Consider the following 56290-nt stretch of genomic DNA (forward strand, 5'->3'; position numbering starts at 1 on the left):
CATACTGCGACTCTTCAGTGAGTTCAGCAAAGGACTCTGCCCCATCCGTCCAGGGGGGAATCAAACCTTTAGCCACTTCCTCAGGCTCACCAAAAGGAGGTAATGCTTCCTTTTGAATTATCAGCGCGAGTGCCTGCCGTACATCATCACTTAACTCCGGCTTCTGACCATTTATAAGAACATAGGTTGTCGTTAACGCTTTACTGCGCTGCACTACAGAGTGTTCAGGTGGCAAAATATTCTTCAAGGCTTCTGGTAGTGCAGTAGTCACATGCAACTCACCCGAATAAAAATCCTTCAATTGCTGCTGAACCGAATCATAATGTTTCCACACAAGCTGCATAGGTGCCTCTGGCAATGGCAAATGATAATTATTGTTTTTCATCATCATCCATTGGTCCGCTCCCTGCCCGGTTAACGTATAGGGACCATTACTCACCGCAACTCCTGGAGTTTCTGCCCACTGTTCATCATGCCTTTCTACGATATGCCACGGCACCGGCAGAAAGGCTGGAAAGGTCAGCAGCGATGGAAGGAAACTACAGGGGCGTTCAAGGGCAATGACCAGTGTATCGTCATTCTGACTTTCAACCCCAAGTTCACTGAGAGCAAGCTTGCCATCAATCACATCCTGACTGTTCTTGACCGTTGCCTGTGTGAGATAAAAACTGTAATGGCTTTGTGTGACGGGATCCGCAAGCCGCCGAAAGCTGTATTCAAAATCATTAGCGGTCAGGGGTTCACCATCAGACCATTTCAGACCCGAACGCATCTTAAAGGTCCAGGTTAAACCATCATCGGAGACTGACCAGCTTTCAGCCATTCCAGGAACAGGCTTACCCTCTTCATCCTGAACTGTAAGGCCCTCATAGAGATCTTTATGAAGCAAGGCCTCGATATTGCTCTGAAATTTATGGGGATCCAGAGAAACCGGCTTGCCCGGCAGAGCGCGGTACAGAATGCCATTCCCAGCAACGGCAAAAAAGGAGAGGGTAAGGGTGCAAAGCCCCCAAAGGAGAGGAAGTAAACGTATGAATTTTGAAAACTGCACTGAACACCTCCTCAAAAGAAGGTGCCCAGTGTAGACGGTCAGTATGATCACACACTGATCATCCTACTCACCGCAGCAGCCTACACAAGCAAGACGGCTATTTGGGCTGCAAAGAGAGTCGTGCGGAATGCACCCAGCCTTCCGGATTTTTAGTCACAAACCCCTGTATTGCAGGCTGTACCAGATGAACATTACTAGGATGCGCCAGCGGCACCAAGGTATCACGCAACAGTAACCGCTCCTGCAGATCTTTATAAAACCTTGTGCCACCTCGCCACATCGACTCTACAAATTCGTCATAATAGCCATCATCAATACCTATCAAGGCCCTGGGGCTAAGTCTTCTGCTTCCCAATACCAGAAATGCAGATGGATCATTGTAAGCAGCAATCCAACTACCAAAGGCCAGCTGGTAATCGCCTTCATTCATTCTCCGAATATAATCCTGCATTTCGACCTTCTCGATACTGACATTCACTCCCGGCAGACGAGCCCACTGAACCAGAACAGAATCCTTCCACTGGCTTTCGGAGCGAGTTGACAACAGCTTCAGCTCAATCGGCTTATCCTCGCAGACACCGGCTGCCTTCAACGCATTTAGGGCAAGTTGATCACGCTGATACTGAGGAAGTTTCTCTACTTCATTATTCGCATCCATTCCCTCCGTCCAGGGTGGGATCAATTCCCATGCAACATCGCCCGCAGCCCCAAATGGAAATATGGCATTACGATCAAGAGCCAGAGACAACGCCCTCCGGACATCAGGACTTAATTCTTTATCTTCTCCGTTCAACAAAAGGTAATAAGTTGATAATGTTCGGCTGGACTGAACCTGCCGGGCGTCATCAGCCATAAATAATGCTCTAACATGATCTGGCAATGCTGAACTGATATGCAGATTGCCCATATAGAATTGCTCCACCTGTTCGGTTATAGACTCATATTCCTTCCAGATGATTTGCTCACTCTTTACGGCTGCAGCATCACGGTAATTTGGATTCTTCTGCAATAACCACTCACCACCCTCTTTCCCCTCCAACGTATAGGGCCCATTGCTAACTGCCACTCCTACCGTCTCGGCCCAAACCTCTCCCCGCTGACTCTCTGTAGTGGAAATAATATGCTCCGGAACCGGGAGAAAGGCAGGGAAGGTTAATAGCGCTGGAAGCCAGTGAGCTGGATGATCAAGAGTGATGACTAGGGTCTTATCATCTGCCGCGTTCACTCCAAGATGGGAGACATCCAAATCTCCTTTCGAGATGGCTTGACTGTTATGAAGACCAGCAATGTCCAGATAGAAACGATGGGGACTTTTGATAGCCGGATTGGCCAATCGTTGGAAGCTGTAGTAAAAGTCACTCGCTGTTATCGGCTTACCATCGGACCAGACAACATCATCTCGCATGTGAAAGGTCCAGATTCGCCCATCTTCAGAGACCTCCCAACTTTTCGCCATACCGGGTACCGGATTACCGAACTCGTCCTGAACGGTCAGCCCTTCATACAGATCTTTATCAATTAGCGCTTCAGCGTTGCTCTGAAACTTATGAGGATCAAGTGAGACAGGTTTTCCCGGCAAGGCTCGAACAACCGGATCACCGCCGGCCAGAGCTGCATATGCGGTTATTAAACAGACAAGAAAACCGAGGACCTTGAATCCAGACTGATATTTCACTGTTTACCTCCACGAAGGGGCGCACAGTGTAGACCGTCTTTTTTCTCTGAAACAAAAAAGGAGGCCGAAGCCTCCTCTGATTTTCTGGATGAATTGATGGAGTTACTCGCCAGCCACCATCAAGCCATCAATCAGCAGTGAACCACTCTGGATATTACCCCGGCGATCAACATCATTGCCGACCGCACGCAGATTCATAAACATGTCTTTCAGATTACCGGCAATGGTAATTTCAGATACCGGATACTGAATCTCGCCATTTTCCACCCAGAAGCCGCCGGCACCACGGGAGTAATCACCCGTCACCATATTAATGCCCTGACCAATCAGGCTGGTGACCAGCAGACCGGTTCCCATATCTTTGACCAGCTCCTCCAGATCACCGGCATTGCTGTCCAGGAACAGGTTATGGGCACCGCCGGAGTTGGCCGTACTCACCATACCCAACTTGCGGGCGGAGTAGGTGCTAAGCAGATAGCTCTCCAGCACACCATCAACAATAAAGGACTGATCACGGGTCTGCAGGCCGTCACCATCAAATGCCACAGAGCCCATACCGCCTTTCAGCTGCGGGCGTTCATAAATATTTACCCAGTCCGGGAAAATTTTCTGACCTTTGTGATCCAGCAGAAAGGTCGCTTCACGGTAGAGCGCCCCACCGCTTATTGCGCCCATCAGGTGGCCTACAAAGCCCCCTGCCAGCTCAGCGGAGAAAATAACAGGCACGGTAGCGGTAGACACCTTACGGCTGCCCAGACGCTTTATAGTGCGATCTGCAGCCTTGCGACCAACGTCCGCCATAGCCTCAAGCATATTGGCGTTGCGGGCTACTGTGTACCAGTAGTCCCGCTGCATCTCATCGCCCTTCTGGCCAATCACCACGCAGCTGACACTCTGGCGGCTGGAGCGATGGGGGCCAATAAAGCCGTGACTGTTACCGTAAACACGACAGCCCTGGTGAGTATTAACAGTCGCACCATCGGAATTGGTAATCAGTGGGCTGAAGCTGCGAGCCGCCTCTTCACACTCTTTGGCGCGCTCGATGGCTTCTTCTGCGGAGATACCCCAGGGATGATAGAGATCCAGGTCCGGGAACTCTGTGGCCATCTGGTCGGCATCCGCCAGACCGGCGCAAGGATCTTCACTGGTGTAACGGGCAATATCACAGGCTGCGCGAACGGTATCGCGGATGGCTTCCGGGGTCGCATCGCTGGTACTGGCCGAGCCTTTACGCTGACCAAAGTAGACCGTGATGCCGAAACCCTGATCCTTGTTGAACTCGACAGTATCGACCTCCCCCATGCGCACGGTGGCAGACAGGCCGGCATCCGCGCTGGCCCCGACCTCGCAGGCGGTAGCGCCCTGACGGCGGGCTTCATCGATAATGTCAGAGACCAGGTTGGTGAGCCGCTGCTCCTCCATCACCGGATCGATTACGGGCTGAACCTGTGTGGCCATTACAACTCCCTATCCTAAAGACTTGTGCTTTTCATTCTACCGTCGGGCTTTTCCGCGAGTAAACCACGGCCTACAATACCAGCCAGACTTCATATTTTATTGTTACCCTAGAATGCGCAAGAACCAAGAACCTTTCATTGATGAAGAGCAGGATGACGAGATCATTCTGATCAGCAAATCCTCCCTTAAGCGTGACGCTCAGGAAATCAAAGCCCTGGGTGAGCAGCTGGCCAACCTATCCCCGGCCCAGCTGGAAAAATTTCCGCTGGAAGGCCGGATCATCGATGCGCTGCGCGATATTCGCCGGATTACCAGTTTTAATGCCCGTAAGCGTCAGTTTGGCTTTATCGGCAAGCTGATGATGGATCAGGATATTGATGCCATCCGCCACCAATTGGCAATGATGGACCCAAGCAGCGAAGAATATACCCGTCACTTCTACCAGCTGGAGCGCTGGCGTGACCGTATGCTGGGTGAAGAGAGCAACGCGGCCGTGACCGAGTTCCTTGAAGCACATCCGGCTACCGATGTACAAAAACTGCGTCAGATGATTCGTAATACTCTGAAAGAAAAGAACGAAGAGAAACGTTCCAGCCTGAATAAAAAGCTATTCCGTTACCTGCGTGAGATGACGGAAGAATAAGCCTTTCCCTGCTGCTTCATTACCAGTATCTAATCGGCAGCAAGAGAAAGCGCATCTGGTCCCACCAGAGTAATCGCCGCCAGTTCCGTCTCGACCAGTGTTCCTGCAGGCCTCTGCAGGATCACTTTTTCAGGCAGATTATTCTTGCAGCTTCGGTGAACACCGCATACCAGGCAACCATCCTCAAGCCTTCCCTCCGGGGTAATCCAGCCTACCAAAATCCCTGATCGGATGTAGCGTTCAAGATACTTATCATGGGTAATAGTAACCCCGGTAGGAATAGTGCGAAGCAAGGAGGGAAAATCATCCCAAATGGTATTTCCTGAGGCCGGATGTTCCAGAAACAGATAGCTGATAAGACTATCCGCTACCGAATTACCCGGACGTTTCAATGCCACGCGACAAGTGGGATCTTCAGCATCTGGATGTTGAACACGGTCGACAATCACAATCTCATCAATTGTGACATCCTCACGCCGCTTAAGATAAAACAAGGCATCACCCGGCTTCACTTTCCGGAGGATAAGATCACTCTGACGCTCCCGGTCATGATAAAGCCCTTGCAGCTCCAGCATGTTAATTTGGCTGCGGTCATCTCTTAATAATCTGGGGATCTCATCAACATATCTCCCCCAGCAATGTCCTTCTCTTTTGTGTATCTTGAGTTCAACCGGGATTGGCTCCAAATCATCGGGAGCAGGTCTCTTCTTTAGCAGCTTATCAAATACATTCATTTCCGAGGGGCTCACACAGCAATGTTCTCGCATGAGCATTCCCTATTGCTCATCATAAAAACACAACAATAGGGTAAGAGAGGCTGACAGCTGGCCCATAAAGCAGAAAAGGCGCCGAAGCGCCTTTTCCCTGTATCAGCATGCGTTTATACGCTGGTGCCGCCTACGGTGATTTCATCAATCTTCAGGGTTGGCTGACCGACACCCACCGGTACTGACTGCCCCTCCTTACCGCAGACACCGACACCGGTATCCAGCTCCAGATCATTACCCACCATGGAGACCTTGTTCATCACATCCGGGCCATTGCCAATCAGGGTTGCTCCCTTCACTGGAGCGCCGAGCTTGCCATCCTCAATCAGGTAAGCCTCACTGGTGGAGAACACAAACTTGCCCGAGGTAATATCCACCTGACCGCCACCCATATTGGCGACATAAATACCTTTCTTCACGGAAGCGATAATTTCTTCCGGAGCACTTTGCCCGGCCAGCATATAGGTGTTGGTCATCCGCGGCATCGGCAGATGGGCATAGGATTCACGGCGGCCATTGCCAGTAGATTGCACGCCCATCAGGCGGGCGTTCATCTTGTCCTGCATATAGCCCTTGAGAATACCGTTCTCGATCAGCACCGTGTTATTGGTCGGCACACCTTCGTCGTCCACATTCAGGGAACCTCGACGGCCGGCAATCGTGCCATCATCGACAATTGTGCACAGTGGTGAGGCGACACGCTCACCAATCCGTCCGGAGTACATGGAGCTGCCTTTGCGGTTAAAGTCGCCTTCCAGACCGTGCCCAACAGCCTCATGCAACAGAACACCATTCCAGCCTGCCCCCAAAACAACCGGCATGGCACCCGCAGGTGCTGCCACCGCATCCAGATTCACACAGGCCTGACGTACGGCTTCGGCTGCATATTTCTTCCAGAGGTTATCCTTGAAGAACATGCTGTAGTCACCACGACCACCGCCGCCAAAGGAGCCGCGCTCTCGACGACCTTTGTCTTCAACGATGACGGAAATATTCAAACGCACCAGAGGACGAATATCCGCATTCAATGTGCCGTCGGCAGCGGCAACCAGTACATACTCATGGACGCCAGCCAGACTAACGCTGACTTGCTTGATACGGCTGTCGATACGGCGAGCTTCCGCATCCATATCCTTCAGCAACTTGACCTTGTCATCACGGGAAAGAGAGTCCAGCGGATTGGCATCACTGTACAGAGCCAGAGGCTGTGGGCGGTTCCAGGCCTGAATCTGATGATTCTGACCGGCACGGGCAATACTGCGGGATGCACCAGCGGCGGCTTCCAGTGCCGGCAGGGCGATATCGTTAGCGTAAGCGAAACCGGTTTTCTCACCACTGATCGCTCGCACACCCACACCACGGTCAGCGTTATAGCTGCCTTCTTTTACGATACCGTCTTCCAGTACCCAGCCTTCATGGCGCACGCTCTGGAAATAAAGATCAGCGGCATCAATCTGATGGCCGAGCATGCCATGGATCACCTGCTCAAGATGGTTCTCATCAAGAGCGGCCGGTGCAAGCAACTGCTGTTTGGCTTGAGACAGGATATCGGTCATCTGGCGTTCCCTGATTAATGTTTCTGTCATGGTATGAAAGGGAGAAGCTGCACGCAATAACAGGGCAGGACAAAAAGAAGGGGCTCACTATGCCCCTTCATCCGTTATCCATATTACGCTCAAGATTTATTCTCTTTTTCCTTGTTAGAGAATAAACGATCCAGTTTGATCTGCGGATCCTGGAAGCTGCCGGAGATTTCATAACGAAGGCTGGCAAACTGCTCCACCTTGCTGCCCAGCAGCTTATCGAACAGATAGGCGGCACCGGCAATATAAGGCTGTCCCAGCAACAGACTGACCACAGTGATGTTCTGGGTCACCGGCAAGGTAACAACCAACCCCATATCCAGAGCCTGCTGTCGGGTATTCAGACGACCACTCAGCTTAAAGTCCGAGGACACACCTTTGACCACTATTGGATCAATAAGTGTGACTTCTCCATTATTAAATCCGGCCTTTCCTTTCACCCGGTCAAACACCATTCCGCCCCGGAAGAGGTCCGAAAAATCGAGGCGCAAACGGCGAGTGATGGAGTCCAGGTTCAAAACCCCAAACAGTCGCAACGCTTCAGTACCGGAAGCCGCCTTGGAATTAAACCGACCATTGGTCAGCTCCAGTCCAACATCACCTTCCAGCGTATTGATGGAAAAGCCTGCAGGAGTGCCGGACCAGGACAGATAGGTCTTGGCCTGGACACGTTTGGCTGACATCAAATCCGGATAGCCCCAGAACTTCAGGGTGTCCTCCAGATTACGGCTGGTCAGCTCGCCGGCCAGCTGGGTGGAATTATCTTTACCGGTTTGCGTCCAGGTCAGATCGCCATTAAAAGCCGCACCGCCCAGAGAGCCACTCAGGTTCTCCAGATTCAAGCCTTTGCTGAACGGGCGCAGGGTAAACTGCACCTGTCCGGCATTCTGTCCTTTGTAGGCCAGCTCCTGCACTGTGACATTCATCGGTGGCAGTTTGGCGGGATTGATATCCGCCAACGGGTCAACGCTTGGTTGGACTTTACTCTTCGGCTTATCAGCCTCTTCAACCGAGTCATCCGCAGAGTGAACCATGTCCTCAGGTAGAGTCAGGCGACTGATCTGTATATCCAGAGGTGTCTGGCTATCCGCTTGACTAAAACTATCCGGGATATCTGCTGTTCCGGTAATATCCGGCGAATCGACCGCAATCAGCCAGCTGGAAGATTTTCTGTCGATATCCACCACCGCATTGGTCAGCAGCTCTTCGCTCCATAACAAACGGCCAACCTTAAAATCCTTAACCTTCAGGTCTGACAGTGATAGGGAGTCCTGACTCTTACCAGCAACTACATTGTGGTTTTGCGAAGAGCTGGAAGTTACTGACGTTGTCGGGAAGTGCTTCTCCCCCCAGAAAACCCAAGGCTCCAATGCCAATTCAGACAGACCGCCAGTGACCAGAATTCCCTTACCCGGCATGGATACTCGACCGGCCCCAGAGTGGATACCGATCCGTTCCAGTCCACCACTCTTACCCAGCTCCATCATGGTATTCAGACGGGAACCTCCGGCACGACTCAGGGTACCTGTTACCAGAACCGGCTGACCTTTCTTTGATTGCACACGGACTTTCAAAGAATCCCTGCCAGCAGGAGACTGCAGGGGAGCCGGCATTGTCGAGCTAATACCTTTCAGACTGGTCAGCACATCAACCTGCACATCATCACTGATAGTGACAACAGCCTTATAAGCCGTTTTACCCTTCAGGTAAGGCGCAAGATCATGCCCCAGCCAGTTGGAGAGCTGAGGTACAGCCATATCTCCGGTAAAACTTAATCGTGTTTCGAGTTTTGCAGCAGACGCAGTTGAGTCAATATTCAGCTTGAAGGCTTCGTCCATCAGGACACCACTCAGGTCTTTGCCGAAAAGACCTTTCGCTGTTGTATAGGCAAACTCACCATCCAGCTTGCTGGCTGTCAGTTTCACCTCGGGTATTGTGAGGCTGTTGTCGTCCAGCCTGATCGCGACACGAATATCTTCTTTCAGCCCCTCTTCCAGAGGGATATGCAGATCCAGCTCGGCTCCCATGGCACCGGTAATCTGCCATTCATCAGCCGCATGATCGATAGCCGTTGCAATCGGCGTCTCTTTCAAAAGTCGCAGGGCATCTGCGCCATTGCTCTGCACGGCACCGGTAATGCCCAGCACTAATGGCTTATCTCCCAACAGATCCGGCACCTGAGCCGTCAGACCGGTCACTTCACTGTTGTAGATTTTACCTTTCTGAGCCGTTACCAGAACCTCATCCTGATCAACAAGCACCGTGCCTTTCATATCCGACACGGCTGGCCATTCCGGACTGTAGGCGATATGAGCTTTATCCAGATCAAAGAACAGCCCCCAGCTCAGATCATTATCAATATCCGGGCCGGTCAGCGGACCGTTAAAGATAAACGCCCCCTGTTCAACATCTCCGCCTTTAATACTGCTGTTGAGCCACTGCGCCAGCTCTGGAGAAACCTTGCCTTTAACCGGCAGATATTTGCCTGCATAGGTGACATTGCCATCCAGAATACCGGCTTCAAGCGCCATCCAGATGCCCTGATCACCATCAAACGGAATATCCAGGCGCAGACGGGTTTCAATATCCCCCTCACCACCGCGCAGGGACAGACCATCCGTACGCAGCTGATAAACGTCATTTTCAATACGCCAGTACAGCTGGCCCTGGGCACGATCAAACACCCAGACATCTTCAAACAGATTATCCAGACCCAGCGTAAAGCCCGGACTATTCAAATCAATCACACCGGCATCGGTGGTCATATGCACTTTGGCATTAATGCGTTCGCCGGATGGCGCACCATACCAGTGATCGACACCCACGCCCTGCAGCTCGGTGATCAATGAGAAGTCGAGAGGTTCCCGCCCCGGCCGCAGTCGCATCACCAGATTTTTCAGGGAGCCTCTTGGTGCCAGTGTCGAAACGACCTTATCGAGAGTTTCTGGTAGTTGATTGGAGGCATCCGCAATCAAAGCCAGCGGTTGCAGATGAACCTTGTCGATTGCCAGCAACCAGTCCTGCTCCGGTTTGTTTTCCAGAGCCAGATACAGGTTGCTTTCAGGATAGGGATAACCGGCAAACTGGAATGCCAATTGTTCCAACCAGATTTGTACCGGCTGACGACGACCAAACTTCATGGTCAGCTGAGTGGAAAGTTGAGTCAGCGGTGGGAAGGTTTGATCCTGAAAGTCCACATCCACCATCTCAGCCTTGAGATTACCACGCAGATCCCAGCCAAACGGTGTATAGGAAAACCAGAACTCGGAACCGGCACGCAGCTGGTTAAGCTGAACGCCTTTACTCTTCATCAGGTCAGCCGGCAACAGTGCCAGCCAGGGTTTGAAATTAAACTCTGGAAGATTAACGTAACCGCTCATCACCACATCCGGCCACTCGTAAGCCATGCCCACTGTGTTCATGGTCAGAGTCATGGGTTTGTCAGTGCCGGTATCAATAACCGCAGAGACTTTACGGCTACCCGGCGGCCCGGCCAGAATCAGCCGATTAATACTCATCGCCTGCTGCAAACCATCCGGCATGGCAAACGCAAAGCGAATATTCCGGAAGTCCACCAGCCTTTGGCGGGCAACCAGATCATAAATAGCGCGAAAATTAGCTCTCTCGGCACTTGGAGAAGGGGCTGGTGCGTCTTTTTCCGGGAAGCCGGTCAGGGCAACGGCGCCTGGTTCACCATTTAGCTGCAGATTGCCACTGCCTACCGAAACACGGCGGAAGACAACCTGTCGATTGAGCAGGGATTCAATAGTGTCGAGTTCCAGCAACAGATCATAAAGCGCCAGACTTTCCTGCTGCGGACTTTCCGGCTGATACACAACCAGACTGTCGACACTGATCGCCGGATTAAAATCTATAAACCGGCCATGAAGTTCACCGAGGGCAACGGGGGCCTGCAGCATATCGCTAAGCTGCAGACGCACATCTTCACGCCAGTCATCAATCATCGGCAGGGCAATACGCCCTGCCGACAAAACCAGCGCAACAATAACTAAACAGGCGACCAGCGAGAGCCAGGTCGCCCGCGAAATATGAAGGGCAATTCGCTTCATTCAGTCTCAGACCAGCACAACATCAAACTGTTCCTGACTGTAGCGGGGCTCAACCTGGAAACGAATGGTTTTGTTCATAACAGATTCCAGCTCCGCGACATTGTCAGACTCTTCATCAAGAAGCTTATCAACCACCTGCTCGGATGCCAGAACCAGATAGCTGTCACTGTCATAGGTGCGGGCTTCGCGCATGATCTCCCGGAAGATTTCATAGCAAACAGTTTCGGCAGTCTTCAGGGTGCCACGCCCCTGACAGGTTGGGCAGGGTTCACACAGGGTGTTTTCCAGAGACTCCCGGGTACGCTTGCGGGTCATCTCCACCAAACCCAGCTCGGAAACACCGGTAATATTGGTTTTGGCATGATCCCGTTCCAGCATCTTCTCCAGAGTACGCAGTACCTGACGCTGATGCTCGGTATCTTCCATATCAATAAAATCGATAATAATAATCCCGCCCAGGTTCCGCAGACGCAGCTGACGGGCGATGGCGTGGGCCGCTTCCAGGTTGGTCTTGAAGATGGTCTCTTCAAGATTACGATGCCCGACAAAGCCGCCGGTATTCACATCAATGGTGGTCATGGCTTCGGTCTGATCGATAATCAGATAGCCACCGGACTTGAGCTCAACCCGGCGGGACATGGCACGGTTGATTTCATCTTCAACACTGAACAGATCAAAAATCGGACGCTCGCCGGAATAGTATTCCACCCGGCCATCCAGATGAGGGACCAGCTTGCGAACAAATTTGGTGACCTTGTTGTAGGTCTCTTCGGAGTCGATACGAATCTTTTCAATATCCGGCTCGACCAGATCTCGCATGGTACGCAGATGCAGCGGCAGGTCTTCATAGATGCAGGACGGCGCTTTGCTGACCTTGCGCTGCTCTTCCACGGTTTCCCACAGGCGATGCAGGAACAGGATATCGGCCAGAATTTCATTCTCACCGATGCCTTCGGCAGCCGTACGCAGAATAAAGCCGCCTTTGTCCTTCAGCTCATCACGCCCCATCAGGCCTTCAACGATCTGACGCAGACGATCCCGCTCTTCCGGGTTTTCAATTCTGAGGGAGATACCCACGTGGGTATTGTGGGGCATAAAGACAAGGTAGCGGGCCGGGATGGAGATATGAGTGGTAAGACGTGCGCCCTTGGTACCAATCGGATCTTTGGTCACCTGTACCACCAGTGCCTGACCTTCATGAACCAGCTCGACGATACCCGGTTCCTGACCATCCGGTTTGCTGGTGCGATCATAGATCTCACTGGCATGGATGAACGCGGCCCGTTCCAGACCGATATCCACAAAGGCGGCCTGCATACCGGGCAGCACCCGGACAACCTTGCCCTTGTAGATATTGCCGACGATGCCCCGGCTACGGTCTCGTTCTACATAGACTTCCTGCAGAACACCGTTTTCCACAACTGCCACACGGGATTCCATGGGCGTTATGTTCATCAGTATTTCTTCGCTCATCCCTAATTCCCCCGACCTCTAACCGGATGCATCCTTTCCGTGAATCCGATCATTCAATTGCTAAACAGCTATGCACGGAAACTGGCCGGCTTGAAAAATAAAATATTCGGCCACTTCCGCAGTAAACTTTCACAATGTCTCTGTCTGCCAGCAGGCAACACCAAATTCTGCAGCCAGAGTCGCAGTCTCATAAACAGGCAGTCCAACCACATTGGAATAACTGCCTTCAATTCGTTCTACCAGTACGCCACCAAAGCCCTGAATGCCATAAGCACCAGCCTTGTCCATCGGTTCGCCCGTGGCCACATAACGCTCCGCATCCGCCCGGCGGAAGCTGGCAAAGCAGACTCTGGTCGCGACAACCCGGGACTCCAGCCGGTCACCCAAAGCCATCGCAATACCTGTGTATACAGTATGTTCCCGTCCACTCAGGTGCATCAGCATATCAACAGCCTCTGCAGGCGTTTCCGGTTTACCCAGAATATGGGTACCTTCAGCGACTGTCGTATCCGCGGCTAATACCGGTGCCGACTGTGCGGCTTCCCCTTGAGATGCCACACCTGCGCGGGCCTTGTCCCGGGCCAGACGCTCCACATAATCCGCCGCAGCCTCGTCCTCCAGAACCGATTCATCGACTTCAATATCGATCAGACGAAAAGGAATACCAGCCTGCTGCAGAAGTTCTCTGCGGCGTGGGGAACGGGAGGCAAGATAGAGATACTGCATATCAGATTACAATAAACCGTCGGCGCAGGCTGTGGAAAAGTGCTGCCAGCCATGGCCAGAGCAAGGCACTGGTGACCGCAGGCAACAAGTACAAGAGTGTAGGATTCAGTCGTCCCGTGGCATTACCAATCCACAAGATAGCCAACTGGTAAAGACCGATAATCACCACCACCATAAAACTCTGCTGCCACCAGGGGTACATTTTCATACGCCGGTGCAGCTGAGTTACAGCCATGGCCATAAACAGCATCGCCATCGCATGCTGCCCAAATACAGTGCCATGGAGGGCATCCATCAGGACACCAATAATCCAGGCAAAAAACAGTCCATAATACTGGGGCAGAGCCAGCATCCAGAAAATCACTACCAGCGGCACCCACGCAGGACGCCCCGGCGCAATCACATCCGGTAATGGCAGAATGCTGAGTACGGCGGCAAAAAATGTGGTCAGCCAGACCAGCCAGTGGGCGTGTCCATGCTTCATGGCGTTTTCTCCTCTGGCTTGGTTTCAGTTGCTGCCCCTTCCGATGAAGGCTCGTCTGGTAACGACTGCGCATGCCCGTAGATTTCACGTTCGGAAGTAAACACCAACATAACCAGACGGCTGTAATGCAACTGTGCTGACGGCCGGGCACGAATCGACAGGAAAGGATGGCCAGGATCCTGAACCACCTCAGTTACCTCGGCCACAGGGTAGCCAACCGGGAAGCGGCCGCCCATGCCGGAGGTCACCAGCAGATCACCAACCTTGATATCCGCCGTACCAGGGATATGCAAAAGCTCCAGCTCAGTGCCGGATTCGGTTCCGGAAGCAATGGCACGGAAACCGTTACGGTTCACCTGCACAGGAATACGGCTGGTTTTATCGGTCAGCAGAATAACACGGCTATTCAGAGGCCCGACCTGCGTCACCTGCCCCATCACACCATTGGCATCCAAGAGTGGCTGACCAGGATGAACACCGTCCAGATCACCTTTATTGATCAACACCTGTTTGATGCGAGGGTCCGGATCCACACCGATCAGCTCGGAGATCACCACCTTCTCATCAACCAGACGAGATGAGTTCAGCAACTCACGCAGCCGCACATTCTGTGCGTTCAAAGACGCCATCTTCTGCAGCTTCTGCTCCAGAATCAGGTTACGGGCTTTCAGACGGGCACTTTCTTCCGCCAGTTCAGAGCGGGAGCTCACCATAATCTGCACGGTGCCAGTGAGGCGCGCAGGCAGATCGGCCAGCCAAAGAACCGGAGTAACCGCTACAGAAAGAACACGGCGTGCTTCTTTCAGATAATCAAAGCGGTGATCTAAAAAAATCAGAGTCAGGGACAGTGCAAGTAAGAGGGTGAACCGAGCCCCTATGGCCTGTCCCTTTCGAAATATGGGGTTAATAGGAGTGCTCCTGCAAGCTCCAGTTCAAATCCTTTTTATTTTAAATGGGTTATGGCGGTTACGTGAAGAGGGAATATGCAATCAGGGTTTATGCTTTCGGAAACGTGACGCAATAACCCGGGTCACAATATTGAGTGAAAGCACCAGAATGATCAGCACAGTGGCTGTGGCATAGGCCTGATCCCAGTCACTGATCGAGAACAATTCCTGCGTCAGTTTATACAGATGCACAGTCAGCGTTCGCCCGGAATCAAACACAGAATCGGGAATTCTCGCCACCATACCTGCGGTCAGAAATACCGGAGCCGACTCACCAATAATCCGACCGATACACAAAATAATAGAGCCAACGATACCCGGCAGAGCATTGGGCAGCACCAGATGCCAGATCGTATACACCCTTGAAGCCCCCAAGGCATAGGAGCTGTCACGCCAGGATTGCGGCACACTCAACAGTGATTCTTCCGTGGTCCGGATAATCACCGGCAGAATCAAAATACTCAGAGTCAAAGCACCGGCCAGTATCGAAAAGCCCAGTTTCATCGTGGAAACAAACAGCGTCAGACCAAACAGGCCATAAATAATCGAAGGAATACCGGCAAGACTTTCCGTGGCAAAACGTACCACCTTCACCAGCTTGCTGCCGGGACGGGCAAACTCTGTCAGATAAATCGCAGCCATAATCCCCACAGGGGCAGCAATCCCCAGCGACAAACCCACCATATAAAGAGTACTGACAATCATTGGCCAGATGCCCGAATCGGCATCCGTACGGGCGTAATCGGAGGTCAGAAAGGTCCAGTCGATATGGCTCAAGCCATTACTGATGATATGAAACAGAATCCAGCCCAGCATGCCGACCGTACCCAACGTTGCCAGCACAATCATCGCCAGGGCGAATTTATCCTGAATTTTGCGGCGTAATTTTCGGGACGCAGCGGAGGCCTGAACCTCGCTAACGGCGGCAGCCGCCGGATATTTGCGCGGTCGCTTGGGGCTGGAGGTTAAAACAGATTCCAGACGCATAAATTAACCGCCCCTCTTCCGGTTCACATACAGCATGGCGGCATTGAGAACCATGATAAACACCAGCAACACAACGCCCGTCGCATAGAGCGCACTGCTGTGCAGACCACTGGCATACGCCATTTCCAGCGCGATATTGGCGGTCAGAGTACGGGCAGGCTCCAGCAGACTTTCCGCCAGTGCCGGGGCATTTCCCATCACCATGATAATGGCCATAGTCTCCCCCACTGCACGGGCTACCGAGAGAATCACTGCGGTCATAATTCCGGAACGTGCACCCGGCAGAACCACATGAAAAATGGTGTAAACCTGTGTTGCCCCCATGGCCAGAGAGGCTTCCCTATAACCAGGAGGCACAGCCCGCAGGGACGTTTCTGACAGTGTCACCATGGTCGGCAGAATCATAATGGCCAACACCACGATACCGGCCAGCAAAGTGCTGCCCGAGGGAACATTAAAAATCTGCTCGATAGCAGGAACAATCACGACCAGACCGAAGAAGCCATAAATAACCGAAGGAATACCGGCAAGCAGTTCGATAGCGGTACGCAAAAACAGTGCGAGGCGGCGCGGGGCAATCTCAGCCAGAAAGATTGCCGTCAACAATCCCATGGGTACACCAATAGCAACCGCACCTAGGGAAGCAAACGCTGTACCGGCAATCATTGGCAGGATGCCAAAATAAACCGGTGGCACCCATTCTGTACCGGTCACAAAGTCCAGCAACCCGACCTCTTTAAGCGCTGGAAAACCTTCGGCAAAGATATAAATCGCAATCATGCCGACGGTCAGGGTACTGATCAGGGTGCAGAGCAGGAACAGACCATGAAAAGCCCTGTCCACAACCGCCCGACGACTATTCGGAGATATCATTTAATTACTCTGAACCACTTCAATCCGAAACCGCTGCACGTCTGTGCAGATGAAGCCAAGGCTGTCAGTTTGCCGGAATATATCCTTCTGCGGAAACAATGTTTTGCGCTTCGTCCGATAACAGCCACGTTAAAAAGGCCTCACTATTCTTCGAGGCCTCCTGGCCAGCATGCATCAGCACAAAGGGACGGATAATCTTGTAACTTTTATCCGCAATGGTATCCATGGAAGCTTCAATACCATCGATACTGACCGACTTGAGGGAACCATCCACCGAACCCAGTGAGATATAGCCAATGGCATGGCTATTCTGGGCCACAGTCATTTTGACTGCGCCATTGCCTGGAGCAACCTGGGCCGTGCGGGCGATCGTGGAAACAATATTGCCCCGTTCGTCCTCGGCTTTAAGCCCCATAATATCTTCAAAGGCCACTCGGGTACCGGAGGCGGGATCACGGGTAACCAAAACAATCGGCAGATCTTCCCCGCCAACGTCCTGCCAGTTACTTGCTTCTCCACGATAAATCGCCGCCACCTGCGCAGTAGAAAGCCCGGCAATGGTGTTACTGCTGTTCACCACAACAGCAATGCCATCGTAAGCGAGCACAGAAGTGGTTACGCCGGAAACCAGTTCATCGCCAGCGACCTCTCGCGAAGACATACCGATATGACTGGTACCCTGATTGGCGGCATGAATACCGGCGGAAGAACCTGTGCCCTGCACTTCAACAATCACCTTGGATTGCTTGTGCCAGTGCTCGCCCAGCACTTCCATCAGTTCGGTAACCGAGGTCGATCCGGACACACTGACCGCATCGGCATCTGGTGCGGATGATTCCCCGCAGCCGGAAAGAACGAGGCTTAATGCACCAGCGGCAAGCACTGAGAGCACAGATTTATTCACGGAAGTCCCTCGTTATTTTTATGAAGAGCCTCAACGGGTGTCGAATGAACTTATGTGTATTTATTAACTTCCGAAATGATACCGAAACGTCATTGAATTGAAACAATCACTATTCATTAGAGGCCCGACGATTAAACGCCGGACCGCTCAATGGCTACTGCTGAGCCTCAGCCAGCGCCATGGCCTCGGTGTAGTTATCCGGGTTACATGGAATATTAAAGTCCTCAGACATCGTCCGGCAGGCGGCTACCGCTATGGCATAGTGCGCATCCGCGCTGGGATGAACCGTGTCAGCAAAGAACGGAACATTCCCGGGAGCAATAACGTTTGCCCCACGAATGCCAAAAGTATCCCGGAAGCCCTGATTCTTCTTCAGTTCGGTATTAATAAAGTTATTACCGACAGGGGCACCTTCTGTAGACACCACATCAACCCCTGGTACGGCAATATCCAGGATAGGACGCTCCAGATCCCAGCGAGGGTCCGCCTGCAGCAGCTTGAACATCCTGTCACCATCAATGGTGACCACCTGATAGCCGTTCGCTCCATGAAACTCTTCTCGCAGCAGATTCAAGCGCATCCGCAGGCTGGTGTTATAGCGTTGAATTAAAGAAGAGATCGCCAAGGCTTCAGCCGATTTCCCCTGACTTCGGTCAGGATGAAAACGTGGTGTATCCGAGATATCAGGCAGGAGCACAACAGCAACCCGCTGAGCACCGGCATCAAGAGTCATCCAGATATCCCGCGCCATCTCCTGGGCCACATCATCAGGGTCCGACCATTTATTCAGAAAATCATTGGCACTGTTGAAAAACACCACCAGCGTATCCGATTCAATAATCGGTTCACCAAAGTTTGGTGTACGGCCATGGGCCTGCAGGAAAATATTACGGCGTTCATTCAGATAGGACTGCACCACCAACCCTTCACAGGGTGGAATCATACTGCCCTGAAAGAACAGTGTGGCCCCCGCCATCATGCCCGAGGTGAGATCATCAATAATATGCAGAGCTTCCATCTTGTCCGAGGCACAGAGCGTCCAGCTGCCTGCCATAGCCCGGTTATCCAGAGCCACCTGATGGGAACCAAACGACATCATTCTGTGCAGATATTCCACCCAGACTTTCCCCATCGCACCTGCGGTCCACTTCCCTTGGACGTAGTAATCAGGATTGGGGATTAACGGAATCGCATCCTTAAAGCGACTGGTAATCTCGATCAGCCGATCATCACCAAAATCGAGCACAGCATCGGAAAAGTCACGCTCAATAAAATTGGCGACATAAATCAGTTTCTTTTCCAGAGAGACCAGTAGTTTCCCGGTCACTGTATTGGCCCCTGCACGCGGCACCCACTGATCCAGCCAGATCTGTGCACGCTTGAGCAACGGCAGCACACCTTCATCAATACGATCTTCTGCCCGATCCAGCGCCTGCAGCACACCGGTCACCAGATCACCCAAAAGATTGAGCGCCACAGCCTCAAAGTTACTCAACAACCGACCGAGGTAGCGCCTTTCAAGTCCTTCCTGACGCACCTCTTTGGCCAGCAGATCAAAATTGGCGCGGATATTGGCGATGGTGGACCGGTGGCCGATCAGAGTGTCCAACTCCATGGGCCGACGTACCTGACCATCGGGAAGCGTCACCAGCTCACCTCTTAGGGTGCGTAAAAGATTAAATGTTGAATAGGCAAGATCGGGGGGACGGAAGGAATCTCCATGACTGTCGCTGAGGCTATCGCCAAACATCACAATTTTGGATGGTTGCCAGGGCGGCGCTTCTGCCATCACCGGTGCGCTGATATTACTCTGACCACTTGCAGTGACAGGCACAGCCAAAACAGAACAGATCAAAACCCCACAGGATAAGGTGAACTTCATAGAGACCCCCTTTGATAAGCGTGGGGAGTTTTTAGACAAGAAAAAAGCGCTTAGCCAGTTATGGAGAAATCAGGCTGTGAGACTAGAAGACAGTGGATATTAAAGCGTGGTCGTATGGCGAGGAGAGATTATCAGACACCCGGCGTATTCTTTTGTGTTATTGACCGGGTGCCTATGACAGAAAGGAATAGATCATTAGTGTGTCAGCTGCTCTTCTCTTGCAATAAACGACTGCAGACACTCATCGATCATTTCCATGGTAATTGGCAGTTCCTGACCATCTTCAGTGACAAGAGCCGCACCGAACATTGGATCAAGATTTTCTGTCGCATTGTTTGCTGTTCTGAAGTCCATAAATAACCCCATGATTTCCTATTAACAAACCGTCCCGAGAGAGAGTTAGGCCACAAAGACCATTTCAGGACGCACTTCCAATGTATCCTCAAGCCAACAGAATGAATAGCAGCGTTTTGTAACCAAGCCGGCTGTTTTTGTACACGAAACCGGAGAGCGAGATAAAAAAGGAAACAATCAGGGGAAGACGGGAGTAGCGAAAACAAAGAGGGAAGACAGGCTGCACCGGTATTCGGCACAGCCTGATAAAACAATTATTCGGTGGAGAGCAGATCCATACGATGACGATCCATCATCTCCAGTGCACGGCCACCACCACGGGCCACACAGGTCAGCGGCTCTTCAGCAACGATCACCGGCAGGCCAGTCTCTTCAGACAGCAGCGTATCCAGACCACGCATCAGAGCACCACCACCGGTCAGAACTACACCACGCTCGGCGATATCGGAAGCCAGTTCCGGTGGAGACTGTTCCAGTGCGCTCTTAACAGATTGCACGATAGCGTTCAGGCTGTCCTGCAGCGCTTCCAGCACTTCGTTGCTGTTCAGGGTAAAGCTGCGTGGCACACCTTCGGCCAGATTACGACCACGGACGTCAATTTCACGCACTTCACCCATTGGGTAAGCAATGGCGATTTCCTGCTTGATACGTTCTGCAGTGGATTCACCGATCAGGCTGCCGTAGTTGCGACGCACATAAGTCACGATCGCTTCATCGAAACGGTCACCACCAATGCGTACGGATTCGGAGTAAACGACACCACTCAGGGAAATGATCGCAATCTCAGTCGTACCACCACCGATATCCACGACCATGGAACCGCTGGCTTCTTCAACCGGCAGACCGGCACCGATAGCGGCAGCCATTGGCTCTTCAATCAGATAAACCTCACGGGCACCGGCTCCAAGAACGGATTCACGGATCGCACGACGCTCAACCTTGGTGGACTTGCAAGGCACACACACCAGAACACGAGGGCTTGGCTGAATAAAGCTGTTCTCATGCACCTTGTTGATAAAGTGCTGCAGCATTTTTTCACAGACGTCGAAGTCGGCGATAACGCCGTCTTTCATTGGACGGATCGCAGTAATGCTGCCTGGGGTACGGCCGAGCATACGCTTGGCGTCGGCACCAACCGCCACCACGCTCTTCTGAGTGCCGAGGTTACGGATGGCAACCACAGAAGGTTCGTCCAGTACGATGCCCTTATCACGGACATAAACAAGGGTGTTGGCTGTTCCAAGGTCAATAGACAGGTCTGTGGAAAACAGCCCGCGCAGTTTCTTTAACATAGTGTCCTGTTCTGCCCCACCCGAGGCATTCTCAATGTGTTTTCTCACCCAGCGGGCTGCAACATGGTGCAACCGGCTATGAATTTGTTTTCTGCGATACTCACCAGCTGCCCGGACAAACCGGATAACTGTTCAGGAAGTCATGTCCTGATCCGCAAGCGCCCTGCACGACACCTTAAGAGGTAAAAACGGCAAGGCGGTAAAATCTTCGCTTGTGATCCTTCTATTCCCTAATAATGGAACATCAGGGAAGAGCAAACAAACGGAATCTGTATAACTTGCCAACTTTATCAATCGGCTGCACCCCCGGCAACCCGAACCCCACTCTATGCTGTCATGAATCAACTGCCGGAAAATCCCCTTCTTTTCGTTTTCTGCGGGAAAAGAATCTTGAGATAAGCAAGGCAACCCCCTAAATTAGCCCGAACATCTGTACAATATGCAGAAACACCATGAACACCGCCGAACTGCGCAGGAACAACTTCTTGCCAGCTGGCAGTGACAGATTGATCAATGGAGAGAGAAACATGGCGATCGACCGCTCCACAATCGAGAGCGTCGCTCACCTTGCCCGGCTGTCTATCAGCGAGGATGAGGTCAGACAGACAACCGACAAGATCACCGCCATCATGGGTCTGATCGATGAAATGCAGGCTGTGAATACGGACGGCGTAGAGCCTCTGGCTCACCCGCTGGATGCGACCCAGCGTCTGCGCGTGGATGAAGTGACTGAGCCCAACCAGCGTGAACAGCTGCAGGCCGGCGCACCGGCAACAGAAGACGGTCTGTTCCTGGTACCACGCGTTATTGAATAAAAGCACGTCCGCAGTCGCTGACCGCTCCTGACTACAGCCACAGAATTCCGGAAAGTACCCGTATCATGTCTGACCCGACTTCAACAAAGCCCATTCACCAGCAAAGTCTGGCTGAACTCTCCGGCGCCCTGCAGGCCGGAAAAGTGTCCAGTGTTGAACTGACCCAACACTATCTGGATCGTATCAAGCAGCTGAACAATAAGATCAACTGCTTTATTACCGTGACCGAAGAACAGGCCCTTGAGCAGGCCAAAGCCGCTGATACCGCTATCGCTGCTGGCAATGCGTCTCCGCTCACTGGTATCCCGCTGGCCCACAAAGATCTGTTCTGCACCGAAGGTGTGAAGACCAGCTGTGGCTCCAAGATGCTGGATAACTGGGTCGCACCTTATGAGTCCACCGTCACCGGCAACCTGAAAGCCGCCGGCACCGTGACTCTTGGCAAGCTGAATATGGATGAGTTCGCCATGGGCGGCTCTAACGAAAACAGCTTCTACGGCCCGGTGCGCAACCCGTGGAATAAAGAGATGGTTCCCGGCGGTTCTTCCGGCGGTTCCGCAGCGGCAGTTGCCGCTGGCCTCGCGGTAGCCACAACCGGTACTGATACCGGCGGCTCCATTCGTCAACCAGCCAGCATGTGTGGCATTACCGGCCTGAAGCCAACCTACGGTCGTGTATCCCGCTGGGGCATGGTGGCATTTGCTTCCAGTCTTGATCAGGCTGGCCCGATGGCGCGCACCGCACAGGATGCCGCCATGCTGCTGAATGTGATGGCGGGCTTTGATCCAAAAGATTCCACCTGTATGGATCGTGCGGTACCGGATTACACCGCCACTCTTGATCAGCCTTTAAAAGGCCTGCGTATTGGCCTGCCTAAGGAATACTTTGCAGAAGGTCTGGATGCCAAGGTCGAGCAGGTCATTCGTGACGCTATCGCCGAGTATGAAAAACTGGGCGCAACTGTGAAAGAGATCAGTCTGCCACGCACTCATCACTCTGTTGCCGCTTATTATGTGATTGCACCAGCAGAAGCCTCTGCCAACCTGTCCCGCTTTGATGGCGTACGTTTTGGTTATCGCTGTGAAGACCCGAAAGATCTGGAAGATCTCTACAAACGCAGCCGTGGTGAAGGTTTTGGCAGTGAAGTGAAGAACCGGATTATGGTTGGCGCTTACGCGCTCTCTGCCGGTTATTACGATGCCTACTACGCCAAGGCTCAGAAGATTCGTCGCCTGATTCGTGATGACTTCCTGAAAGCGTTTGAGGAAGTGGATGTGATTATGGGCCCAACCGCGCCAACACCCGCCTTTCCGATTGGTGCCAAGGCCAATGATCCTGTGGCCATGTATCTGGGTGATATCTTCACCATCTCCACCAACCTCGCCGGCCTGCCGGGTATGAGTGTACCTGCCGGTTTTGTGGATGGACTGCCGGTTGGCCTGCAGATTATCGGCCCTCACTTTGAGGAAGCCCGTCTGCTGAATGCCGGTCATCAGTTCCAGCAGGAAACTGACTGGCACCTTCATACGCCTTCCGAAGCTTAAGAGGTAACAAACATGGAATGGGAAGCTGTTATCGGGCTGGAAGTGCATGTCCAGCTGGCGACAAAAACCAAAATTTTCTCCGGCGCTTCTACGGCGTTTGGTGCCGAGCCGAATACTCAGGCCTGTGCGATTGATCTTGGCCTGCCGGGCACTCTGCCGGTGGTGAATGAAGAAGCCATCAATATGGCCATCAAGTTTGGTCTGGGTGTGAATGCCGAGATCAACAAGGTCAACGTATTCGAGCGTAAGAACTACTTCTACCCGGATCTGCCAAAGGGCTACCAGACCACTCAGCTGGACAAGCCTATTGTCGGTGCTGGTACTGTGGATATCGCTCTGGAAGATGGCTCTGTGCATACCGTTCGTATTCACCATGCCCATCTGGAAGAAGATGCCGGCAAAAGCTTGCATGAAGACTTCGCAGGCATGAGTGGTATCGATCTGAACCGTGCCGGTACGCCGCTGATCGAAGTGGTCACCGAGCCTGATATGCGCAATGCCAAACAGGCCGTGGCCTTTGCCCGCAAGCTGCACTCTATCGTGACGACTCTTGGGATCTGTGATGGGGATATGTCTCAGGGTTCCATGCGTTTTGACGTAAACGTGTCCGTACGTCCAAAAGGTCAGGAAAAGCTGGGTACCCGTACAGAGACCAAGAACCTGAACTCATTCCGGTTTATGGAAGCGGCGATCAATAAAGAGATTCAACGCCAGATCGAAGCGATTGAAGATGGCTTTGAGATTATTCAGGAGACCCGCCTCTACAACGGCGATACCGGTGAAGCCCGCTCCATGCGCTCCAAGGAAGAAGCCAACGACTACCGTTACTTCCCTTGCCCGGACCTGCTGCCGGTAGTGATTGACGACAGCCGTCTGGATAAACTTCGCGCGGAAATGCCGGAGATGCCGGAAGTTCGCAAAGCCCGCTTTATCGAAGAACTCGGCCTCAGCAACTATGACGCAGAAATCCTTTCCGGTGAAAAGGCGACAGCGGATTACTTTGAAGCCGCAGCCAAAACCAGTGGTGATGCCAAACTGGCCGCCAACTGGGTATTGGGTGAGCTGGCCAAGACCCTGAACCAGAACGACACCGAGATCAAAGACTCTCCAGTCTCTGCGGAGATGCTGGGTGGCTTGATTGCCCGAATCAAGGACAACACCATCTCCGGAAAGATCGCCAAGCAGGTATTTGATGCGCTCTGGAAAGGTGAAGGTTCAACCGCTGATGAAGTGATTGAGAAGAAAGGCCTGAAGCAGGTTACCGATACCGGCGCGATTGAAGCGATTGTCGATGAAGTGCTGGCAGCCAATCAGGCTCAGGTTGAACAGTACCAGGCGGCAGAAGAAGCCAAGCGCGGCAAGATGATCGGTTTCTTTGTGGGCCAGATTATGAAAGCCTCCAAAGGCAAGGCCAACCCGGGTATGGTCAACCAGCTGCTGAAAAAGAAACTGGGTTAATTAATACCCACAAAACGAAACGCCGGACTCAAATCCGGCGTTTCTTTATTTACGGTGTTTTATTTAAAGCGACGAGCCACCCACATCAACCTGCTGCTTATCAGTCTGCTCCAGTGCTGAGGGTTTATCGGTAATGGTTATACGATGCACTTTATGAGGGCTTTGATAGAGAATCCCCCAGATCGCCTGTGTAGAAAGTTCAATATCGACTTCCAACTGCGCTGACATTACATTCTCGGCATAGTCACAAGCTTCATCACTGAAAGCGGTGAGTTTGACGATATTCGGGACCAGACTTCTGTGCTTCTTGGTTTTCCAATCCTCAACTTCTTCAATCTCACCCGTCTCTTTATTCTTCACCAGCTTGGTTTTGCGGATATGCTCATACTCGATCTTCTCCCGCATGCCGCCATTATGCAGAAAGACTGTGCAGGACTTGCTGCGCACACCATAACGCTGGGTTCCCACAATCACGCCAGACAAAATCGCCTTTGCTCTTGCACGCCCCCGACCAATATCACAGGATTCCAGAAACTCCCGCCCAAATAGCTGACCAGACTCCGTACTATCAAAGTCACTATCGGGATTTTTCAAGGCCAGCAGGATATGGTTCGAGGAAGTAAATTGCGGCTCCACATAGGCGCGCCCGTATTTCAAAATAATAACTTGGCTTGATGGGGTGTCTTCCAGCTTATCAGCAATAGTTGAACGTCGGGTCGAGAGAATCATTCTCTTGGAAGGATACCGGTTACTGCCCGGACGAATCTCGCCCCCAAGGCTGAAGCCGAGATCATCACTGTCGAAAAAGCCCGAAGAGAGTGTACTGCGGGTGCCAATCATATGACCGGTAACATGCCAGGTGAAATCATCGGACTGCACCGGAGTCGGCGGCTCCGGTCGGCACTGGCTGACTTTGGCCTGAGCCAGGTTGACGGTACACAAGGCCATCAGGCCCACGCTTAACCACATTCGCTTCATAGTCTGACATCCTTGTCGGTTTTGACTCTATAAAAGCGTAAGCAATAAACCGCATTCATGCCTGAGCATGGTATTCCTGTAAAAGTCTCGCTATCGTGAGCTCAAACAATCAACAATAAATACCAGAGAGACATGACAGTAAGCAGGGTTGTGATCCTTGGCGGTTACGGGAATTTTGGCAAACGCATTGCAGAAAGCCTCTGTAAGCTGAGCAACATTACCCTGCTTCTGGCAGGCCGTAATTCCAGCAAGGCTGAACAACTGTGTCGGGCGCTTCATCAACAAGGTGCCCGCGCTACTTTACAGGCTGCCGCACTGGATATTTCTGATCCTTTCTTTAGTGACCGGCTAAAAGCCTTATCTCCCGATCTACTGATTCATACCGGCGGACCTTTTCAAGGCCAGGATTACCGGGTTCCAGAAGCCTGTATTACCGCAGGTTGTCACTATATCGATCTGGCCGATGACCGACGCTTTGTCTGCGATATCAAAACTCTCGATCAATCCGCCAAAGACAATAATGTTCTGATCGTTTCCGGCGCCAGCTCGGTGCCAGGGCTGTCCTCAACTGTGATTGACCATTACCGGGAACAATTCACCTCTCTGGATGATATTGATTTTGCTATTGCTCCCGGCAATCAGGCGGAACGGGGCGAGGCCACGGTAAGAGCCATTCTTTCCTATACCGGCCACCCCTTTCCGATCTTCCAAAAAGGGCAATGGACACAAACCTATGGCTGGATGTCTCCGAGTAAAAGGGACTTTGGCCCAACGATCGGTAAACGCTGGCTGGCGGATATTGATATCCCGGATCTGGAGCTGTTCCCTGAGCGTTACAGTCTGGTAAACAACGTTCGCTTTCAGGCCGGGCTTGAGTTGCCCTTTCTTCATCTAGGGATGGTTCTTATGGCATGGCTGGTCAGAATCGGCTTAGTGAAAAACTGGGCCTCGATGACCAAAACAATTTTCCACAGCAGCGAACTGTTTAAACGTCTGGGCACTGATACCGGTGGCATGCAGATTCAACTCTCCGGTACCGACAAAAACCACCAGCCTCAGACAGTGCTCTGGACGCTCTGTGCCGAAAAAGGAGTTGGCCCTTATATCCCGACACTCTCGGCGATTATTCTGGCTAAAAAGCTGATCAGCGGTGAGTTACAAGAGACTGGTGCCAAACCCTGCCTTGGTCTCTACACCCTGAGGGAATTCGATCGGGAAGCCAAAGGGCTGGGCATCTATCACCACACGGAGGTGAAGCATGGATAACTATCTGCTGCTGAAAATCATCCATATCCTCAGTGCGGTGGTCATTGCCGGAACAGGGACCGGTATCGCCTTCTTTATGCTGATGGCTTACCGCTCAGCCAATACCGCAGCCATCGCCGTTACCGCCCGCATTGTCGTGCTGGCCGACTGGCTGTTTACCGCACCTGCCGTTGTCGTTCAATTTGTGACCGGAGTCTTGTTGATGGAACGGTTGGGCTACGCCTTTACTGCACCCTGGTTCCTGGCGGTTATCTCCCTGTTTGTCTTTATCGGGCTGTGCTGGATTCCGGTTGTGCTGATTCAATATCGCCTGAGAGCGCTTGCAGAAACCTCAGTCACCAATAATGAATTGGATCCCCGTTTCCACAAGCTAATGCACCTTTGGACAGCTCTCGGCATTCCCGCCTTTGCGGCAGTGCTGGTGATGTTCTGGCTAATGGTGTTCAAGCCACTGGCGATTGTTTAAATATGGATAAACCAATGGAACTGGCCGCCCGATGGAGTCTGGCCTTTCTCTGGATAGTAACGGCGCTAACGTCCGCGTTCTGGGGAATGGAGATTGGCTATGAGGTTCTGGCCAAAGGCGGGATTACCGGAAAGCTGGCTACTTTAGCGATCTACTCCGGCAGCGCTCTCGATCTGGTCGTTGGCCTGTGGCTGCTAACAGGCTGGCGATTGAAAGCCTGTTATCTGATACAGCTGATCGTGATTATCAGCTATTCCCTGCTGCTAACGATTATCGCCCCAGAGTTCTGGCTACATCCGTTTGGTCCGCTGACCAAAAACATTCCGATACTGGTCATGGTATTTGTCCTGTATCGCAAAGACATCAATCAAAAAGCTACGAACCATTAAATACATTCTTTAACCAGCGAAGGCCTCTTGCCATAGTGCCCTCCGGCTCTGCCTCTTGTTGCGAGGGACGAGGCGATGCCTCTCGATTTGGTCGTTTGCCGGTTGCCAGAACAAACATGGCTTCACTGGGAGTAAGCCGCTGCTGTGGATCCCGCTCCAGCATACCGGCAAGCATGGTGACCATACGATGGGCATCAGCCTTGGTGAGCATAGGGATCGTCGTGGGGTTTATCTCTTGTGCCAGAGTCCGCCTCAACTCGTCGCTGGAATATTTCTGGTGTCTCATCACAGGATGGGCCGCAAATATTCCTCCTGTCAGCATTTCGTACATCACACAGCCAGCAGAGTACATATCCACTTCAGGTCCATATCCCGCTTTACGCTCACCGGCACTCAGGGCAAAAATTTCTGGAGCCATATAGGCTGGTGAACCGCTGCAATCCTTAGTCGTACCGTTGTCACCCAGTTTCTCCGCAAGGCCAAAATCTGCAATGCGTACCTGCCCATTCCCCGGGTTAATCAGAATATTGTCAGGCTTAATATCCTTATGGACGACATTTTGTTTTTTCAGATAAGCCAGCCCTTTCAGGATCTGCGTGGCCGAAGATTCAAATCTTGCCTTCCGATGCATCCGGTCCTTTTTCAAAAAGGCTGTCCGTTTGGACGGCTCTAATCTCTGAAAGGCCGTCAGGCTGGTAACTGACTGCATATCCGCCTGAATACTCTGGGTCAGGGTTGTACCACCATGCTCCATCAACAACCGGCCACGGCTGGATAACTCCGGGCTGGATTCAATGATATTGGGATGACTTAACCCTTTCAGAATCTTGGCTTCCCCATTCAGCAGGCTTGAGGCCCCTATAGCCTTGGAGGCTACCTTGCGCACCAGTATCGGTCCGGCCTGACCGGGGAAAGCGGTATCGGTCACACCATAGGTACCGGAGCTGAGATCACTGAATTTGGTCATCTTTCCTTTCTTGAGACTCTCCCCTGTCGGCTCCTGAACAGAGCCCGGTCTGTCCTGCTCCTGACGTTTCTCCAACAATCTCTGGGCAATCTCAGGGGCTGTAATCACCTGCTGAATATCACGCTTTTCCAGCGGCCTGGCCTTTGTAGTGGGTGTTTGCGCTGATTGTGTGGTTGGTGTCTGCCGGCGGCTGCGAGTAACCAGAGATACCAAACGAGCTCCCCAGCTTCGGGGATCCAGGATATGGCGTTGCCTGGCAGGTTGAGCGCTTGGGGGCTGAACGCCCTGTGGGGTTCCGGTCTTGTTTACACCAGGCATAACGGGCATCCGTGCGCGAAGATACCCTTAATGATAGAAAGTCCCAGCTCCAGTACCCGAAAAATATAACTATTCGGACATGGCTTCTCACAAACTGGAGATAAACAAAGCAAGGGGGTGTCCAAACGGCTTTCGATAAGTGCACTTCAGGCAGGAATCAATATGGATGTACGTACAGAGCTTCCGACACCTGGCCCGACCAGATCTCGCCCAAAACCCGAGAGCCACTGCAATTCACGGGTCTTTTTCCGCAGCATCTGCATCTGTGCAGCTATCACCATGCCCTTTATCTGCATGGCGATTTATCAAGCCTCAGAGCCAACCAAGGTGGCTCTGGCTGACCGGATGAAGACCCTGATGCCAGTTATGGTTCTGCTGGCACCTATTGCTACATGCCTTCATACGTTTTTCCGGTGTTGCTATCCAAGTCCGGAGAACGAGTAATTCAAACTCATTCAGGTTTCGGGCAACGGTCCTACCGTTCAGGTTATAGATTTCCGAAAAGAAATCTTGCCGTCACCCAACTGCGCCCCTTCCTCATAACCAACGATCTGATAACCGCTGGAGATCAGCAGCTGCAGCATGGCGGGAAAGCGGTTCATGGATTTCACTTCAATGGCGGTGTAGCCCGACTCTTTAGCCCAATCCTCCTGATGCAGACGCAGCTGAGTGGCAATCCCATGCTTGCGAAATGCCGGAGCCACGCCTCCCAGCCAGCTGTAAAATGTCGTATCGGAAAGAGCGTAACCCAACTTATAACCGGCCAACTGCCCATCCACCGTGGCGATCAAGGCAAGACTGTCTTTACCCTCAAGACGGGCTTCCAGCTTGCTGCGGGTATTGCGGCTATCAAACTCCGGAATCAGAGCATCGATCTGCAACACATCATCCAGCGTTCCGGCTTTAATCAACAGCGTCATCATTCATCAACAACCATAAAAATCACCCGATGAGTATCGCAAATGTCCTGCGTTGCGGGATATCAGCATTAGTGCAACAATCCCGCGCCTGACTCTTCTGGCCACTGTGTAACACCATGGAATCCCTGACCTGCCCTTTCGGCACCTTCAAGCTTCAGCGCCTGCCGCTGCGCAAAAATGAAACCCTGCGTGCCTGGGATGCCGCTGACGAATATCTGCTGACCTACATTCACGAGCAATTTGGTCAGGCTCTGCCGCAGAAGCCACTGATTATTAACGACAGCTTTGGTGCACTCGGTGTTGCGCTGGCAGCATCTCAACCGGTGCAGTGGAACAACTCCTGGATCAGTTATATCTCCCAGTATCACAATGCCGAGTTAAATGGCATCGACAGCAAACAGATTGACTGGCTGCCCTCCACAAACCGGCCAGACATTGCCCCTTCTGCCGTGTTTATGAAGCTGCCCCACAACACCTGCCTGCTGGAAGAGCAACTGCTGGTGTTACGTGAGCTGGTGCCGGAAGGCACAACTTTGATTGCCGCCGATATGGCCAAACATATCCACACCTCAACTCTGGAACTGTTTGAACAATGCTTCGGCCCGACGAAGACCTCTTTGGCCAAAAAGAAGGCCCGGCTGATTTTCTCAACCGTTGATAAAGCTCTGCCGGCAGTGAACTTCAACTACCCGCGCACCATTGACCATAACGGTATGAAGCTGGTGAACCATGCGGGCGTGTTTTCCCGCCAGAAGCTGGATATCGGTACCCGGTTCTTTCTGGAACATCTCCCAGAAGCTCTGCAGGATGCCCATATTATTGATCTGGGCTGTGGCAATGGTGCGCTGGGTGTACATATCGCTATGAAGAATCCACAGGCGCAGCTCACCTTTGTTGATGAGTCATATATGTCTGTGCAGTCGGCACAGGAATCCTGGACTGCCAATAACCTGCAGGGTGAGGCCGAGTTTCGGGCCAATGACTGCCTGACCGATTTCCCGAAAGACTCTGCGGATATTATTGTCTGCAACCCGCCATTTCATCAGGGCAATACTGTGGGCGATCACATCGCCTGGCGAATGCTGCAGCAATCCCATGAAGTGTTAAGGAAGGGGGGTGAGCTGAGAATTGTTGGCAACCGCCATCTCGGCTATCACGCCAAACTCAAGCGCCTGTTTGGCAACTGCCAGACCGTAGCCAGCAATAATAAGTTTGTGGTGCTGTCGGCCATCAAGAAGTAAGCCTTTCAGCTTTCGACTTTATCCAGCGCATCATCGAGTTCGTCATCCAGCTCATCCAGCGGCCAGGGACAGGCGGACTCGTCGCCACAATACACAAACGCAAACGGCATTGGTTCGGAGTCATCTTCCGGGTGGAAGAACTCCCAGCCTTCGTGCTCCAGCAAATCAAACTCCCGACGCAGCGAAGCAAAAGCCAGCCCCAGCGCCTGTAGGGAATCAATGCCGTAGGTGTAATAGGGTTCGAGTATGCCAGTAAACTCAATCCGGCAACGCATATCTCCATTATCAGACAATGGATCAGGTTCGGCGGAATAGATACGAACGTTGACAGGCCGCTGATCGCCATTGGCCTCTCGGGCAATCAGCTCAGTTGCTGCAATAAGATGGGAACTGCCGGATACCTGTGTCATTGTTTCATTCTCCGGTTTTCTCTCTCCATCATATGCCTCTGAACGGGAGTCGCAACCATTACTGTGTTTGGTCTTTACTGACAGGCTGATCATATTCACGGGTTTTGATGGTTTCTGCGACAGCCATGCCATGACCATTTCCGAAGCGCTGAAAAGGTTCTCCGGTACACATTCCAATAAAAAACAGGTTTTTATGGAGACTTTCCATAGTGCAGATATCCAGTTCTTCACTGACTGCCTGCATATCGTCCCTGAGCAGCTGATCTCCGAAGTCCTGCTGTAGATAGAGTTCCGGAAAATCCGAATCACTCCCGATCAGGATCGCTGTCAGATCGAACTGCTCTGTACTTTCCTCTCCGGAAGCCATACGCAGGGTATGTTCCTGCTCTTGGATACTTTGCAACCGCACATCCCGCATTTGCCGATAACCGGGCGGAGCAGCTTCCGGGTAATGAATGTATTGCCAAACCTTTGCATGATCCGGGTATTCATCACCTTGATCCTTAATACGATCCAGCACCCCACTGGACGAGTGCATACGCTTTGGATAGCTTCCCGCCGGAGGAATCACATGTGTGACCTGATGCTGCAATTTTGCGTTCATGGCACAACTGATCACATCCACGGCCGACAAGCCTTTCCCGATAACCAAAACCTGCAGAGGCTTATCTGCCTTTAACAACCACTCTCTGGCATCACGGGACGTGTGCACGACACTGTTATCTTTTTCACCGGGGATCCCCAGAAACCTTGGATTATTCTTGCCACAGGCCATCACCAGATAGCGGCACTGAACCTGTTGAGATATAACCTCACCGGATGGTTGAGCCAATGAAAGATCCAGCAACCATTCCTCATTCCGAAGGCGGGTTGCCCGACACACTCTGGCATTTAATGAGCCTGATTCAGATGCGGGATAACATTCCCGGTAATACTGGCAAAGATCAGGCGCACTAATCTTTTCCCGTTTTTTTTGTGGGTCATAACCGAGCTTCTTGTTCTGGTACCAGGACACGATCGAATGATGAGGCAAACCAACATAGGTGAGCGGGCTGACAGTCTTTTGTTCCGAATGGTAGCTTGTCCAGCTGCCACCTACCGGTGTTAACCCAATCAGCAGAGTATCGACCTTTCGGTCTTCATTACGTTGTGGCAGCAGGCATAGGGATGGCTCATTAAACTCACTAAAGCAGAAACTGTCGAACCAGTTTCCGCAGTAGTACAGACCTCGTTTGGTCAGCTCCATAGCATCAAAAACTTCAGTCTGGTAAAGGCGCTGACCCCGTTCAATCCAGGAATGAAATGGCACAGCACAGGAACCGGAGTGAACAAACTCCAGCCCCTGCAGCTGTTCATGGCAGAAAAGGCCTATCGGCCCCTTGCCAACAACAACCGCTGTAACTCGCGGTGGTGCGGCATCACTGGCTGTTAGAAGTGAAAACTGTGTGGTTTGAGAACTGCCGCCAACCTGCATCGTTTTGTCCTGTCTGATAACACCATAGACAAGAGACAGGCAGGGTTGGCAGCCGGCTCACAAGAACCACTAACAGTGCTGTCAGGCCCTGCGCTTTTTCAATGCGGTATAGCCCATTCCAGAGACAGTCGCCCATACTGCCTTCCAGGGAGAGAGAGCCGGTTTAGGATCTTTGCCATCAGCCATCAGATGAATCTGCTGCTCGTACCAGACCAGATCCACGCCTGTCATCCGATCCACAGTTTTAAAACCGGTGGTCAGATTTCTGAGGGTGTAGGAATAGTCACTGTCCTGTATGGCCCGGTTGGGCAGATCAGGTACCAGTGCGAACGGTCTGGCCAGACCAACCATATCGGTGGCACCGGAACTCAGCGCGTCCTGCATACCCACGCTGCTGCGGAAGCCGCCGGTCACAACCAATGGTGTATCCACCAGCTTTCGCACCTGCTCAGCATAAGCCAGGAAGTAGGCTTCACGACGCACGGTGCTCTCTTTGCGGTTTTTCTGGGAGCCCATCATCGAAGGGTTTTCATAAGTACCACCGGAGATTTCAATCAGGTCGATTCCGGCATCAGCCAGTGCCTTGACCACCTGCATGGATTCTTCTTCGGTAAAGCCACCTTTCATAAAGTCAGCGGAGTTCAGCTTGATACCCACCGGATAACCATCACCCAGTGCGGCCCGCATACCTTTATAAATTTCCAGCACAAAGCGCATCCGGTTTTCCAGAGAGCCACCCCACTGGTCCGTACGCTGGTTATGACGGGAAGAGAGGAACTGGCTGACCAGATAACCGTGGGCACCATGAATCTGCACCCCCGTGAAACCAGCCTCTTTGGCCAGCTTCGCAGCGGTTACATATTTACCAATCACTTCCAGAATTTCCGGCTCAGTCAAAGCCCGAGGGGTATTGAAAACCTTCTCAAGACCAGTACCCAGGGGAATGGCTGATGGGCCTACCGGCTCCTTGTTCAGAAATGCCGGAATCTGTTTGCCGGGATGATTCAGCTGCGCCCAGAAGTGCGTACCATTGGCCGTTGCCGCACTGGCCCAGCGGCGGAAGCCTTCCAGATCACTCTGTTCATCCAGCACTACATTCTTGGGCTCACCCAGTGCGGTTCTATCCACCATGATATTGCCGGAGATATTCAAGCCCACACCACCTTCCGCCCAGCGGCGGTAAACAGTGGCCAGCCCCGGTACCGGGTTATGGCTGCTATCACCCAGCTGCTCGCTCATGGCTGACTTGAAAAAACGATTCTTGATCACGGCGCCATTTTTCAGCGTCAGGGGAGAATCTAAACTCACAGTTGTCATGGTGTGCCACCTCTATAGTTGACCGGTCGTCTTGTTATTAATCTGTACAGCTTGCGGGCTTTTAACAAACCTTCAGCTGTCGTGTTTTTTGATCGTTTCGCTACAACAATTCAGGGTCGGAAAAAGCGTTCCAGGGTAATTTCCAGCGCATCTTCCAGCACGGTGGTGGAACCTTCAATCTGCATCCGCAGCAGCGCCCCTTCCCACTGATTCCAGAACAGGTCAGCCAGCATTTCCGGCGTCATATCATTACGAATTTCACCCAGCTTCTGCCCTTTGCTGATCAAACCGGCAAACCGCTTTCTCCACTCCTGATAAAGAGAGCACATGGTCTGTCGGCACAGTTCACTGCTGGAAGCAATCTCCGCCGCCATATTGCCCAGCAGGCAGCCTTGGCAGCTGGTTCCGTTTACCGGGCTTTTGCCCAGATAATCGATCAGATTCCGATAAGTAAACCGGATGATCTGCAAGGGGGTGCCGGTGTGATTGGCCACCACCGTATCGAACATCTTCAGCAGGTTGCCCATATAGAACTCGATAATCTCCGAGGCATAGGCTTCCTTACTGGGAAAATAATTATAAAAAGAACCTTTCGGCACCCCGGCCGCATCCAGAATCTGCTTTAGCCCGGTACCGTTGTATCCGTTTTCAGAAAGCAGCTGAACCCCGAGTTCCAGCAGCTCCTGTCGTGTATGTTCACTGCGTCTTGGACGTGCCACAATTTCAATCCGACCAGTCGTCTTGGAATAAAAGATTAACAACCTTAGCGTGCAAGAACAACTATCAACAGTTCACTCATTTTTCGACGGACATAAAAAAAGCAGACCGAAGTCTGCTTTTTCATACCATTCAGTGTTTACGGCTGCTGACGGGTTGCGCTGATCACCAGCTCCCGAATGCAGACATTCTGCGGCATGTTGTAAACAAAGCTGATGCTGTCTGCGATATCTTTAGCGGCAATAGCACCACCGATAGACTGCTTCCAGCCTTCGTAGTTGGCAATAATGTCGGAAGAGGTGGTGTGCCCCAGAAGCTCGGTTTCCACTGCGCCTGGGGCAATGGTCACAATACGTACATTGTCGTCGGCCACTTCTTCACGCAGGGTTTCGCTGATACCGTGCACACCAAACTTGGTGCCACAATAAGCCATGTGCGATGGGAAACCCTTGATACCGGCAATAGAGCTGATATTGAAAATGGTGCCACTTTTACGCTCACGCATACCGCCGATAACCGCATGAATACCATAGAGCAGGCCTTTCATATTCACGTCGATCATGTTGTCCCATTCCTGAGGATCCTGCTCGTGCGCCATACCCAGCTGCATCAGACCAGCGTTGTTTACCAGACAGTCCACCGGGCCATACACCTTCTCGGCTTCCGCGATAGCAGCTTCAACCTGATCGCGCTTGGTGATGTCCACCATCCGGCACAGGGTGTTTGGCAGCTTCAGGGCTTCCAGGCGGTCCAGACGACGGGCCAGCAGCAACAGTGGGTGGCCGGCTTCACTGAACTGACGGGCAACCGCTTCACCAATACCAGAACTTGCACCGGTAATAACAACGAGAGGCTTGGACATCCACCTATCTCCTGTAGAATTCATTCACGTTTCGACGCGGTGAGTCTACGCAGTGGCTCTTATTCGCTGAAATACCGTTTTCATATCATGTCCATAAGCACAGGTTATACAAAGTTATAACCTGCCTTCCGGGATACCATCATTTTGGATTTGAAACTCCTGCGACAGTTTGTTGCTGTCTATGAAGAGAAGAACATGACTCGGGCTGCCAGCCGGTGTCATATTTCTCAACCCGCGTTGTCTAATGGCATCCGCCACCTCGAAGAAGATTTGGGTCAGGTTCTGTTTGAGCGCACCCGCAGCGGCACGCACCCGACACGTACGGCAGAGCAACTCTATCCGGTCGCTTTGCGCAGCCTGCGGGATTTTGATCAGATCAGTGAACTGTTTTCCGGGGCATCTACCAGCCTGCCTCTGACGCTGGGCATTATGCCGGAACTGCCACAACGACAGATCGCAGCCTTCTACCAGACGCTGCGCTCACTGTTTCCGGATAACCCACTCACGCTAGTGAGTCATGACCAGCCCTGTGAGGCCCGGGTCATTCTGGATGTGATGAAAGATAGTGATGAACTGTTCCAGCCCCTATGGTCCGAACCTTATATGTTTACCGCTCACCGGGATCACCCTCTGGCACAGCTCGAATCGGTGCAGACCAGTGATTTGGATGGACAGGCTTTTATCGTCTGCCCGCCTTGTGAGTCTCACCATCGAACACTTGGTCTTCTGGGGCAAATGGGGCTTAAACCCTCGGTGACACTCAGCGCCGCCACTAAAGATATGGTACGACAGTTGTTGCTGGCCAATGCTGGTGTATCCTTCCTGCCACAGTATATGAGTGAAGAGTGGCAGGAACTGGTTGTGCGTCCGTTTCAGGGGCCATCTTTATCACGCAATGTTGGCCTGTGCTGGAGCAGCAGTCGCCTGCCCTCTCCGGAACTGCAAAAGCTGTTACAGTTTCTGTTAGAACAAGGGGCAGTTCTAACCCACCGGTTTGAATTCTGATAGGATCATTCAAGAACACTTCATGAGAATCACTATGTTACGTTCCCTGATTCTGGCGGCCTTGCTAATGCCAGCCATAGCCAGCGCCGAGATTCTGACCTGCGAACAGCAACAGAATATGTGTGAAGCCCAGTGCCAGGTCACCAATATTGGTGATGATAAGGGTCTGGGAACCTGCAAAGCCAAATGCCTGGGCAAACGTGTGACCTGTTCGGTTTCCAGCGGTGCTGATACCGTAAAAGACGCCACCGAGAATGTGGTCGACGGTGCCAGCAAAGAAGGAGCATCGGTCACGGAAAAAGCCAAAGCCTTCTGGGAAGGGCTGACCGAGTAATCAACAGATAGTAAAAAGCCGCGATTAACGCGGCTTTATTGTATTAGGGCGTGTTGAGGCTTTATGATCGCGCTCAGCTTTCCCGAGAGTTTTCAGGGCTAGGCGCAGCGATGCAGGAATAGTGGTTCTCTTGCAAATCGCTGCAACGACGCCATGGAAGCTCTCGGGAAAGCCCTTCGGGTGAGGCTGGAAGCCGTCCCTCGCTGCGTCAGGCTTGCTTAATGTAGGGCAACTACTATTCTCACAAGCCTTCCTAACGATGAACGGCTTCCAGTCTCACTGAGCCGCATCATAAAACCTCAACACGCCCTAAGACAGAACTCAGACTTTTTCCTGCAGATGCCACCAGGCTGACTTCACAGTGTTCTTCATCAGCATGGTAATGGTCATCGGACCAACACCACCGGGAACCGGGGTGATCTTGCCAGCAATCTCTTTGGCAGCTTCAAAGTCCACATCACCGCTGAGAATGGCTTTGCCGGTTTCTTCGCTGACACCGATACGGTTTACGCCCACATCAATAACAGTGGCACCCGGCTTGATCCATTCAGGCTTTACCAGCCCGGGAACACCCGCCGCTACAATCAGAATATCAGCGCGCTGGCAGTGAGCCGCCAGATCTTTGGTACGGGTATGCACCATAGTGACAGTGCTGTTAGCACCCGGGCCTTTCTGCCCCATCATCACGGAGATTGGCTTGCCCACAATATTGGAGCGGCCCACAACCACAACTTCCGCACCTTCGGTTTCAGTACCAGAACGAACAATCATTTCCTGAATACCGGCCGGTGTGCAGGGCAGATAACGTACCTGATCGCCACCAATCACCATTTTGCCCAGATTCACCGGGTGGAAGCCATCCACATCCTTATCTGGGCTGATGGCATTGATTACCGCATCTTCATTAATGTGTTTTGGAAGAGGCAGCTGAACCAGAATGCCGTGGATTGCCGGATCATTGTTGTACTTCTCAATCAGTGCCAACAGATCCTGCTCGGAGATATCTTCCGGCTGATTATCCTGGACCTCATGGAAACCCAGAGAGAGAGCGGTTTTTACCTTAAGAGTGACATAACTGACCGATGCAGGATTTTCTCCCACAAGAATGGTCACCAGCCCCGGCACGGTTCCATGCTGTTCCTGCATGGCTTTGACTTCGTGTTCCAGCTCCGCAAGGATTTCCTGACGCATCTGGGTGCCGCTGATGATCTCTGCGCTCATCAATCAAACTCCTGTGGTGTTATTTGGGCTGCCTGCTTCCCCCACATGCAGCCCGGGTTGGCCTTGGGCCGCAATCATAAAGGTTTTTTACCGGCTTTTCTTGGTCTTAACAGAATTCACCGTGCAGGAACTCAATCAGTCGAGCCGCTTCCTGGCTGGCCAACGAGTAATAGATGGTCTGGGAATCCCGGCGGGTTTTCACCAGACCATCCTGACGAAGCTTGGCTAGATGCTGGGACAGGGCCGACTGGCTGAGGTCAAAACGGGCATTCAGCTCACTCACCGAATGCTCGCCTTTACCCAGATGGCAGAGGATCAGCAAGCGGTTTTCATTGCTGATCATCTTGAGGAGAGGCACCACATTGCGGGCTTTCGCCCGCATGGTTTTGATATCAATGTCGATCTGCTCAGACATTCCTTTTTACGCTATAGCAACTGACTCAACAGCAGTGTGCTTAACAACGGAGACTTTGGCAATATTGTCGTGCACCGGACAACGGGCACATACCAGATCCAGAAAGGCTTTCTTCTCTTCCTCGGTCATATCGGCATCAATCTCGGCCTTCACTTCAAAGTTCTGGAAACCAACCCGGTCGTCAGTTGGCTTGCCCATCAGGCCGGCAGGATTCATACCCGCTTCCACAGAAACTTTCATGCCCCGCAGATTAATCTTCTGCTGCATGGCGACAATACGACCAATGCTGGCAACACAACCTCCCAGTGAGAACAGGAAATAGTCCAGAGGGGTTGGGCCCTCATCCTGGCCACCAGCCGCCTTGGGCTGATCAATCACCAACTTGTGGTTACCTAGCTGACCATCAATACGGAAGGTGTCGCCCATCTCGCAGGTCACAGAGACCACTTTACTTACAGCCACTTTGTTTTCCTCAGTTAACAGGTCTGTTGATTTAACGCTACATTAGCATAAACTAATTTAGAAACACCAAAACAACATCCCGAACAATTAAAAGAATACGTCGGCAATCCCCAATAAAAGACAACTGTTGCTCAGTGTTATGGTCGCTAGTTCAGCAATTGCATAACCAAAGCAAAAGAGCACGTGAAAACAAAAATATTCCGCAGATATCTGGCGCTACTCACTCTGGTTCTTGCCAGCACACACCCGGCCGTGAGTATGGCATTGGCCAGCAAGGCTACCTTCTGGAACACCCCACAGGATGGTACCAATCAGTTTAATAAAACCCCTACTGAAGATTGGTTTGCGGCGGCCGCCAAAGCGGATGTCGAATGGGTGCGCGTAACCTTTGGCAAATGGAAAGGCCAACAACGGGACTTTCTGGCCGGTAATCTGGATAACTATCAGGGCCTGGTTAAAGAAGATCTGAACACCCTGAAAACCGTACTGGGATGGGCAGAGAAGTATCACTTGAAAGTCGTACTGGCACCACTGGATCTGCCAGGCAGCCGCTGGACTCAGAACAATGGTGGTAAAAAAGACCTGCGTCTGTGGGAGGATAAAGTCTGGTGGCAGCAATCCGCCCGTTATTGGCAGGATATTGCCCAGGAACTCAAAGATAACAAGACCATTGTTGCCTACAACATCATCAATGAACCCACTCCGGAGTTCGGCACCGGTCTGGCTGAGCATGGAAATTCATCCCGCTATAAAAGCTGGTATCAGCAGCATCAAGGCACTAGCCGTGATCTCCCGGCATTTTATAACACCGTGATTGCCGCGATTCGGGAAGTGGATAGTTATACGCCTGTGATGGTTGATGCCGGCTGGTATGCCCAACCGCTGGCGTTTACCTACTGGCCGAAGCTGGACGACAGCAATGTGCTCTATGCCTTCCATATGTATGAACCATTCGACTTCACCAACCGTTCCAACTTCCTGCGCAAAAAGGCCGGTAAAGAACAATACACATACCCGGGCTCCATTCCTTATGCAGGTGAAGTCAGTCATTGGGATAAGCAGGCTTTAGAGAACTGGCTCAACCCGTTTTTTGCCTGGGCGGAGAAACACAACATTCCTGACAGCCGGATTGTGGCGGCCGAGTTTGGCGCCTATCGGATGAATCCGGGTACGTCAGAGTATATGGGCGACTTGCTGGATATCTTTGAAGAACAAGGCATACATTGGGCCTTCTATTCCTTCAGGGAGGATGAGTGGGATGGCTACGACTATGAAATGGGCAACAAGCCGTTGGGCTGGAAATACTGGCAGGCGGTAGAGAAGGGTGAAAACCCGGCGCGGCCCTGGGATAAAAAGAATCCGGTTTGGCAGGAGCTGCAAGAGGTATTGATTGATAGTTAGAGTTCCAACACCACGCATCTCTAAATAAGAGAAAGCCCACATTCCCTGTGAGCTTTCTCTTTATCAAGCTAGAACTTAACCAATCAAGGCAATAGCTTCTATCTCAACCTTGGCTCCCATCGGTAGCTTGGCCACCTGAACACAGGAACGTGCAGGTTTATGGTCACCAAAGAATTCGGTGTAGATTCCATTAACAACCCCAAAGTCATCCATATTGGCCAGGAACACTGTCACTTTCGCCACATCTTTCTCAGTTGCACCGCACTCTTCCAAAATACTTCGCAGATTAGCCAAACTCTGTACGGTCTGCTCCGCAACATCATCAGAAACAAACTGCATGGTTTCTGGATCAAGTGGCAACTGCCCAGAGATATACAAAGTATTGTTTACAACAACAGCGTGTGAATATGGACCTACTGCTTTTGGAGCTTTTTCGGCGTTGATAAGTTTCACTCAAAAATCCTGTCTAATTGTGCGCGCCAACTTGATAACTCAGATAACAGCTGGAATTGGTTGGCCATCTTCACGCCCCTATCCCATCACTATTACCTGACAATTCACTCTTGATATAAATTTTTGTGCTTATGACGGTTGAACAATGCTCTTGGTGGTAGACACCGTGCGAGCCTCAACATTCAAATCAACCTTGGTTACATCAATGGAATAATCCCATTCAGGAACCTTAACTCCAGATGCAATCTGGCGGTCATAGTCTTTCAGGGCAAAGAACACATACTTGCCCAGGAACAGCAAGGCCGTCACATTCAGGAACACCATGATCGCCAACACGAAGTCGACCAGTACAAGCAAGGAATCAAGCGACACCAGGGCACTCAGAACAATCAGTCCCAGTGCAATCACACGATATCCAGTAATAACGTTTACATTCTTTGTAAACCACTGAAGGTTCACTTCGCCGTAATAGATATCGGCCAGCGCAGTTGTAAAGCAGAACAGGAAAATGGCAGCAAAAACAATGAACTTGCCATATTCACCATAAGCCACACTGAAGGTTTCCTGAACCAGAACGATACCAGTTGTGCCGGAATCCATGGCACCAGTGATTAGAATGGTGAATGCTGTGCAGCTGCAGACAATGATGGTGGTGAAGAATACACCCAGCATCGCAGAGAAGCCCTGGTTCACAGGATGCTTTACTACAGCGGTCGCATGCATGCTTGGTGCAGTACCGGTACCCGCATCATTAGAAAACAAACCACGAGCAAGACCAAAACGGAACGCCAGCGCAATAGTGTATCCGCCGACACCACCTGCGGCAGAGTCAAAATTGAAAGCCTGGGTCATGATCAACTGAAAGACATCATCAATCAGTTCAAAATTGGACAGGATGACAAACAGCGTACAGGAGATATAAATCGCAGCCATAAATGGCACGAGATAAGAGGCCACTTCAGCAAGTCTTTTAACGCCGCCAAAAACGACGACACCAACCAGAATAGCCAGCATGATTCCGACATAGAGAGGGTCAATACCGGTGGCACCATGAGCCGCCATTGCAATGGAGTTACCCTGAATCATCAGATAGATAACACCAATGCCAAGAATAATGCTGGCCGAAAACAGCAGGGCCAAAGGCTTATTGTTCATGCCGTAGGTAATGTAATAGGCCGGACCACCACGATAGGTGCCATCTCCATTACTCTTACGGAAGAGCTGTGCCAAAACCGCCTCGGCAAATGAGATAACCATGCCTAAAACGGCTGTTACCCACATCCAGAAGATCGCGCCTGGTCCACCAGAGAAAAGGGCGGCAGCAACACCAACCAAACTACCAGTACCAACCTGTCCCCCCAATGCTGCACAAAGGGCAGAAAAGCCAGAAATTCCGCCCTCACAGGAGTTTTCTTTCTTAAAGTTGGTAAACAGGTTTTTAAAGTAACGTACTTGAGGAAGCCGACATTTAACGGAGTAATACACGCCGGCTACAAAAAGGACTGTAGCAACAAGAAATCCCCAGAATATACCATTCAAGTATTCTATAAATTCCATTCTCGCACCCTCAAAAACCCTGTCAGAACAACAGGGTTTGGTCTGATTTTTAAGTAACGATCACTGTCAAATTAATGAATCACTACTCAGGACAATTGCTGTTCAACGATTTGGCTATAAAAGCCTGCTGCAACGTGAAGGATTTCATCGTTGTAGGTATATCGAGGGTTATGAAGCATTAATCCTTCTTGCCCTTCCGTGCCATTACCGATAAATACATAGCAACCAGACACCGCATCAGCCATGTATCCAAAGTCTTCCGAGAAGCTCTTTGGCTCGTAATTTTTGATCACATTCTCATCACCAACAAGAGCAGTTGCCGCAATCTCTGCAGCCTGGGTAGGCTCTGGGGAGTTGTAGGACACAACAAATTCACGCGACACATCCACATCGCCCTCAATTTCATACGCTGCACAGATGCTGTTGACGACCTGGTTCATGCGCTCTTCAACCAGGTCGACATTTTCTGTACTAAAGGTGCGGTAGTCACCTTTTATAGTAATTTGTGAAGGAATTACGTTACGAGCACCATCCGTAATAATTTCAGTGACAGAGATAACAACTGTTTCCAGTGGATTTACTGTTCTTGAAACAATCGTCTGAAGACCGGCAATAATCTGAGTCGACGCCATGACTGGGTCTTTCACCATGTGTGGTGAGGATGCATGTCCGCCACGACCATAGATATTTATCGTAAACAGGTTCTCGCTCGCCATAACACCACCGGAGCGCATGCCTATTTTGCCAGCAGTCAGACCTGGCAGGTTGTGGTATCCATAAACTTCATTGGCAGGAAACTTTTCAAACAGTCCGTCTTTCATCATCGCCAGAGCTCCGAGACCATGCTCTTCGTCAGGCTGAAAGATAAAGTAGACCGTTCCTTCAAAATCACTCTCTGTGGCCAGATATTTCGCGGCACCCAGCAAAGAGGCAGTATGACCATCGTGACCACAGGCATGCATAAACCCGTCATTTTTAGATTTATAAGGCAGATCACTCATTTCCTGAATGGGAATGCAGTCCATGTCCGCTCGCAGAGCGATTGCTTTCTTTCCTGCAAAAGAGCCGCGCTGCAATACACCGACAACACCAGTACCGCCTATACCTTCATGAACTTCAATACCCCAACTCTTCAGCAATTCAGCAACAAAAAGTGCGGTTTGATGTTCGCTAAAACCAATTTCAGGGTTCGCATGAATATGGTGTCTCCATGCGATCATTTCTTGATTCAGTTCTTTTGAAATAGCTACCATGTTTTCCCAACCTGTCAGACTGCAATAGATTTATTAAAAAATAAAACCTTGACCTGAAAACGAAAGCTGATACTTATAACTTCATAAAGCTGAGTTCAATGATTAAGAACCAGCAACCCAGCTTTATAAAAAGAAAGTTGTAATATGATTCAATCAAAATGAAGCGGAATGACTACCACCCCAGACAACCTTTTGGTAATTCACCGGGTCAGTATTCCCTTCTGTGCTTAGAACAAAGACCACAGAATTGCTATCCAGACCAAAGTGCTTCATAACAGTCTGTCCATCAGGGTGATTGGCCAATGCATATAATGCACCTATTCCGATAGCTCCCGACTCTCCGGACACAACCTTGCTATCACCTGGAACAGGGTTGGCCAGAATGCGCATACCCGTTGCGGCCAATGAGTCATCGCAAGAGAAAAAGCCAGTTGCATTATTTTTCAGAATATCCCAGCCAATAGTACACGGCTCACCACAAGCCAGTCCGGCCATAATCGTATCAAGCTCACCACTGACATAAACAACATCGCCAGCTTTACCGGAGCGGTAGATACAATCCGCTTTTTCTGGCTCAACAATCAGACTGGTAAGAGTTCCCGGGCCATAATGATTAGCAAAGGCACCGAGAACGCCTCCAGCCATTGAGCCTACACCAGCCTGAAGAATGATATGAGTTGGAACCAGCCCAGCCTCATCAAACTGTTCAATGCTCTCACTAACAATGGTCGCATAGCCCTGCATGATCCAGAGAGGGATATCTGTATAACCTTCCCATGCAGTGTCCTGAATAAATTCCCACCCGTTATTGCAGGAGGTATCGTATGCAATACGGACTGTATCATCATAATTGCAGTCAGTTACGATAACCTCAGCACCAAGGTTCTCAATATTTTTGATACGTTCTGCTGCTGTACCAACTGGCATATAAATAACAGCTTTCTGACCTAACTTTTCAGCGGCCCAGGCAATACCACGGCCATGATTTCCATCAGTGGCTGAAGTAAATGTCATCGGTTGATCTATATGCTTTTTGATATTCTCAAGGGTCAGATCACTATCTGCGAGGCCATATTTCTTTCCTAACAGCTTCGCAATTGCAAACGATCCACCAAGAACTTTAAAAGCATTCAGATCAAATCGGTAATCCTCATCCTTTAACAGGATTTTTCCAACACCGATCTGTTTGGCAAGGCCATCTAATGCGTGCAGAGGTGTGCGGCTGTATCCAGGCAACTGGCTATGAAACTTTCTAACTGGATCCAACTCACGACTACTAAAGCCATCACTCATCTTCGGTGATGCAAATTCGTTATCAATACATTTTAAAGCACCAGAAAGGATTTTTTCTGACATATCAATCTAACACCATATAGAAAACCAAAACCGGGCATTAAATGAACTACGGCAAGAGCACGTGGCGTGTTAATCCCAAGTCACACAACATATGGTGTAATTTGACAGCCTTAATTATTTAGAGAAAAACCTTTTTTTTTCATTACCGCAATGACGAAAAGTCATAGATTGAGAAAACATGAGAAATACTGAGGCTTCGAGGGAAATAGAACCTGAATCAAACACAAATTTTAATTGAATCCCTTTTGACACAAGTCAGCAATTCACCACCACTAACCAAAACTTTAATTTTCTAGACTTTATTTTAAAAAATAAAATACCTAACCTGCTCTAGATTAACATCACACCTTTGATACAAAGCAATCTTTCACAGCAGATGCTAGTAAGATTACCTACTCAGGGCTGATGGAGCATCCCATACAATATCTCTAGGCTTGTCAGCACAGAACGGGATCTATCGGTATGTTTTTAATGGAATGTCAGCTCGCATGAAAAGCAGCAGTTTACACCTGTTACGTACCTTTCAGGTTCTTATAGAAGAGTGCCATGTAACCAATGCTGCCGAGAGACTACATATCACCCAGTCTGGTGTGAGCCGACAGCTGACACAATTAAGAGAACTGTTTCATGATCAACTACTCATACGTGAAGGAAATAAGCTCTTACCTACACCGAGAGCAATACAGCTCAAATTTAAGATTGACTGCCTACTGAATGATTTTGAAAATTTAATTGAGCCCGAACTATTTGATCACAAATCCTGGGAAGATAAGTTTGTATTTTCCTCCTCTGATCATATCGCGCAATTTTTTATGCCGGAGCTGGTAAAAAAACTCAGCATTGAAGCTCCAATGCTCGATATCATTTATCGTCTATGGTCTCAAACAGAAATCAGCAAACTTATCGAAAGAGATATCCATCTCGTTTCAACTATGCTCCCTGATATCCCAAGCGGTTTATGTGGAACACTCATTGGAGAAGATCTTCCTGTCTGTGTTATGAGCAAAAGCCACCCTCTTGCCCTTAAGCAGAAAATCAGCTGTCGAGAGTATTGCAGCTATAGCCATGTATCTGTAACCGGTGGTGGTGATAAAGACAGTTTTGTTGATATCTCGTTGTCAGCTCACGGTTTGAAGAGACGCATTCAGTTTTCAGTTCCTTTTTTCACATCAGCCCTCGAAACTGTTTCCCAGTCTGAGATGCTGTTGACGATCCCAATGCATATTGCTCATGGGATGAGAGAAAAATATCCAATCACATACTCACCACTTCCCATACATGTCCCGAATCATAAATACTGGCTTATTTGGCATCCAAAATATGATACTTCGCCATCCCATAGGTGGTTCCGGGAATTTGTATTACAGGTGATGCAAAACTCAATATGTCTGTCAAAAATGGCAAACCATCAAGCTTGTACATAATTTGACTATGAAATGGCGGGACAAGCACTGCCAGTCTCTCATCGCAGCAACAAAGTCACTTGGTGTGCCTGAAGGTACTGATGGAAAGGTAAGCGTATCACTGTCAGGAGCCAATCAGCTCCTGACACATCAACTGCAATTAAACAGTCTTGTCATCAAAGAACTTAAGCATGCCTTTGATCACGCGGTACAGAGTCCAGATAAAGTTACCCACCAGAACCACATAACCAATAAAAATGAAGGAGGTAATCAGACCAACCACCGACCAAATAGCACTGAACAGGAAGGTTCTCCAGATAAATTCAAAGTGCTTTTTGGAAAACTCACCATAGCCGGATTCGTCTTTTTTAATCAGACCAATGATACCGCCAATGATGAAGGTAATACCGAAGACAAAACCTGCCGCCAGCAGAATATAGGCAACCATCGCAGTCTGATGGCCGGGATCCTGCTTTACATCAACGGAGTTATTAGATGGTTGTCCAACGGGGGAATTGGATGCGTCTGCCTGCATTTTTCAGTCCTTAGAATACAGTTTATTGTTTATTTATAATTATTATTAGTATTTGATGGATTAGATTTCAGGAACCTAATCCATCAAATACTACAGACAGTTGTCTTCTATTAACAGTGATTGATCTTAAATCACTTTAAACCTTTTTGGTTTCCGCCTCAGGCTCATCCTTTACTGCTTTGCGGAAGCCCTTCAGCGCACCGCCCAGATCTTCACCCATGGAGCTCAAACGCTTGGTGCCGAACAGGAATACAACAATCATCAAAATAATCAGCAGCTGGGGCATGCTGATACCACCAAATCCCATTGTGTCTCTCCGAATAACAGACCGGCTCAGTATCAGGCTGGCCGCTTTTCCATAGTCAACGCCCGGCTGTAACAGGACAGCGCACAGGCTCCACAGCCTGTACAGGCTTCCAGATTGATTGTTGGAGCACTGCGCTCCAGCAAGGTAATTGCCTGCTCAGTACAACTGTCTGCGCACATATCACAGGGCATGCCTAGTATACGGTCGCAGGGGCCAGCCAATTTGACCTGAGCCTGTATTTTGGTTCCCTGTTCACGATCGAGAGCGCCTGTCGGGCAAGCATCTGCGCACTCGCCACAGAAAGTGCACTGTCCGTAATCCAGATTGAGGACTGCAATGCCATTCAAAGCAGGGTCGGGACTGTCGAGAGATCGGATCAGCCGCTCCGGGCAAGCTTCACGACACAGGTCACAGCGTTCGCACAAGGCAAGATAGCTGCGATTATCCCGTGCCCAGGGTGGACAGGCTTCTGGAATATCCGGGACAGATGTCGCTTTCGCTTCATTCCCGCCCAGCATCCGGAACAGTCCGCGCCGGCTTACGCCTTCGCTCATCAGCGATACAGCCTTGCCGGTTTGATATCAGCACCGGTCATACTCGCCATTTCAGCCAGCACACCTGCGGTCAGCTGAGCCAGCCCTTGATAGAATTCGGTTTCTGCCTGCTGTTCGACCAGCTCGCACAGCCGTGGTGCCCAGGTCATCAGATGATCTTCCAGGAAGGTACGCAGTGAGCAGAAGTAAGGTTGCAGAGGTTCATGTTCTTCCTGCTCCAGGCCCTGCTCGCCCAGCCAGGCGATAAAGGCAAACATCAGGCCGATATGATCATCCGGTTCACGTTCACCGGTCTCAATTTCCATACCGTGCTCACGGAAGAATTTACGCACCGCCAGAGTGGTTTCACCAAAAGTGCTCTGCTCTTCGTTCAGATACACAGAACCCCATGGCGCGGCTTTCAGAGCGTCTGGCCCTACAAACAGATCAGCATAATCCATAGCCAGAGCTTTGCTGTCCGCTGAGATACCGGCCTTCATTTTTGTCAGCCCCACCTGCACATCGGTACGCTCTTCGCCCAGCGGCCATTCATCCAGAAATGCCCCGAGCTCGGTCAGAACTTCTGCCCGTGGAGCCTGATGCCAGAGGTGCCAAAGTACGCGGCCACTCAAAACCATACGTGCCAATTGTTCTTCCTGAACATCTCGCGGGGCATCATTCAACTGGACTTCGGACATGCTGACCTCACCGGGCTGACATAAGGGGAATTCGGGGATGAATAGTGAGGCATCATACGCCGCTGCATCACAACGGATATACGCACTTCCCCAGCCCGCCCTTCATAAGTACGTTCTATGCTTTTAGCTACATAGGAACAAAACACAACACCAGCGGATGTCACCACACCAGTTGCCACATACCCCGGACTCACGCCTGTGCCTGCTTATGGGGGCCATGCACCTGAGCATGGACTTTACTACGGGATGGCTGATCAGCCAGTGGTATCTCCAACATCCGGCCGCCCTGTTTGCCGGAATCGTGTTGCTGTACAACGTACTGGCTTTTTTGCTCCAGCCCCTGTTTGCCCTGATCAGCCATAAGCACACACGTTTATGGCTGGGGCTGGCTTTATGTTTTGCAGGCATAGCTTCTCTGCTGTCGGGCAGCAGCGTCTGGATAAATGTCATTCTGATTGGAGCCGCCAGCGGACTGTTTCATGTCTGTGCTGGCGCTATTTCACTGAACGCTGCGCGAGGTGATGGGTGGCGACTATCCTGGTTTGTAGCGCCTGGGGTTATGGGTCTGTTCGCCGGTCTGGCCATCGGCTCTCATTCTTTGCCATGGTTGCTGTATACCATACCGACTGTTCTTCTGATATTTGCTCTCATTCTTCTATTTATAAACACATCGTCATTTGGTCCGACAGAAGAAACCTCTTCGGATATTCAGTCAGCTGAAACTCCATCGCTTCAACTGCGTGCTCTGTTAAAGGTCACACTTTACGGCCTGCTGTTTGTGGGCACCTGGCGCTCCCTGCTCTGGAGCCTTTACCAGGTTGAAGCCTCATTCAGTGCTTCGACGTTATTAAGCGTTGGTCTGGTGGCTGCTGTCGGAAAGCTGGCCGGCGGCTGGATGCATAAACAATGGGGAAGCGAACCGGTGATATTAATCACCCCTATCGCCGCCCTGTTCTGTTTTTGGATCGCAGCCCAGACCGCTGCGGCAGAGTGGTTGTTGATAGGCCTGGCCTTCCTGCAAGCCAGCACATCCCCTTTACTGGCTGCCATAAACTATTGCCTGCCCCAAAACCCTGCTTTCAGTGCCGCACTGGGGCTTGGAACAACTGTGGCCATTGGCGGCGCTCTTTGCTGGCTGCTGGCACCTTATATTGCCACCCAGATTTCCTTGATTTTGATAATCACACTGACGCTGCTGGCCGGTCTTTGGCTGGTACATTTCATAACAAAGACGCATAACGAAGATATATCCCAGGGAGGGGATAGAGCATGAATAACAGATTTCAGAGAGTCTGGCGGAACACGGGGTTGAGTGCAGTATTGGTCTGTCTCCTATCCTTTATAGCCCTGCCGTCCGGAGCGGACATTGTCGATGACTTTTCCAATCCGGATGTAAAGCTGCGTTTCGCTTCTGTCTATACCGGGAAAGACAACAACAAAACCAGCACGGCTCTGAAGCCCCCGTTCTCACTGATGCTGGTGTGCGCTACGGGCAGCTTCTTTGGCGCCCCGCAAGTCAGCTGGAGTCGTACCCTAAATTGCTCAGCAGACAGGCCGTGCAACCTTATTATATCTCGGCGTTCCATCGAGAATGTTCGGGAAGGTTCTTGTGGCGGCTGGCTGCTAACCCATGGCCGGGACAAAAACGTTGCCTACACCATTGCCGGCTTCTCTCAGCTCCAAAGCACAGCTACAGCCACCCGCTCCCTGATGCCGGAAGGTTACTATCCATTAATGAACCAGGCTGTAAATGGTATTGCTGAACAGGCACTGGATGTTCATATTTTTCCCAATGGCGACCACTTGCAGGCTACACCTTAGCCATGCTGTTTCTTGAAGCCTGGATTATTACCGTTTCGCTGGAGTGCCCGCTGTTGCTCGCGATGCTGCATCGGCAAGGCCCCTGGCAGCGCATTGTGTTCGCCGGCATTGCTGCGACCAGTCTGACCATTCCCTGGCTGTGGTTTATTTTACCGGCCTGGTTGTCCGGCCACTGGTTTCTGATAATTGGCGAGAGTCTGGTGGTGATCATTGAAGCACTGGTGCTCTCCAGCTGGTTGCGCATTAGCAAACTGAGAGGGTTTATTGCGGCACTGCTGGCCAACCTGTTCTCTTATTGGGCGGGAGTCTGGCTGCAAACGCTGTGATGAACGTCCACAAACAAGAAGACCGCAGTCGCCTGCGGTCTTCTTGTTTCATCAGATAGCGGGTTCGCTTACGGACGAATCAGCTCAAAGGTTTCATAACCTTTCACAGAGCCTGCACCAGCGCTCAGGCCGGCACCACCACCGAAGTCAGCACGCAGGTAACGACCATTGGCCGCCTTCAGGGCAACACGGTTATCGCCCAGATCAATCATCTCGAAGGTTTCACGCTCGCCAATACCCTTGCCGTCAGTCTTCAGAGTACCGAACAGCTTGGAATCCAGACGTACATAACGACCATTGTTGGCTTTCAGTGCAACCTTGTTACCGGAAACCTGCTCAATGATATAAGTCTCCCAGGTGCCGATCTCATCAGAGCCGGCAGACAGGAAGCTGTCACCACCGCTCATAGTGCGCATGAAGTGACCATTGTGAGTGCGGAAGTGTACGGCATCGCCATCGTATGGGAAGGCGGCACGGGCCGGATATTCTTCACCCGGGAATACATAGGAACCCAGAACCGCATAGTGGTCAGACAGGTTCCACTCACCCCACAGGCTGTCCGCAGTGGTACGCGGAGCAAACACATGCTGGGTAGATTCCAGAGGGATCAGGTTGTTGCGCCCGTAGAAGGCATAGTCCAAGTATTCGATCAGAGGATCACGAACCCAGTCGTTGTTTACGCTGTCGACAGTCTTGTCGAAACCGGTGTTGGCCGGCTCAATCGCGTCCAGGCTTTCGACCATGGTCTCATAGTCCATTGGCACGGTCAGCTTGTTCACATTGAAGTCACCCGCCATCAGGATCGGCTCATCCGCAGGGATGTTCTTGGAACGGATGAAATCACCCATCTGGGCAATCTGGGACAGACGGGCAGCGGTATTTTCCGGCTCAGGTGCGGACTGCACATGGGTACCAAAGATATGGTACGGCTTGCCCATCTTGCTGATCTTGACATAAATGGTGGCACGTGAGGCTACACACTGCTCGGCATTACAGTCGTTGTAGAACTCATAGTCCTCATCCATGATCGGCCAGCGGGAAACGATACGGTTACCGGCTTCCAGCAGCTTGCCAACCTTGAAGGCCTTACCGGTCTGGTACGGATAGTCTTCACGGATCGCTGCGCGCAGCTTGTCACTTGGGATATCGTCAAACAGTTCGGAGAAAACAACAACGTCGTAGCCAACCATCCACTCAGGCATTTGTTCAAAACGCTCAGGGATTTTCTTGGAACCGAAGAGGGTAATACCCCAGGCATTGTAAACCAGCATATTGAAGTTGTTGGCTGGCGTGTCGCCAATCACAACCGGCTTGCTGTTGATAACGTAGCTGACTTTGTCACCATCAACCTTCTGGGCGATAGTCACGTCTTTGTCATCCCACACAGCATCAGCACGACGGATCGCACCAGTGTCACTCAGTGGCAGATCAAAGTCCTGACCGTAAGAACCTGCAGTAACTGCCTGACCATTAGACTCCTGCACCAGCTCAATCGTTGAGGAGGCACCGTAAACAGAAGTCTTGAAGGAGAAGGTTTCGTCCTGATCCTTGATCAGCAGAACATCGGCCGTTCCCAGAGCAGGAACAGTGGTGTTCAGCTGCTCATAGCTGCCGGGCTCGGCATTACTGACAGTACTGACCGTGATCGGCTCAAGCGTGCTGTTGGTGAGAGTAATGGTCTTGTCGGCCATGGCTGACAGGGAGGCCCCGACCAGCACAGAGCACATAAGCGTTTTTACAAAAGGATAACGCATTATTTTTCCTGTTGTTTTCAACCGGCGGAGTACACATCCCCTGTACGCCGCAGGTCACTTTTTGAGTACTGCCGTGCTCCTAAATACGACAGTGGTTGCGTAGCATACAGACCTCTACTCAAAAAAGTGCTCTTGTCAGGAAAAACAAATCATTATGTGACGCAGTTCACCCTCCGGTCACAGGAGGGAAGAAAGCGACCTCATCGCCATCACTGATTGAGGCACTGTCTTTGGTCATCACCTGGTTTACAGCGACCAGTGTCTTGCGATCCTGGAGAATGGTTTTCCAGAGTTCACCACGCTGCGCCAGTTCTTCTTTCAGAGCAGCTACAGTGGCTACACCTGCATCGACTTCCAGCTGATCACACCCCAACCGGTCACGGTAGCTGGCAAAGAACAACACCTTGATCATACTCTACCCTCCACCTGCGGCTCAGATTCATCCAGAAGCTGCTCTTCAACAAGCCTATCTTCAACAAGATAGTGGCCACTCTTGCCCCCGCTTTTCTCCAGCACGCGAATGCCGTCAATGCGCATGGTCTTGTCTGCAGCCTTACACATATCAAAAACAGTGAGTGCTGCCACTGATGCCGCAGTCAGGGCTTCCATCTCAACCCCGGTTTTACCGCTCAGGCGACAGCAGGTTTCAATACGAATGCGGTTATGCTCGGACTGGATTTCAAAATCCACACCAATAAAGTTGAGCATCAGCGGGTGACAAAGGGGAATCATGGTGCCGCACTGCTTGGCCGCCTGAATACCAGCAATACGGGCCACGGAGAGCACATCGCCCTTCTTGAGACCGTTATCCTGCACCAGCTTCAGGGTTTCCGGCGTCATGGTGATAAAGGCTTCTGCCCGCGCTTCACGACGGCTGTCGGATTTATCACCGACGTCGACCATCCGCGCTTCACCGCTTTCCGCAGTGTGAGTCAACTGGCTCATGCTGTTGCTTCCGAAGCAGATTTCCCAGGCTTCAGCTGTTCAACAAAATTGCACGGACGGTGACGGCTATCCAGCTGCTCACGAATCACCTGCTCCCAGGCAGTACGACAGCCATTATTGGAACCCGGCATCACAAAGGTAATCGTGCCGTTGGCCAAACCGGCAACCGCACGGGACTGAATGGTAGACGTGCCGATCTGTTCAAAGGAGACCTGACGGAACAGCTCACCGTAACCATCCACGACCTTGTCAAACAGTGGCAGAACAGCTTCCGGCGTGCTGTCACGGCCGGTAAAGCCGGTACCACCAGTAATCAGCACAGCCTGCACATTGTCAGAAGCAATCCAGCGGGAGAGCACAGCACGAATCTGGTAAATGTCGTCTTTTACAATCGCCTTGTCAGCCAGCCGATGACCGGCTTCCTGCACACCTTCCACCAGCAGATGGCCAGAGGTATCCGTCTCTTCAGTACGGGTATCGGAGACAGTCAGAACGGCAATATTCAGGGGAATAAAGTCGACAATATGCTTGTGTGCCATGGGTGCATACTCCTTTATCAGTCATGCACTAGGCCTGTTGACGTATAGAGAGAGCACTCAGCTGTCCCGAAGCGTCAACAGACCCTACAGAAAACGTGTTACAAAGCTTGCCAGATTACAGCGAAATTACCACGGCCTGTGATATTGTAATCGCACAAGATAATAGGTACTTCTGCTTACATTGTTTTCGATCAATAGACATACAGTCTGACAATGGCAGAATCGACCGGATAAAAATCAAACACCAAGCCTGAGATGAGGATATAAAAATGAACAACAGGATTCTTAAGTCTGCCGTTCTTGTTGCCGCCACTCTGGTCGTGCCAGGTCTTGCCTCTGCTGCTGGCGATGCTGCTGCCGGTAAAGCCAAATCAGCTACCTGTGCCGCCTGTCATGGTGCTAATGGTAAAGCCATGATTCCCAACTATCCGAATCTGGCCGGACAGAATGCCGCTTATCTTGAAAGCTCACTGAAAGCTTACAAAAACAAAGAGCGTAGTGGTGGTATGGCCGCACTGATGGCACCACAGGCTGCCATGCTGAGTGATGCAGATATTGCCAACCTGGCTGCTTATTACAGCTCACTATAAACGCTCGAATGTGAAGAGGCTCTACGGCCTCTTCCGCACCGTCCCTGTTCCCCACCTGATAGCAACGCTATAATCCCGCTTTTCCCGATATTTGGAAGATTATGTCTGAGATGACTGAAGCCGGCATCAGCCAGGCTACCCGTCAGGCGGTAGTTGATAAGCTGACTGACAATATGAAGCAGCTCTACCCGCTGGCACAGCGCGCGGATGAAGAGCTGGAGATGCTCAAAAAGCAGAACAAGGGTAAATTCAGCGCGATCTTCCAGACCGGCTCACCGTTTGCTGCGGAGTCTGACCGCTTTCTTCCGTATATGGTAGAAGCAGCCAACGAACTGACTGCCCTGCTCAAGATTGACGATGAAGACTTCAAGCCTCAACTGCAGGAGCTAATGCAGAAAATCCAGCTGCTGCATCAGGTTCTTCAGAAGTTTCACGCTGTTACTGATGAAGAAGCCGCTCAGGCCTCTTCTAACTGACACGCCTGCCATTCAGCCGGGGTATTGGCATTGGCGAATGCCCGCTCATGGTCTTCGGGTTCTTTTACGCGAAGACCATCCAGCTTCTCGACTAAACGCCAGAGGGCATAGTCACGGTGATCTTCACTGGCTATGGCAGTCTCCACCACCGCCCGAACATGATCATTCACCGGTAACAGCAGCGGCAGGGAATAGCCGGTAAATTCCACCGGGTAATCCCCTTCAAAATTTTTCACCAGCGTCTGAATATGCTCCGGCTGCAGCAGCGGCATATCGACCGGTACAATCACCAGCGCCTGAGCCTTGGATTCTGCCAGCGCTGCATGAATGCCCGACAGCGGTCCTCGACCGGGAATCACATCCCGCACCCAGTCGCCACCATCACCAATACGGTTGATCATGGTACGGGCAGCACCGGCCTCTTTTAAAACAGCAGCCATATGCAGAAACAGCGGCTGACCATGCCAGGAGAGATGGGCTTTGTCCTGTCCCATCCGGCTGGAACGGCCACCAGCCAGCACTACGCCATCCCAGACGGTATCTGAGTGATTCACAAGAGTAGATTGAGTCATAACGGAATTACTGAGCCCCGACG

The 56290-nt window shown here is 51.3% G+C and carries 58 protein-coding genes (1 of these 58 running past the window's edge); 18 read left to right on the forward strand and 40 right to left on the reverse strand.

Annotated features, from left to right (window positions below):
- The 3 genes from EHSB41UT_RS03590 to pmbA all read right to left on the reverse strand — a co-directional run.
- On the reverse strand, positions 1–1051 hold the 5' portion of the coding sequence (locus EHSB41UT_RS03590; protein ID WP_133060377.1) for a peptide ABC transporter substrate-binding protein. It extends 548 nt beyond the left edge of the window; 1051 of the gene's 1599 nt are visible here — the first part of the coding sequence; it begins with the start codon at positions 1049–1051; the stop codon falls past the left edge of the window.
- Positions 1052–1148: 97 nt separating this feature from the next.
- Entirely contained in the window at positions 1149–2726 is a 1578-nt protein-coding gene (locus tag EHSB41UT_RS03595; RefSeq protein ID WP_087107013.1) for a peptide ABC transporter substrate-binding protein, read from the reverse strand.
- A gap of 102 nt (positions 2727–2828) precedes the next feature.
- Entirely contained in the window at positions 2829–4184 is a 1356-nt protein-coding gene (gene pmbA / locus EHSB41UT_RS03600) for a metalloprotease PmbA (RefSeq protein ID WP_087107015.1), read from the reverse strand.
- A gap of 112 nt (positions 4185–4296) precedes the next feature.
- On the opposite strand from pmbA, the gene yjgA reads away from it, so the two are divergent.
- Positions 4297–4827: a ribosome biogenesis factor YjgA gene (yjgA, locus tag EHSB41UT_RS03605; protein WP_087107017.1), complete on the forward strand. Its 531-nt coding sequence runs from the start codon at positions 4297–4299 to the stop codon at positions 4825–4827.
- A 29-nt stretch (positions 4828–4856) separates the two neighbouring features.
- Here the strand turns inward: yjgA and EHSB41UT_RS03610 are convergent, their stop codons facing one another.
- The 13 genes from EHSB41UT_RS03610 to EHSB41UT_RS03665 all read right to left on the reverse strand — a co-directional run bounded on the left by EHSB41UT_RS03610 (position 4857) and on the right by EHSB41UT_RS03665 (position 21169).
- A complete protein-coding gene (locus tag EHSB41UT_RS03610) occupies positions 4857–5561 on the reverse strand; it encodes a hypothetical protein (protein ID WP_133060378.1) in 705 nt (234 codons plus the stop codon).
- Positions 5562–5707: 146 nt separating this feature from the next.
- On the reverse strand, positions 5708–7150 hold the full coding sequence (tldD, locus tag EHSB41UT_RS03615; RefSeq protein ID WP_087107022.1) for a metalloprotease TldD: 1443 nt from the start codon (positions 7148–7150) through the stop codon (positions 5708–5710).
- Between the two features lie 119 nt (positions 7151–7269).
- Positions 7270–11247, reverse strand: a complete 3978-nt coding sequence (locus EHSB41UT_RS03620; protein ID WP_087107023.1) for a YhdP family protein — start codon at positions 11245–11247, stop codon at positions 7270–7272.
- A 6-nt stretch (positions 11248–11253) separates the two neighbouring features.
- On the reverse strand, positions 11254–12720 hold the full coding sequence (gene rng / locus EHSB41UT_RS03625) for a ribonuclease G (protein ID WP_087107025.1): 1467 nt from the start codon (positions 12718–12720) through the stop codon (positions 11254–11256).
- 129 nt (positions 12721–12849) lie between these two features.
- Entirely contained in the window at positions 12850–13446 is a 597-nt protein-coding gene (locus tag EHSB41UT_RS03630; protein WP_087107027.1) for a Maf family protein, read from the reverse strand.
- A 1-nt stretch (position 13447) separates the two neighbouring features.
- The gene (gene mreD, locus EHSB41UT_RS03635) at positions 13448–13930 is read right to left on the reverse strand and encodes a rod shape-determining protein MreD (RefSeq protein WP_087107029.1); all 483 of its coding nucleotides are present in this window, start codon (positions 13928–13930) and stop codon (positions 13448–13450) included.
- Complete coding sequence (mreC, locus tag EHSB41UT_RS03640) at positions 13927–14838, reverse strand: rod shape-determining protein MreC (RefSeq protein WP_087107031.1); 912 nt, start codon at positions 14836–14838, stop codon at positions 13927–13929. Before mreC ends, mreD begins: the two co-directional genes overlap by 4 nt.
- Before the next feature lie 81 nt (positions 14839–14919).
- On the reverse strand, positions 14920–15864 hold the full coding sequence (gene pstA, locus EHSB41UT_RS03645) for a phosphate ABC transporter permease PstA (RefSeq protein ID WP_087107033.1): 945 nt from the start codon (positions 15862–15864) through the stop codon (positions 14920–14922).
- Positions 15865–15867: 3 nt separating this feature from the next.
- A complete protein-coding gene (pstC, locus tag EHSB41UT_RS03650) occupies positions 15868–16737 on the reverse strand; it encodes a phosphate ABC transporter permease subunit PstC (protein WP_087107035.1) in 870 nt (289 codons plus the stop codon).
- A 64-nt stretch (positions 16738–16801) separates the two neighbouring features.
- The gene (locus EHSB41UT_RS03655; RefSeq protein WP_087107037.1) at positions 16802–17641 is read right to left on the reverse strand and encodes a phosphate ABC transporter substrate-binding protein; all 840 of its coding nucleotides are present in this window, start codon (positions 17639–17641) and stop codon (positions 16802–16804) included.
- 154 nt (positions 17642–17795) lie between these two features.
- A complete protein-coding gene (locus tag EHSB41UT_RS03660) occupies positions 17796–19523 on the reverse strand; it encodes an SGNH/GDSL hydrolase family protein (RefSeq protein WP_087107039.1) in 1728 nt (575 codons plus the stop codon).
- 195 nt (positions 19524–19718) lie between these two features.
- The gene (locus EHSB41UT_RS24590; protein ID WP_165767135.1) at positions 19719–19877 is read right to left on the reverse strand and encodes a hypothetical protein; all 159 of its coding nucleotides are present in this window, start codon (positions 19875–19877) and stop codon (positions 19719–19721) included.
- A gap of 254 nt (positions 19878–20131) precedes the next feature.
- Complete coding sequence (locus EHSB41UT_RS03665) at positions 20132–21169, reverse strand: rod shape-determining protein (protein ID WP_087107041.1); 1038 nt, start codon at positions 21167–21169, stop codon at positions 20132–20134.
- 527 nt (positions 21170–21696) lie between these two features.
- Between EHSB41UT_RS03665 and gatC the strand changes: the two genes are divergently transcribed.
- The 3 genes from gatC to gatB all read left to right on the forward strand — a co-directional run bounded on the left by gatC (position 21697) and on the right by gatB (position 24986).
- On the forward strand, positions 21697–21984 hold the full coding sequence (gene gatC, locus EHSB41UT_RS03670; RefSeq protein ID WP_087107043.1) for an Asp-tRNA(Asn)/Glu-tRNA(Gln) amidotransferase subunit GatC: 288 nt from the start codon (positions 21697–21699) through the stop codon (positions 21982–21984).
- A gap of 65 nt (positions 21985–22049) precedes the next feature.
- A complete protein-coding gene (gene gatA / locus EHSB41UT_RS03675) occupies positions 22050–23528 on the forward strand; it encodes an Asp-tRNA(Asn)/Glu-tRNA(Gln) amidotransferase subunit GatA (RefSeq protein WP_415837485.1) in 1479 nt (492 codons plus the stop codon).
- A gap of 12 nt (positions 23529–23540) precedes the next feature.
- Positions 23541–24986, forward strand: coding sequence for an Asp-tRNA(Asn)/Glu-tRNA(Gln) amidotransferase subunit GatB (gatB, locus tag EHSB41UT_RS03680; RefSeq protein WP_087107045.1), 1446 nt, complete (start codon positions 23541–23543; stop codon positions 24984–24986).
- Positions 24987–25049: 63 nt separating this feature from the next.
- On the opposite strand, the gene EHSB41UT_RS03685 is transcribed toward gatB, so the two are convergent.
- Positions 25050–25964, reverse strand: coding sequence for a hypothetical protein (locus EHSB41UT_RS03685; RefSeq protein WP_133060379.1), 915 nt, complete (start codon positions 25962–25964; stop codon positions 25050–25052).
- A 132-nt stretch (positions 25965–26096) separates the two neighbouring features.
- On the opposite strand from EHSB41UT_RS03685, the gene EHSB41UT_RS03690 reads away from it, so the two are divergent.
- Genes EHSB41UT_RS03690 through EHSB41UT_RS03700 form a run of 3 tightly spaced genes read left to right on the forward strand, consistent with a single transcriptional unit; the run spans position 26097 to position 28085 of the window.
- Complete coding sequence (locus EHSB41UT_RS03690; RefSeq protein WP_087107049.1) at positions 26097–27230, forward strand: saccharopine dehydrogenase family protein; 1134 nt, start codon at positions 26097–26099, stop codon at positions 27228–27230.
- Complete coding sequence (locus EHSB41UT_RS03695; RefSeq protein WP_087107051.1) at positions 27223–27696, forward strand: DUF2269 family protein; 474 nt, start codon at positions 27223–27225, stop codon at positions 27694–27696. The genes EHSB41UT_RS03690 and EHSB41UT_RS03695 overlap by 8 nt, the downstream gene beginning before the upstream one ends.
- A gap of 2 nt (positions 27697–27698) precedes the next feature.
- Positions 27699–28085: a DoxX-like family protein gene (locus EHSB41UT_RS03700; RefSeq protein ID WP_087107053.1), complete on the forward strand. Its 387-nt coding sequence runs from the start codon at positions 27699–27701 to the stop codon at positions 28083–28085.
- On the opposite strand, the gene EHSB41UT_RS03705 is transcribed toward EHSB41UT_RS03700, so the two are convergent.
- Positions 28072–29370, reverse strand: a complete 1299-nt coding sequence (locus tag EHSB41UT_RS03705) for a serine/threonine-protein kinase (RefSeq protein ID WP_165767136.1) — start codon at positions 29368–29370, stop codon at positions 28072–28074. The two genes, EHSB41UT_RS03700 and EHSB41UT_RS03705, sit on opposite strands and share 14 nt — an antisense overlap.
- 162 nt (positions 29371–29532) lie before the next feature.
- Here EHSB41UT_RS03705 and EHSB41UT_RS03710 point away from each other — a divergent pair, with 162 nt between their 5' ends.
- Complete coding sequence (locus tag EHSB41UT_RS03710; RefSeq protein WP_087107057.1) at positions 29533–29814, forward strand: hypothetical protein; 282 nt, start codon at positions 29533–29535, stop codon at positions 29812–29814.
- Positions 29815–29852: 38 nt separating this feature from the next.
- Here EHSB41UT_RS03710 and EHSB41UT_RS03715 read toward each other — a convergent pair whose 3' ends face one another.
- On the reverse strand, positions 29853–30293 hold the full coding sequence (locus EHSB41UT_RS03715) for a GNAT family N-acetyltransferase (RefSeq protein WP_207626558.1): 441 nt from the start codon (positions 30291–30293) through the stop codon (positions 29853–29855).
- 113 nt (positions 30294–30406) lie between these two features.
- On the opposite strand from EHSB41UT_RS03715, the gene EHSB41UT_RS03720 reads away from it, so the two are divergent.
- Positions 30407–31531 carry a methyltransferase gene (locus EHSB41UT_RS03720; protein ID WP_087107059.1) on the forward strand — a complete coding sequence of 375 codons (1125 nt, stop codon included), beginning with the start codon at positions 30407–30409 and terminating at the stop codon, positions 31529–31531.
- 5 nt (positions 31532–31536) lie between these two features.
- On the opposite strand, the gene EHSB41UT_RS03725 is transcribed toward EHSB41UT_RS03720, so the two are convergent.
- The 5 genes from EHSB41UT_RS03725 to EHSB41UT_RS03745 all read right to left on the reverse strand — a co-directional run bounded on the left by EHSB41UT_RS03725 (position 31537) and on the right by EHSB41UT_RS03745 (position 36311).
- Entirely contained in the window at positions 31537–31941 is a 405-nt protein-coding gene (locus EHSB41UT_RS03725) for a hypothetical protein (RefSeq protein ID WP_087107061.1), read from the reverse strand.
- A 58-nt stretch (positions 31942–31999) separates the two neighbouring features.
- A complete protein-coding gene (locus EHSB41UT_RS03730) occupies positions 32000–33415 on the reverse strand; it encodes an NAD(P)-binding domain-containing protein (protein WP_087107063.1) in 1416 nt (471 codons plus the stop codon).
- An 81-nt stretch (positions 33416–33496) separates the two neighbouring features.
- Complete coding sequence (locus EHSB41UT_RS03735; RefSeq protein WP_087107064.1) at positions 33497–34732, reverse strand: NADH:flavin oxidoreductase/NADH oxidase family protein; 1236 nt, start codon at positions 34730–34732, stop codon at positions 33497–33499.
- A gap of 110 nt (positions 34733–34842) precedes the next feature.
- Positions 34843–35451: a TetR/AcrR family transcriptional regulator gene (locus EHSB41UT_RS03740; RefSeq protein WP_087107942.1), complete on the reverse strand. Its 609-nt coding sequence runs from the start codon at positions 35449–35451 to the stop codon at positions 34843–34845.
- 137 nt (positions 35452–35588) lie between these two features.
- Positions 35589–36311: an SDR family oxidoreductase gene (locus tag EHSB41UT_RS03745; protein ID WP_087107066.1), complete on the reverse strand. Its 723-nt coding sequence runs from the start codon at positions 36309–36311 to the stop codon at positions 35589–35591.
- Positions 36312–36455: 144 nt separating this feature from the next.
- On the opposite strand from EHSB41UT_RS03745, the gene EHSB41UT_RS03750 reads away from it, so the two are divergent.
- Both EHSB41UT_RS03750 and EHSB41UT_RS03755 read left to right on the forward strand, forming a co-directional pair.
- The gene (locus EHSB41UT_RS03750; protein ID WP_087107068.1) at positions 36456–37316 is read left to right on the forward strand and encodes a LysR family transcriptional regulator; all 861 of its coding nucleotides are present in this window, start codon (positions 36456–36458) and stop codon (positions 37314–37316) included.
- Positions 37317–37350: 34 nt separating this feature from the next.
- Positions 37351–37650: a hypothetical protein gene (locus tag EHSB41UT_RS03755; RefSeq protein WP_087107070.1), complete on the forward strand. Its 300-nt coding sequence runs from the start codon at positions 37351–37353 to the stop codon at positions 37648–37650.
- A 321-nt stretch (positions 37651–37971) separates the two neighbouring features.
- On the opposite strand, the gene folD is transcribed toward EHSB41UT_RS03755, so the two are convergent.
- The 3 genes from folD to EHSB41UT_RS03770 all read right to left on the reverse strand — a co-directional run bounded on the left by folD (position 37972) and on the right by EHSB41UT_RS03770 (position 39748).
- Positions 37972–38871: a bifunctional methylenetetrahydrofolate dehydrogenase/methenyltetrahydrofolate cyclohydrolase FolD gene (folD, locus tag EHSB41UT_RS03760; RefSeq protein ID WP_087107072.1), complete on the reverse strand. Its 900-nt coding sequence runs from the start codon at positions 38869–38871 to the stop codon at positions 37972–37974.
- A gap of 106 nt (positions 38872–38977) precedes the next feature.
- A complete protein-coding gene (locus EHSB41UT_RS03765; protein WP_087107074.1) occupies positions 38978–39286 on the reverse strand; it encodes an ArsR/SmtB family transcription factor in 309 nt (102 codons plus the stop codon).
- Positions 39287–39292: 6 nt separating this feature from the next.
- A complete protein-coding gene (locus tag EHSB41UT_RS03770; protein ID WP_087107076.1) occupies positions 39293–39748 on the reverse strand; it encodes an OsmC family protein in 456 nt (151 codons plus the stop codon).
- Positions 39749–39931: 183 nt separating this feature from the next.
- Here EHSB41UT_RS03770 and EHSB41UT_RS03775 point away from each other — a divergent pair, with 183 nt between their 5' ends.
- Positions 39932–41149, forward strand: a complete 1218-nt coding sequence (locus EHSB41UT_RS03775) for a glycoside hydrolase family 5 protein (protein WP_207626559.1) — start codon at positions 39932–39934, stop codon at positions 41147–41149.
- A 75-nt stretch (positions 41150–41224) separates the two neighbouring features.
- Here EHSB41UT_RS03775 and EHSB41UT_RS03780 read toward each other — a convergent pair whose 3' ends face one another.
- The 4 genes from EHSB41UT_RS03780 to dpaL all read right to left on the reverse strand — a co-directional run bounded on the left by EHSB41UT_RS03780 (position 41225) and on the right by dpaL (position 45768).
- Positions 41225–41602 carry a RidA family protein gene (locus EHSB41UT_RS03780; protein WP_087107077.1) on the reverse strand — a complete coding sequence of 126 codons (378 nt, stop codon included), beginning with the start codon at positions 41600–41602 and terminating at the stop codon, positions 41225–41227.
- Positions 41603–41731: 129 nt separating this feature from the next.
- Positions 41732–43159: an alanine/glycine:cation symporter family protein gene (locus tag EHSB41UT_RS03785; RefSeq protein ID WP_087107079.1), complete on the reverse strand. Its 1428-nt coding sequence runs from the start codon at positions 43157–43159 to the stop codon at positions 41732–41734.
- An 86-nt stretch (positions 43160–43245) separates the two neighbouring features.
- Positions 43246–44412, reverse strand: coding sequence for a M20 aminoacylase family protein (locus tag EHSB41UT_RS03790; protein WP_087107081.1), 1167 nt, complete (start codon positions 44410–44412; stop codon positions 43246–43248).
- 153 nt (positions 44413–44565) lie between these two features.
- The gene (gene dpaL / locus EHSB41UT_RS03795; RefSeq protein ID WP_087107083.1) at positions 44566–45768 is read right to left on the reverse strand and encodes a diaminopropionate ammonia-lyase; all 1203 of its coding nucleotides are present in this window, start codon (positions 45766–45768) and stop codon (positions 44566–44568) included.
- Positions 45769–46256: 488 nt separating this feature from the next.
- On the opposite strand from dpaL, the gene EHSB41UT_RS03800 reads away from it, so the two are divergent.
- Positions 46257–47192 (forward strand): LysR family transcriptional regulator, encoded by a 936-nt coding sequence (locus EHSB41UT_RS03800; protein ID WP_087107946.1) that lies wholly within the window; start codon positions 46257–46259, stop codon positions 47190–47192.
- Positions 47193–47331: 139 nt separating this feature from the next.
- Here the strand turns inward: EHSB41UT_RS03800 and EHSB41UT_RS03805 are convergent, their stop codons facing one another.
- From EHSB41UT_RS03805 to EHSB41UT_RS03820, 4 genes are all read right to left on the reverse strand, one after another.
- Positions 47332–47706: a DUF4870 family protein gene (locus tag EHSB41UT_RS03805; RefSeq protein ID WP_087107085.1), complete on the reverse strand. Its 375-nt coding sequence runs from the start codon at positions 47704–47706 to the stop codon at positions 47332–47334.
- A gap of 136 nt (positions 47707–47842) precedes the next feature.
- The gene (tatA, locus tag EHSB41UT_RS03810) at positions 47843–48013 is read right to left on the reverse strand and encodes a twin-arginine translocase TatA/TatE family subunit (RefSeq protein WP_087107086.1); all 171 of its coding nucleotides are present in this window, start codon (positions 48011–48013) and stop codon (positions 47843–47845) included.
- A gap of 32 nt (positions 48014–48045) precedes the next feature.
- Positions 48046–48567: a 4Fe-4S dicluster domain-containing protein gene (locus EHSB41UT_RS03815; RefSeq protein ID WP_087107948.1), complete on the reverse strand. Its 522-nt coding sequence runs from the start codon at positions 48565–48567 to the stop codon at positions 48046–48048.
- Complete coding sequence (locus EHSB41UT_RS03820; RefSeq protein WP_087107088.1) at positions 48567–49244, reverse strand: TorD/DmsD family molecular chaperone; 678 nt, start codon at positions 49242–49244, stop codon at positions 48567–48569. The genes EHSB41UT_RS03815 and EHSB41UT_RS03820 overlap by 1 nt, the downstream gene beginning before the upstream one ends.
- Positions 49245–49401: 157 nt before the next feature.
- Between EHSB41UT_RS03820 and EHSB41UT_RS03825 the strand changes: the two genes are divergently transcribed.
- From EHSB41UT_RS03825 to EHSB41UT_RS03835, 3 genes are read left to right on the forward strand one after another with little or no spacing between them, the layout of a single operon-like run.
- On the forward strand, positions 49402–50517 hold the full coding sequence (locus EHSB41UT_RS03825; RefSeq protein ID WP_087107090.1) for an MFS transporter: 1116 nt from the start codon (positions 49402–49404) through the stop codon (positions 50515–50517).
- Positions 50514–51065, forward strand: coding sequence for a hypothetical protein (locus EHSB41UT_RS03830; RefSeq protein ID WP_133060381.1), 552 nt, complete (start codon positions 50514–50516; stop codon positions 51063–51065). Before EHSB41UT_RS03825 ends, EHSB41UT_RS03830 begins: the two co-directional genes overlap by 4 nt.
- Before the next feature lie 2 nt (positions 51066–51067).
- Complete coding sequence (locus tag EHSB41UT_RS03835) at positions 51068–51391, forward strand: hypothetical protein (RefSeq protein WP_087107094.1); 324 nt, start codon at positions 51068–51070, stop codon at positions 51389–51391.
- Positions 51392–51459: 68 nt separating this feature from the next.
- Here EHSB41UT_RS03835 and EHSB41UT_RS03840 read toward each other — a convergent pair whose 3' ends face one another.
- The 4 genes from EHSB41UT_RS03840 to moaB all read right to left on the reverse strand — a co-directional run bounded on the left by EHSB41UT_RS03840 (position 51460) and on the right by moaB (position 54629).
- Positions 51460–53145: a DUF7910 domain-containing protein gene (locus EHSB41UT_RS03840; protein WP_087107096.1), complete on the reverse strand. Its 1686-nt coding sequence runs from the start codon at positions 53143–53145 to the stop codon at positions 51460–51462.
- A 166-nt stretch (positions 53146–53311) separates the two neighbouring features.
- Positions 53312–53557 (reverse strand): molybdopterin synthase sulfur carrier subunit, encoded by a 246-nt coding sequence (moaD, locus tag EHSB41UT_RS03845; protein ID WP_087107098.1) that lies wholly within the window; start codon positions 53555–53557, stop codon positions 53312–53314.
- Positions 53554–54090, reverse strand: coding sequence for a cyclic pyranopterin monophosphate synthase MoaC (gene moaC / locus EHSB41UT_RS03850; RefSeq protein ID WP_087107100.1), 537 nt, complete (start codon positions 54088–54090; stop codon positions 53554–53556). The genes moaD and moaC overlap by 4 nt, the downstream gene beginning before the upstream one ends.
- The gene (gene moaB / locus EHSB41UT_RS03855) at positions 54087–54629 is read right to left on the reverse strand and encodes a molybdenum cofactor biosynthesis protein B (RefSeq protein ID WP_087107102.1); all 543 of its coding nucleotides are present in this window, start codon (positions 54627–54629) and stop codon (positions 54087–54089) included. Before moaB ends, moaC begins: the two co-directional genes overlap by 4 nt.
- 269 nt (positions 54630–54898) lie before the next feature.
- On the opposite strand from moaB, the gene EHSB41UT_RS03860 reads away from it, so the two are divergent.
- Complete coding sequence (locus tag EHSB41UT_RS03860; protein WP_087107104.1) at positions 54899–55219, forward strand: c-type cytochrome; 321 nt, start codon at positions 54899–54901, stop codon at positions 55217–55219.
- 101 nt (positions 55220–55320) lie between these two features.
- The gene (locus EHSB41UT_RS03865) at positions 55321–55695 is read left to right on the forward strand and encodes a hypothetical protein (protein ID WP_133060382.1); all 375 of its coding nucleotides are present in this window, start codon (positions 55321–55323) and stop codon (positions 55693–55695) included.
- Here the strand turns inward: EHSB41UT_RS03865 and mobA are convergent.
- Entirely contained in the window at positions 55677–56267 is a 591-nt protein-coding gene (gene mobA, locus EHSB41UT_RS03870) for a molybdenum cofactor guanylyltransferase (RefSeq protein WP_087107108.1), read from the reverse strand. The genes EHSB41UT_RS03865 and mobA overlap by 19 nt on opposite strands.
- Positions 56268–56290 lie beyond the last annotated feature (23 nt).

It is taken from the genome of Parendozoicomonas haliclonae (genome assembly GCF_900174585.1).
Classification (GTDB): domain Bacteria; phylum Pseudomonadota; class Gammaproteobacteria; order Pseudomonadales; family Endozoicomonadaceae; genus Sansalvadorimonas; species Sansalvadorimonas haliclonae.

Excerpts from the sequence above, each read along its gene's own strand:
- mobA (WP_087107108.1), bottom strand. The coding sequence starts at position 56,267 with ATGACTCAATCTACTCTTGTGAATCACTCAGATACCGTCTGGGATGGC.
- EHSB41UT_RS03745 (WP_087107066.1), bottom strand. The coding sequence starts at position 36,311 with ATGTCCAAGCCTCTCGTTGTTATTACCGGTGCAAGTTCTGGTATTGGT.
- EHSB41UT_RS03805 (WP_087107085.1), bottom strand. The coding sequence starts at position 47,706 with ATGCAGGCAGACGCATCCAATTCCCCCGTTGGACAACCATCTAATAAC.
- EHSB41UT_RS03715 (WP_207626558.1), bottom strand. The coding sequence starts at position 30,293 with ATGATGACGCTGTTGATTAAAGCCGGAACGCTGGATGATGTGTTGCAG.
- EHSB41UT_RS03825 (WP_087107090.1), top strand. The coding sequence starts at position 49,402 with ATGTCACCACACCAGTTGCCACATACCCCGGACTCACGCCTGTGCCTG.
- EHSB41UT_RS03710 (WP_087107057.1), top strand. The coding sequence starts at position 29,533 with ATGGATGTACGTACAGAGCTTCCGACACCTGGCCCGACCAGATCTCGC.
- EHSB41UT_RS03790 (WP_087107081.1), bottom strand. The coding sequence starts at position 44,412 with ATGGTAGCTATTTCAAAAGAACTGAATCAAGAAATGATCGCATGGAGA.
- EHSB41UT_RS03860 (WP_087107104.1), top strand. The coding sequence starts at position 54,899 with ATGAACAACAGGATTCTTAAGTCTGCCGTTCTTGTTGCCGCCACTCTG.
- pstA (WP_087107033.1), bottom strand. The coding sequence starts at position 15,864 with ATGCGTCTGGAATCTGTTTTAACCTCCAGCCCCAAGCGACCGCGCAAA.
- EHSB41UT_RS03840 (WP_087107096.1), bottom strand. The coding sequence starts at position 53,145 with ATGCGTTATCCTTTTGTAAAAACGCTTATGTGCTCTGTGCTGGTCGGG.
- EHSB41UT_RS03695 (WP_087107051.1), top strand. The coding sequence starts at position 27,223 with ATGGATAACTATCTGCTGCTGAAAATCATCCATATCCTCAGTGCGGTG.
- moaC (WP_087107100.1), bottom strand. The coding sequence starts at position 54,090 with ATGAGCCAGTTGACTCACACTGCGGAAAGCGGTGAAGCGCGGATGGTC.
- EHSB41UT_RS03800 (WP_087107946.1), top strand. The coding sequence starts at position 46,257 with ATGAAAAGCAGCAGTTTACACCTGTTACGTACCTTTCAGGTTCTTATA.
- EHSB41UT_RS03765 (WP_087107074.1), bottom strand. The coding sequence starts at position 39,286 with ATGTCTGAGCAGATCGACATTGATATCAAAACCATGCGGGCGAAAGCC.
- gatA (WP_415837485.1), top strand. The coding sequence starts at position 22,050 with ATGTCTGACCCGACTTCAACAAAGCCCATTCACCAGCAAAGTCTGGCT.
- EHSB41UT_RS03785 (WP_087107079.1), bottom strand. The coding sequence starts at position 43,159 with ATGGAATTTATAGAATACTTGAATGGTATATTCTGGGGATTTCTTGTT.
- tldD (WP_087107022.1), bottom strand. The coding sequence starts at position 7,150 with ATGACCGATATCCTGTCTCAAGCCAAACAGCAGTTGCTTGCACCGGCC.
- EHSB41UT_RS03835 (WP_087107094.1), top strand. The coding sequence starts at position 51,068 with ATGCTGTTTCTTGAAGCCTGGATTATTACCGTTTCGCTGGAGTGCCCG.
- EHSB41UT_RS03755 (WP_087107070.1), top strand. The coding sequence starts at position 37,351 with ATGTTACGTTCCCTGATTCTGGCGGCCTTGCTAATGCCAGCCATAGCC.
- dpaL (WP_087107083.1), bottom strand. The coding sequence starts at position 45,768 with ATGTCAGAAAAAATCCTTTCTGGTGCTTTAAAATGTATTGATAACGAA.
- EHSB41UT_RS03705 (WP_165767136.1), bottom strand. The coding sequence starts at position 29,370 with ATGCCTGGTGTAAACAAGACCGGAACCCCACAGGGCGTTCAGCCCCCA.
- rng (WP_087107025.1), bottom strand. The coding sequence starts at position 12,720 with ATGAGCGAAGAAATACTGATGAACATAACGCCCATGGAATCCCGTGTG.
- EHSB41UT_RS03610 (WP_133060378.1), bottom strand. The coding sequence starts at position 5,561 with ATGAATGTATTTGATAAGCTGCTAAAGAAGAGACCTGCTCCCGATGAT.
- EHSB41UT_RS03865 (WP_133060382.1), top strand. The coding sequence starts at position 55,321 with ATGTCTGAGATGACTGAAGCCGGCATCAGCCAGGCTACCCGTCAGGCG.
- moaB (WP_087107102.1), bottom strand. The coding sequence starts at position 54,629 with ATGGCACACAAGCATATTGTCGACTTTATTCCCCTGAATATTGCCGTT.
- EHSB41UT_RS03830 (WP_133060381.1), top strand. The coding sequence starts at position 50,514 with ATGAATAACAGATTTCAGAGAGTCTGGCGGAACACGGGGTTGAGTGCA.
- moaD (WP_087107098.1), bottom strand. The coding sequence starts at position 53,557 with ATGATCAAGGTGTTGTTCTTTGCCAGCTACCGTGACCGGTTGGGGTGT.
- EHSB41UT_RS03690 (WP_087107049.1), top strand. The coding sequence starts at position 26,097 with ATGACAGTAAGCAGGGTTGTGATCCTTGGCGGTTACGGGAATTTTGGC.
- EHSB41UT_RS03700 (WP_087107053.1), top strand. The coding sequence starts at position 27,699 with ATGGATAAACCAATGGAACTGGCCGCCCGATGGAGTCTGGCCTTTCTC.
- EHSB41UT_RS03620 (WP_087107023.1), bottom strand. The coding sequence starts at position 11,247 with ATGAAGCGAATTGCCCTTCATATTTCGCGGGCGACCTGGCTCTCGCTG.
- yjgA (WP_087107017.1), top strand. The coding sequence starts at position 4,297 with ATGCGCAAGAACCAAGAACCTTTCATTGATGAAGAGCAGGATGACGAG.
- EHSB41UT_RS03815 (WP_087107948.1), bottom strand. The coding sequence starts at position 48,567 with ATGAGCGAAGGCGTAAGCCGGCGCGGACTGTTCCGGATGCTGGGCGGG.
- EHSB41UT_RS03685 (WP_133060379.1), bottom strand. The coding sequence starts at position 25,964 with ATGAAGCGAATGTGGTTAAGCGTGGGCCTGATGGCCTTGTGTACCGTC.
- pmbA (WP_087107015.1), bottom strand. The coding sequence starts at position 4,184 with ATGGCCACACAGGTTCAGCCCGTAATCGATCCGGTGATGGAGGAGCAG.
- gatB (WP_087107045.1), top strand. The coding sequence starts at position 23,541 with ATGGAATGGGAAGCTGTTATCGGGCTGGAAGTGCATGTCCAGCTGGCG.
- EHSB41UT_RS03730 (WP_087107063.1), bottom strand. The coding sequence starts at position 33,415 with ATGCAGGTTGGCGGCAGTTCTCAAACCACACAGTTTTCACTTCTAACA.
- EHSB41UT_RS03665 (WP_087107041.1), bottom strand. The coding sequence starts at position 21,169 with ATGTTAAAGAAACTGCGCGGGCTGTTTTCCACAGACCTGTCTATTGAC.
- EHSB41UT_RS03725 (WP_087107061.1), bottom strand. The coding sequence starts at position 31,941 with ATGACACAGGTATCCGGCAGTTCCCATCTTATTGCAGCAACTGAGCTG.
- pstC (WP_087107035.1), bottom strand. The coding sequence starts at position 16,737 with ATGATATCTCCGAATAGTCGTCGGGCGGTTGTGGACAGGGCTTTTCAT.
- EHSB41UT_RS03820 (WP_087107088.1), bottom strand. The coding sequence starts at position 49,244 with ATGTCCGAAGTCCAGTTGAATGATGCCCCGCGAGATGTTCAGGAAGAA.
- gatC (WP_087107043.1), top strand. The coding sequence starts at position 21,697 with ATGGCGATCGACCGCTCCACAATCGAGAGCGTCGCTCACCTTGCCCGG.
- EHSB41UT_RS03630 (WP_087107027.1), bottom strand. The coding sequence starts at position 13,446 with ATGCAGTATCTCTATCTTGCCTCCCGTTCCCCACGCCGCAGAGAACTT.
- EHSB41UT_RS03720 (WP_087107059.1), top strand. The coding sequence starts at position 30,407 with ATGGAATCCCTGACCTGCCCTTTCGGCACCTTCAAGCTTCAGCGCCTG.
- EHSB41UT_RS24590 (WP_165767135.1), bottom strand. The coding sequence starts at position 19,877 with ATGGACTTCAGAACAGCAAACAATGCGACAGAAAATCTTGATCCAATG.
- tatA (WP_087107086.1), bottom strand. The coding sequence starts at position 48,013 with ATGGGATTTGGTGGTATCAGCATGCCCCAGCTGCTGATTATTTTGATG.
- EHSB41UT_RS03660 (WP_087107039.1), bottom strand. The coding sequence starts at position 19,523 with ATGAAGTTCACCTTATCCTGTGGGGTTTTGATCTGTTCTGTTTTGGCT.
- mreD (WP_087107029.1), bottom strand. The coding sequence starts at position 13,930 with ATGAAGCATGGACACGCCCACTGGCTGGTCTGGCTGACCACATTTTTT.
- EHSB41UT_RS03735 (WP_087107064.1), bottom strand. The coding sequence starts at position 34,732 with ATGACAACTGTGAGTTTAGATTCTCCCCTGACGCTGAAAAATGGCGCC.
- folD (WP_087107072.1), bottom strand. The coding sequence starts at position 38,871 with ATGAGCGCAGAGATCATCAGCGGCACCCAGATGCGTCAGGAAATCCTT.